Annotated in this window: 57 protein-coding genes, 1 tRNA gene and 1 pseudogene; 25 read left to right on the top strand and 34 right to left on the bottom strand. The window is 55.4% G+C overall.

Annotation, left to right across the window (positions count from 1 at the left end):
* Nucleotides 1-547 precede the first annotated feature (547 nt).
* Nucleotides 548-1,516, top strand: coding sequence for an NAD(P)-dependent oxidoreductase (locus AC2FJV_RS06860; RefSeq protein ID WP_496693964.1), 969 nt, complete (start codon nucleotides 548-550; stop codon nucleotides 1,514-1,516).
* Nucleotides 1,517-1,826: 310 nt separating this feature from the next.
* On the opposite strand, the gene AC2FJV_RS06865 is transcribed toward AC2FJV_RS06860, so the two are convergent.
* The 7 genes from AC2FJV_RS06865 to AC2FJV_RS06895 form a co-directional block, all read right to left on the bottom strand.
* Nucleotides 1,827-3,563, bottom strand: coding sequence for a Mur ligase family protein (locus AC2FJV_RS06865; protein WP_496713176.1), 1,737 nt, complete (start codon nucleotides 3,561-3,563; stop codon nucleotides 1,827-1,829).
* A 14-nt stretch (nucleotides 3,564-3,577) separates the two neighbouring features.
* Nucleotides 3,578-6,373, bottom strand: a complete 2,796-nt coding sequence (gene cphA, locus AC2FJV_RS06870) for a cyanophycin synthetase (RefSeq protein ID WP_496713178.1) — start codon at nucleotides 6,371-6,373, stop codon at nucleotides 3,578-3,580.
* Between the two features lie 22 nt (nucleotides 6,374-6,395).
* On the bottom strand, nucleotides 6,396-7,283 hold the full coding sequence (locus tag AC2FJV_RS06875; protein ID WP_142637921.1) for a cyanophycinase: 888 nt from the start codon (nucleotides 7,281-7,283) through the stop codon (nucleotides 6,396-6,398).
* Between the two features lie 55 nt (nucleotides 7,284-7,338).
* Nucleotides 7,339-8,505 carry a beta-aspartyl-peptidase gene (gene iadA / locus AC2FJV_RS06880; RefSeq protein ID WP_496713180.1) on the bottom strand — a complete coding sequence of 389 codons (1,167 nt, stop codon included), beginning with the start codon at nucleotides 8,503-8,505 and terminating at the stop codon, nucleotides 7,339-7,341.
* Between the two features lie 286 nt (nucleotides 8,506-8,791).
* Nucleotides 8,792-9,106, bottom strand: a complete 315-nt coding sequence (locus AC2FJV_RS06885; protein ID WP_142637917.1) for a DUF1244 domain-containing protein — start codon at nucleotides 9,104-9,106, stop codon at nucleotides 8,792-8,794.
* A gap of 88 nt (nucleotides 9,107-9,194) precedes the next feature.
* Nucleotides 9,195-9,434: a DUF6868 family protein gene (locus AC2FJV_RS06890; RefSeq protein WP_142637915.1), complete on the bottom strand. Its 240-nt coding sequence runs from the start codon at nucleotides 9,432-9,434 to the stop codon at nucleotides 9,195-9,197.
* Between the two features lie 77 nt (nucleotides 9,435-9,511).
* The gene (locus AC2FJV_RS06895; protein ID WP_142637913.1) at nucleotides 9,512-10,249 is read right to left on the bottom strand and encodes an N-formylglutamate amidohydrolase; all 738 of its coding nucleotides are present in this window, start codon (nucleotides 10,247-10,249) and stop codon (nucleotides 9,512-9,514) included.
* Between the two features lie 133 nt (nucleotides 10,250-10,382).
* On the opposite strand from AC2FJV_RS06895, the gene pyk reads away from it, so the two are divergent.
* Nucleotides 10,383-11,828: a pyruvate kinase gene (gene pyk, locus AC2FJV_RS06900; protein ID WP_142637911.1), complete on the top strand. Its 1,446-nt coding sequence runs from the start codon at nucleotides 10,383-10,385 to the stop codon at nucleotides 11,826-11,828.
* Here the strand turns inward: pyk and AC2FJV_RS06905 are convergent, their stop codons facing one another.
* On the bottom strand, nucleotides 11,829-12,302 hold the full coding sequence (locus AC2FJV_RS06905) for an Lrp/AsnC family transcriptional regulator (protein WP_271950091.1): 474 nt from the start codon (nucleotides 12,300-12,302) through the stop codon (nucleotides 11,829-11,831).
* A 188-nt stretch (nucleotides 12,303-12,490) separates the two neighbouring features.
* Here AC2FJV_RS06905 and AC2FJV_RS06910 point away from each other — a divergent pair, with 188 nt between their 5' ends.
* From AC2FJV_RS06910 to rplT, 4 genes are all read left to right on the top strand, one after another.
* A complete protein-coding gene (locus AC2FJV_RS06910) occupies nucleotides 12,491-12,928 on the top strand; it encodes a universal stress protein (protein WP_142637907.1) in 438 nt (145 codons plus the stop codon).
* 13 nt (nucleotides 12,929-12,941) lie between these two features.
* Nucleotides 12,942-14,489, top strand: a complete 1,548-nt coding sequence (locus AC2FJV_RS06915) for an alanine/glycine:cation symporter family protein (protein WP_271950089.1) — start codon at nucleotides 12,942-12,944, stop codon at nucleotides 14,487-14,489.
* A 180-nt stretch (nucleotides 14,490-14,669) separates the two neighbouring features.
* Nucleotides 14,670-14,870, top strand: a complete 201-nt coding sequence (gene rpmI / locus AC2FJV_RS06920; protein ID WP_010443552.1) for a 50S ribosomal protein L35 — start codon at nucleotides 14,670-14,672, stop codon at nucleotides 14,868-14,870.
* Between the two features lie 14 nt (nucleotides 14,871-14,884).
* Nucleotides 14,885-15,250, top strand: coding sequence for a 50S ribosomal protein L20 (gene rplT, locus AC2FJV_RS06925; protein WP_142637903.1), 366 nt, complete (start codon nucleotides 14,885-14,887; stop codon nucleotides 15,248-15,250).
* A gap of 138 nt (nucleotides 15,251-15,388) precedes the next feature.
* Here the strand turns inward: rplT and AC2FJV_RS06930 are convergent, their stop codons facing one another.
* From AC2FJV_RS06930 to dgcN, 4 genes are all read right to left on the bottom strand, one after another.
* Complete coding sequence (locus tag AC2FJV_RS06930) at nucleotides 15,389-16,201, bottom strand: methyltransferase domain-containing protein (protein WP_496693969.1); 813 nt, start codon at nucleotides 16,199-16,201, stop codon at nucleotides 15,389-15,391.
* 437 nt (nucleotides 16,202-16,638) lie between these two features.
* Nucleotides 16,639-17,499, bottom strand: a complete 861-nt coding sequence (locus tag AC2FJV_RS06935) for a D-amino-acid transaminase (RefSeq protein ID WP_142637899.1) — start codon at nucleotides 17,497-17,499, stop codon at nucleotides 16,639-16,641.
* 10 nt (nucleotides 17,500-17,509) lie between these two features.
* The gene (gene dgcA, locus AC2FJV_RS06940; RefSeq protein ID WP_496689979.1) at nucleotides 17,510-18,475 is read right to left on the bottom strand and encodes an N-acetyl-D-Glu racemase DgcA; all 966 of its coding nucleotides are present in this window, start codon (nucleotides 18,473-18,475) and stop codon (nucleotides 17,510-17,512) included.
* 70 nt (nucleotides 18,476-18,545) lie between these two features.
* Nucleotides 18,546-19,547, bottom strand: a complete 1,002-nt coding sequence (gene dgcN / locus AC2FJV_RS06945) for an N-acetyltransferase DgcN (RefSeq protein ID WP_271950080.1) — start codon at nucleotides 19,545-19,547, stop codon at nucleotides 18,546-18,548.
* Nucleotides 19,548-19,842: 295 nt separating this feature from the next.
* On the opposite strand from dgcN, the gene AC2FJV_RS06950 reads away from it, so the two are divergent.
* Nucleotides 19,843-20,805: an L-malyl-CoA/beta-methylmalyl-CoA lyase gene (locus tag AC2FJV_RS06950; protein WP_496713182.1), complete on the top strand. Its 963-nt coding sequence runs from the start codon at nucleotides 19,843-19,845 to the stop codon at nucleotides 20,803-20,805.
* Nucleotides 20,806-20,838: 33 nt separating this feature from the next.
* Here AC2FJV_RS06950 and AC2FJV_RS06955 read toward each other — a convergent pair whose 3' ends face one another.
* The gene (locus AC2FJV_RS06955; protein WP_142637891.1) at nucleotides 20,839-21,417 is read right to left on the bottom strand and encodes a PA14 domain-containing protein; all 579 of its coding nucleotides are present in this window, start codon (nucleotides 21,415-21,417) and stop codon (nucleotides 20,839-20,841) included.
* Between the two features lie 117 nt (nucleotides 21,418-21,534).
* Complete coding sequence (locus AC2FJV_RS06960) at nucleotides 21,535-21,987, bottom strand: Lrp/AsnC family transcriptional regulator (RefSeq protein ID WP_281973130.1); 453 nt, start codon at nucleotides 21,985-21,987, stop codon at nucleotides 21,535-21,537.
* A 73-nt stretch (nucleotides 21,988-22,060) separates the two neighbouring features.
* Between AC2FJV_RS06960 and AC2FJV_RS06965 the strand changes: the two genes are divergently transcribed.
* Together AC2FJV_RS06965 and AC2FJV_RS06970 are read left to right on the top strand one after the other, a co-directional pair.
* Entirely contained in the window at nucleotides 22,061-22,657 is a 597-nt protein-coding gene (locus AC2FJV_RS06965) for a LysE family translocator (RefSeq protein WP_281995537.1), read from the top strand.
* A 146-nt stretch (nucleotides 22,658-22,803) separates the two neighbouring features.
* Entirely contained in the window at nucleotides 22,804-23,766 is a 963-nt protein-coding gene (locus AC2FJV_RS06970) for an acetyl-CoA carboxylase carboxyltransferase subunit alpha (protein ID WP_142637885.1), read from the top strand.
* 3 nt (nucleotides 23,767-23,769) lie between these two features.
* On the opposite strand, the gene AC2FJV_RS06975 is transcribed toward AC2FJV_RS06970, so the two are convergent.
* The 3 genes from AC2FJV_RS06975 to AC2FJV_RS06985 all read right to left on the bottom strand — a co-directional run bounded on the left by AC2FJV_RS06975 (nucleotide 23,770) and on the right by AC2FJV_RS06985 (nucleotide 26,385).
* Nucleotides 23,770-24,900, bottom strand: coding sequence for a lytic murein transglycosylase (locus AC2FJV_RS06975; RefSeq protein ID WP_496693975.1), 1,131 nt, complete (start codon nucleotides 24,898-24,900; stop codon nucleotides 23,770-23,772).
* Nucleotides 24,901-25,011: 111 nt separating this feature from the next.
* Nucleotides 25,012-25,659 carry a GntR family transcriptional regulator gene (locus AC2FJV_RS06980; RefSeq protein ID WP_271950069.1) on the bottom strand — a complete coding sequence of 216 codons (648 nt, stop codon included), beginning with the start codon at nucleotides 25,657-25,659 and terminating at the stop codon, nucleotides 25,012-25,014.
* 30 nt (nucleotides 25,660-25,689) lie between these two features.
* Entirely contained in the window at nucleotides 25,690-26,385 is a 696-nt protein-coding gene (locus AC2FJV_RS06985) for a M48 family metallopeptidase (protein ID WP_496689981.1), read from the bottom strand.
* 100 nt (nucleotides 26,386-26,485) lie between these two features.
* On the opposite strand from AC2FJV_RS06985, the gene AC2FJV_RS06990 reads away from it, so the two are divergent.
* The 3 genes from AC2FJV_RS06990 (at nucleotide 26,486) to AC2FJV_RS07000 (ending at nucleotide 28,875) form a co-directional block, all read left to right on the top strand.
* Nucleotides 26,486-26,812: a TIGR02300 family protein gene (locus AC2FJV_RS06990; protein WP_271950067.1), complete on the top strand. Its 327-nt coding sequence runs from the start codon at nucleotides 26,486-26,488 to the stop codon at nucleotides 26,810-26,812.
* Between the two features lie 141 nt (nucleotides 26,813-26,953).
* A tRNA-Ala gene (locus AC2FJV_RS06995) sits at nucleotides 26,954-27,029 on the top strand.
* A 100-nt stretch (nucleotides 27,030-27,129) separates the two neighbouring features.
* A complete protein-coding gene (locus AC2FJV_RS07000; protein ID WP_496708075.1) occupies nucleotides 27,130-28,875 on the top strand; it encodes a DUF6538 domain-containing protein in 1,746 nt (581 codons plus the stop codon).
* Between the two features lie 587 nt (nucleotides 28,876-29,462).
* Here AC2FJV_RS07000 and AC2FJV_RS07005 read toward each other — a convergent pair.
* Nucleotides 29,463-29,624: a hypothetical protein gene (locus AC2FJV_RS07005; RefSeq protein ID WP_496708074.1), complete on the bottom strand. Its 162-nt coding sequence runs from the start codon at nucleotides 29,622-29,624 to the stop codon at nucleotides 29,463-29,465.
* Between the two features lie 207 nt (nucleotides 29,625-29,831).
* Here AC2FJV_RS07005 and AC2FJV_RS07010 point away from each other — a divergent pair, with 207 nt between their 5' ends.
* From AC2FJV_RS07010 to AC2FJV_RS07020, 3 genes are all read left to right on the top strand, one after another.
* Entirely contained in the window at nucleotides 29,832-30,497 is a 666-nt protein-coding gene (locus tag AC2FJV_RS07010) for a recombinase family protein (protein WP_496708073.1), read from the top strand.
* Nucleotides 30,498-30,740: 243 nt separating this feature from the next.
* Nucleotides 30,741-30,938 carry a hypothetical protein gene (locus AC2FJV_RS07015; protein WP_496708072.1) on the top strand — a complete coding sequence of 66 codons (198 nt, stop codon included), beginning with the start codon at nucleotides 30,741-30,743 and terminating at the stop codon, nucleotides 30,936-30,938.
* A gap of 122 nt (nucleotides 30,939-31,060) precedes the next feature.
* On the top strand, nucleotides 31,061-31,378 hold the full coding sequence (locus tag AC2FJV_RS07020) for a BRO-N domain-containing protein (RefSeq protein WP_496713184.1): 318 nt from the start codon (nucleotides 31,061-31,063) through the stop codon (nucleotides 31,376-31,378).
* Nucleotides 31,379-32,311: 933 nt separating this feature from the next.
* Here the strand turns inward: AC2FJV_RS07020 and AC2FJV_RS07025 are convergent.
* Nucleotides 32,312-32,509, bottom strand: coding sequence for a hypothetical protein (locus AC2FJV_RS07025; protein WP_496708070.1), 198 nt, complete (start codon nucleotides 32,507-32,509; stop codon nucleotides 32,312-32,314).
* A gap of 380 nt (nucleotides 32,510-32,889) precedes the next feature.
* Between AC2FJV_RS07025 and AC2FJV_RS07030 the strand changes: the two genes are divergently transcribed.
* The 6 genes from AC2FJV_RS07030 to AC2FJV_RS07055 all read left to right on the top strand — a co-directional run bounded on the left by AC2FJV_RS07030 (nucleotide 32,890) and on the right by AC2FJV_RS07055 (nucleotide 36,324).
* A complete protein-coding gene (locus AC2FJV_RS07030) occupies nucleotides 32,890-33,564 on the top strand; it encodes a hypothetical protein (RefSeq protein ID WP_496713186.1) in 675 nt (224 codons plus the stop codon).
* Nucleotides 33,565-33,592: 28 nt separating this feature from the next.
* Nucleotides 33,593-34,357 carry a hypothetical protein gene (locus tag AC2FJV_RS07035; protein ID WP_496713188.1) on the top strand — a complete coding sequence of 255 codons (765 nt, stop codon included), beginning with the start codon at nucleotides 33,593-33,595 and terminating at the stop codon, nucleotides 34,355-34,357.
* Nucleotides 34,358-34,502: 145 nt separating this feature from the next.
* The gene (locus AC2FJV_RS07040; RefSeq protein ID WP_496713190.1) at nucleotides 34,503-34,817 is read left to right on the top strand and encodes a hypothetical protein; all 315 of its coding nucleotides are present in this window, start codon (nucleotides 34,503-34,505) and stop codon (nucleotides 34,815-34,817) included.
* The gene (locus tag AC2FJV_RS07045; protein ID WP_496713192.1) at nucleotides 34,750-35,226 is read left to right on the top strand and encodes a peptidoglycan recognition protein family protein; all 477 of its coding nucleotides are present in this window, start codon (nucleotides 34,750-34,752) and stop codon (nucleotides 35,224-35,226) included. Before AC2FJV_RS07040 ends, AC2FJV_RS07045 begins: the two co-directional genes overlap by 68 nt.
* Before the next feature lie 151 nt (nucleotides 35,227-35,377).
* The gene (locus AC2FJV_RS07050) at nucleotides 35,378-36,001 is read left to right on the top strand and encodes a hypothetical protein (protein ID WP_496713194.1); all 624 of its coding nucleotides are present in this window, start codon (nucleotides 35,378-35,380) and stop codon (nucleotides 35,999-36,001) included.
* Between the two features lie 41 nt (nucleotides 36,002-36,042).
* Nucleotides 36,043-36,324 (top strand): hypothetical protein, encoded by a 282-nt coding sequence (locus tag AC2FJV_RS07055; protein WP_496713196.1) that lies wholly within the window; start codon nucleotides 36,043-36,045, stop codon nucleotides 36,322-36,324.
* Nucleotides 36,325-36,430: 106 nt separating this feature from the next.
* Here the strand turns inward: AC2FJV_RS07055 and AC2FJV_RS07060 are convergent, their stop codons facing one another.
* Nucleotides 36,431-37,051: a thermonuclease family protein gene (locus tag AC2FJV_RS07060; RefSeq protein ID WP_271950424.1), complete on the bottom strand. Its 621-nt coding sequence runs from the start codon at nucleotides 37,049-37,051 to the stop codon at nucleotides 36,431-36,433.
* 392 nt (nucleotides 37,052-37,443) lie between these two features.
* On the opposite strand from AC2FJV_RS07060, the gene AC2FJV_RS07065 reads away from it, so the two are divergent.
* From AC2FJV_RS07065 to AC2FJV_RS07075, 3 genes are all read left to right on the top strand, one after another.
* Entirely contained in the window at nucleotides 37,444-38,724 is a 1,281-nt protein-coding gene (locus AC2FJV_RS07065; RefSeq protein ID WP_170617633.1) for a hypothetical protein, read from the top strand.
* A gap of 644 nt (nucleotides 38,725-39,368) precedes the next feature.
* Nucleotides 39,369-39,503, top strand: coding sequence for a hypothetical protein (locus AC2FJV_RS07070; protein ID WP_496713198.1), 135 nt, complete (start codon nucleotides 39,369-39,371; stop codon nucleotides 39,501-39,503).
* Nucleotides 39,504-39,526: 23 nt separating this feature from the next.
* The gene (locus tag AC2FJV_RS07075; protein WP_496713200.1) at nucleotides 39,527-39,922 is read left to right on the top strand and encodes a thermonuclease family protein; all 396 of its coding nucleotides are present in this window, start codon (nucleotides 39,527-39,529) and stop codon (nucleotides 39,920-39,922) included.
* A gap of 414 nt (nucleotides 39,923-40,336) precedes the next feature.
* Here the strand turns inward: AC2FJV_RS07075 and AC2FJV_RS07080 are convergent, their stop codons facing one another.
* The 14 genes from AC2FJV_RS07080 to ehuR form a co-directional block, all read right to left on the bottom strand.
* Nucleotides 40,337-41,710, bottom strand: a complete 1,374-nt coding sequence (locus AC2FJV_RS07080; protein WP_496708061.1) for a hypothetical protein — start codon at nucleotides 41,708-41,710, stop codon at nucleotides 40,337-40,339.
* A gap of 818 nt (nucleotides 41,711-42,528) precedes the next feature.
* Nucleotides 42,529-43,902 carry an aspartate aminotransferase family protein gene (locus tag AC2FJV_RS07085; protein ID WP_271950065.1) on the bottom strand — a complete coding sequence of 458 codons (1,374 nt, stop codon included), beginning with the start codon at nucleotides 43,900-43,902 and terminating at the stop codon, nucleotides 42,529-42,531.
* An 11-nt stretch (nucleotides 43,903-43,913) separates the two neighbouring features.
* Complete coding sequence (locus tag AC2FJV_RS07090) at nucleotides 43,914-45,389, bottom strand: NAD-dependent succinate-semialdehyde dehydrogenase (RefSeq protein ID WP_496713202.1); 1,476 nt, start codon at nucleotides 45,387-45,389, stop codon at nucleotides 43,914-43,916.
* Between the two features lie 112 nt (nucleotides 45,390-45,501).
* Complete coding sequence (locus AC2FJV_RS07095) at nucleotides 45,502-45,984, bottom strand: Lrp/AsnC family transcriptional regulator (RefSeq protein ID WP_281995534.1); 483 nt, start codon at nucleotides 45,982-45,984, stop codon at nucleotides 45,502-45,504.
* A 23-nt stretch (nucleotides 45,985-46,007) separates the two neighbouring features.
* Complete coding sequence (gene doeB, locus AC2FJV_RS07100; protein WP_281973141.1) at nucleotides 46,008-47,000, bottom strand: N(2)-acetyl-L-2,4-diaminobutanoate deacetylase DoeB; 993 nt, start codon at nucleotides 46,998-47,000, stop codon at nucleotides 46,008-46,010.
* A gap of 3 nt (nucleotides 47,001-47,003) precedes the next feature.
* Complete coding sequence (doeA, locus tag AC2FJV_RS07105) at nucleotides 47,004-48,191, bottom strand: ectoine hydrolase DoeA (RefSeq protein WP_496701207.1); 1,188 nt, start codon at nucleotides 48,189-48,191, stop codon at nucleotides 47,004-47,006.
* Between the two features lie 15 nt (nucleotides 48,192-48,206).
* The gene (eutC, locus tag AC2FJV_RS07110; protein ID WP_496713205.1) at nucleotides 48,207-49,199 is read right to left on the bottom strand and encodes an ectoine utilization protein EutC; all 993 of its coding nucleotides are present in this window, start codon (nucleotides 49,197-49,199) and stop codon (nucleotides 48,207-48,209) included.
* Between the two features lies 1 nt (nucleotide 49,200).
* Complete coding sequence (eutB, locus tag AC2FJV_RS07115; protein WP_496713207.1) at nucleotides 49,201-50,190, bottom strand: hydroxyectoine utilization dehydratase EutB; 990 nt, start codon at nucleotides 50,188-50,190, stop codon at nucleotides 49,201-49,203.
* A gap of 20 nt (nucleotides 50,191-50,210) precedes the next feature.
* Complete coding sequence (gene eutA / locus AC2FJV_RS07120) at nucleotides 50,211-50,975, bottom strand: ectoine utilization protein EutA (protein ID WP_496702259.1); 765 nt, start codon at nucleotides 50,973-50,975, stop codon at nucleotides 50,211-50,213.
* A gap of 8 nt (nucleotides 50,976-50,983) precedes the next feature.
* A complete protein-coding gene (locus AC2FJV_RS07125; protein ID WP_496702261.1) occupies nucleotides 50,984-51,421 on the bottom strand; it encodes a universal stress protein in 438 nt (145 codons plus the stop codon).
* A 12-nt stretch (nucleotides 51,422-51,433) separates the two neighbouring features.
* Nucleotides 51,434-52,720, bottom strand: coding sequence for a TRAP transporter large permease (locus AC2FJV_RS07130; protein WP_496693012.1), 1,287 nt, complete (start codon nucleotides 52,718-52,720; stop codon nucleotides 51,434-51,436).
* A gap of 2 nt (nucleotides 52,721-52,722) precedes the next feature.
* Entirely contained in the window at nucleotides 52,723-53,295 is a 573-nt protein-coding gene (locus AC2FJV_RS07135; RefSeq protein WP_281973146.1) for a TRAP transporter small permease, read from the bottom strand.
* Between the two features lie 138 nt (nucleotides 53,296-53,433).
* A complete protein-coding gene (dctP, locus tag AC2FJV_RS07140) occupies nucleotides 53,434-54,453 on the bottom strand; it encodes a TRAP transporter substrate-binding protein DctP (protein ID WP_496713209.1) in 1,020 nt (339 codons plus the stop codon).
* 95 nt (nucleotides 54,454-54,548) lie between these two features.
* Nucleotides 54,549-55,943, bottom strand: a complete 1,395-nt coding sequence (ehuR, locus tag AC2FJV_RS07145; protein WP_496713211.1) for a MocR-like ectoine utilization transcription factor EhuR — start codon at nucleotides 55,941-55,943, stop codon at nucleotides 54,549-54,551.
* A 143-nt stretch (nucleotides 55,944-56,086) separates the two neighbouring features.
* On the opposite strand from ehuR, the pseudogene AC2FJV_RS07150 reads away from it, so the two are divergent.
* Nucleotides 56,087-56,343, top strand: a pseudogene (locus AC2FJV_RS07150) (site-specific integrase); the annotation flags it as partial.
* Nucleotides 56,344-56,397 lie beyond the last annotated feature (54 nt).

Here is a 56,397-nt window from a genome sequence, read left to right on the forward strand (position 1 = left end):
TGTTATACCCCTGAAACTCACGGGTATGAATCACGCAGGCGGGATGACGGCAACCAAATTAACAGGTCCAGAACCTAAGCCGTGGCTAACTGTCCACGCAGCCAAGCTTTGAACAGGTCGACATCGATATGCGAAACGTTCAAATGCCGGGCCGCTGCCTCGAAGCTGCATAACCAACTATGGGTATTGGGTTTGATCTAATCTAGCGACAAATAGTTTTTGTGGTAGATAGCCTGTTTTATCATTTTCACTTGCAGCTCAGGTCGCGATACAAGTTTTTGAATTGTCTCAAATCCGAACAGGAAATCTGGACTTGATCAAACCAGACGTCTCATCGACGAAAGTCAGGATTGCCACATTCGTGGCCAATCCGGCGCTTGGCTTCGACTTCGTGGCAAACGCGGCCGGTCCTGGCGTTATTGCAGGTTCCAACGTCGTTTATCAGACAAAGGGGTCGGTGGCACCTTGTTCTCGGGAATCGCTTATCGACCGCTCACCTAGCGGATCTGTTTGTTTGGATTTTTCGTACACTCGGAAGGAATAGAAGATGAAAGTAGGGTTCATTGGACTTGGTAATGTCGGCGGAAAGCTTTCAGGCAGCCTGTTGCGGAACGGAATCGACCTGACGGTTCTTGATCTAAACCGCGACCTGATGGCAGCGGCGGCGGACAAGGGTGCCAAGTTGGCGGAAAATGCCGCAGCATTGATGCGTGATTGCGATGTCGTCATCACCTGCCTACCCTCGCCTACCGCATCGGACGCTGTCATGCAGGAGATGCTGCCAGAGGTGAAAGAAGGCAAGATCTGGCTGGAGATGTCTACCACTGACCAAGCCGAAGCCGAACGCCTTGGCGGTATCGTCATCGCCGCCGGTGGTGCCGCAGTCGATTGCCCGGTATCTGGCGGTTGCCACCGCGCCGACACTGGTAATATCTCGATCTTTGCGGGCTGTGACCGCTCAACGTTCGAGCGAGTTCTGCCGTTGCTGAAGACAATGGGACGCCGTATCCTGCATACCGGTGAACTTGGCAGCGCCTCGATGCTCAAGGTACTTACCAATTATCTGGCCACCGTCCATCTGGTCGCCAATGCCGAAGCGTTGGTGACGGCGAAGGCTGCAGGTATGGACCTGAACACAGCCTACGAGGCGATCAAAATTTCGTCCGGTAACAGCTTTTCCCATGTTACCGAAAGCCAGGTAATCCTGAACGGTTCGCGCGATATCTCATTCACCATGGATCTGGTGAAAAAAGATGTGGGCCTGTTCCAGAGTATTGCCGAACGAAACAATGTGCCGCTGGAAGTCTCACCCTTGATTTGCCAGATTTTTGACGACGGCATTGCACGCTATGGCGATCGCGAGCTATCGCCCAACATTATCCGCCGGTTAGAGGACGCCACCGGTCTTTCCATCCTTGCCCCCGGCTTCCCTGCGGAAATGGCGGATGACGAACCAGAAGAGCCTGGATACGAGGTGATCCCGCAGGGTTCGTCGCGCGTCTCTGCCGGCAGCTAGAGCCCGTTTCAGCAGCCACGAGCAAGTTGAGGGCAGGTATCATACCTGCCCCGACGGCCAATGCTCAGAGGCTCAGAGGCTCAATGCCCTTTGAACGGCGTCGCACCAGCTTACTCGGCCTCGAATTGCGGGACGGTATGATGCAATGCGCAAAACAAAAAATCCGAGGATGAGGCGGATATACGATAGGGACGAAGGTCCGACAGGGCCGTATTGACACTGGGTGAGGGCGTCGAATGTGGACTGCCGACCGCCCAAAAACTCATTTCCTAACACGCCCTCTCTGTGATCCCGACACGCGCCTCTGTTCTTACCCGTCGAGCATAGCGAGAACAGCGTCACGATCGGACAGAACCAGCAACAAAGCGATATCATCCGGTTGTAGCTTTTCAAGTATCATTGATGCGGCTTGTGTGGGCGAAGCGGCTCTGAGTATTTGTTCTGCACCATACCCATGTTCCAACGCTGTCTTTTCGATCAGATCAGAAATTTCCCCCGAATCGCGGCCTCTTAGATATCCTTCCAGCTCGGTTGCGACGACCACGTTAGGTTGGAAATTCAGCGCTGTCGCGGTTACGTCCCGGATATCCTGATCCGATCTGTCCCCCGCATGGCTGAGCATGATGAAACGCCGTTTTGCTGGCAAGCTCGACAGCGCATCGCAAACGGCGGAAATCGAATGCGGGTTATGTGCAAAATCCACAAAGACCCGTGCCCCGTTGTATCGGAACTCGTTGCAACGGCCTGGATTATCCTTGGCGTCTGGTTTGAACCCGGCCAATCCATCCCGAGCCGCCTGAACGGGCAAGTCCAGCGCCAAAGCCAGGCACAAGGCCGCTAGCGCGTTCAGGATATTGTATTTCGCAGCGCCGCCCATGGTCAGGGGAACATCGGAAACTGCAATCACCACCTGTTCCGCCGCACCGTCGAAAAACACGATATCACCCTGCCGCACATAGGCGCAGCACCTGTCTGCATCGCGCGCCTGGCGGATCAGGTCGTTCTGCGCGTCCAGCGAAAACCACCAGATATTCGCCGAGGTACTCTCCGCCTCGGCACGGACAAAGTCATCATCGGCATTCAGAACCAGCACGCCCCCTTCGGCCAATGTTCGATGTACGGCGAATTTGGCCTGGGCCAGTTCCGGCACCGTGTTGACCCCGTATTGGCCCAGATGGTCGTTGGCCACATTGGTGACAGCCGCCGCCGTGGCGGCGCGGGTCGGCAGACCCCGGCGCAGGATGCCCCCACGGGCGACTTCAAGACAGGCAACCTCCAGCCTTTTATCGCGCAGCAACATCCGCCCGCCGCCGGGGCCCGAGTAATCGCCACGGTCCAGTATATCATCGCCCACGCGGACAAACTCGGTCGAGGTTAGCCCGGCGACCTTGCCCGAAGCGCGCGCGATAGCCTCAAGCAGCCGGGTCGTAGTGGTCTTGCCGTTGGTTCCAGTGATGAACGCGACCGGGATATCATGCAGCGCAGACCAGTCCACCTCACCCGGGGTGGGCAGCCCATCAACAGGCCAAGTCTGACTGCCTGTGCCATGCCCGATCGACACCTCGTCATCATCGCAAAGGATATCCACGCCATGCGCCTCAGCCGCTGCGATCAAGGCGATCAGCGCAGGATTGGCTTCCATTTCCATGACGCCTTTGACATCCGCAACCATCTGATCGAAATCTCCGGGCTCGGATGCCAGCAGTTCTGCAGCACAGAAATGCCAGGCGGTTTGCGCTGCGAATATCCCAGAATAGAGCTGATCCATCGGTGTCGAGATCGCCAGATTGACGCCGCCCGTAAAGGTACGGTGGATCAGACCCTGTCCCTGCCAGCCCAATGCGTCCAGAACCCGGCGCGCATGCTTCTCCCACAAGTCGGTGATCTGCGTCGCGTCGATATCAGTGAAGAAAACATCCATCACCGCGCCCGGTCGGTTCCATAGCAGGCCCGGCCCGGTCAGACGCCGGGCGTCATCCACCTGAATATGGTCAACGGTCGCGCTTTCTATTGTCAGCGCGGTCTCAAGCTCTTCGATCCGGTCCATTCCGGTGCCTCCGCTCAATCCGCGTCTTCGCTGATTTCACGGGCCAGACGCACGCCACGCTCATCCCGGATCAGGTTCTGGTCGCCTTCGAACATATCTTCGAACGAGGTTTCGGCGGGGGCTGCCACAGGTGCGACCTCGGGTTCTTCGCCATCAGAATTGAAATAGATGATCTGTTTCCAGCAGCGCGTTGTGTCATCACCAAAGATCACCAACAGATCGCCCTGTCCGGCCTGTTCCAACGCGGCACTGACCGCTTCGACCTCGTCGGGGATGACCGTGATGGCTGCGGCATCCACTCCGTTGTCGATCAGGGCTTGACGCATCATCTGCGGCACCTCGTCATGCCCGCGTCCGCGACGGCGGTCATCTGCCTTGCAGATGAAATGATCAAAATGTCCGGCCAGGGCGGCGGCCCCATCGACAATATCTTCGTCGCGCCGGTCGCCAGGCATCGCTACCACGCACAGCCTGCGGCCCTTGATCTCTAACTGATCGGCCAGCGCCGCCATCGCTTTCAGCGCGGCGGGGTTATGGCCATAATCGAGGATCACCTTGAAGGGATGTTCGTCATAGACATTCATCCGTCCAGGTGCCTGGAAATAGCTGGTGTCGAAGGTGCGCAGCCCATGACGGATATTATCCAGATCCACGCCGAAACTATAGGCCATCGCAGCGGCAAACATCGCATTCTGGACGTTGAAAATTGCCTTGCCTTCCAACGTCGCCGGGATCAGATGCGACCACAACACCGGGATATGAAGCCCGTTGTCATAGATGGTCAGCATGTCACCATTCATGCCTTTTTCAAGCACGATAGCCTTGCCGCCGGCCTTGATATGTTCCTTGACCAGACTGTGCGCTGGATTGGTCGTGACATAGAAAATCTGATCCGCTTGAGCGTAGTCGGCCATTTTCAGACAGTTGATGTCATCGGCATTCAGCACTGCAGTATCCACAGCGCTTTCAACCACCACGCGCTTGACAACGGCCAGCTCCTCGACCGTGTTTATGCCGCCGAGACCCAGATGATCGGCCGAGACATTCAGACACGCCGCCACGTTCGACCGCTGATAGCCCAAACCGGACCGCACAAGCCCGCCGCGTGCGGTTTCCATCACTGCAAAATCGACCGCCGGATCACGCAGGACGATCTGCGCGGATTTCGGTCCCGTCATGTCGCCCTTAACGCTTAGTTTACCGTCCACATAAACGCCATCGGTCGAGGTCATGCCAACGGTCTTGCTGCTGGTTTTCATAATATGCCCCAGCATACGCGAGGTCGTCGTCTTGCCGTTGGTGCCTGTGATCGCCGCAATCGGGATACGGGTTTTTTCGGTGGCAGGGAACAACATGTCGATCACTCTGCCCGCCACGTCGCGGGGCTGACCTTCGGACGGCGCCACGTGCATCCGAAAGCCAGGGGCTGCGTTCACCTCGACGATAGCACCGCCAATATCCTTGTAGGATTTGGTGATGTCGTCGATCAGAAAATCCACACCTCCCACATCCAATCCAACCGCCATTATGGCGCGTTCGGCCATGTCACGATTGTCAGGATGCACCACATCCGTCAGATCAATCGCTGTCCCCCCCGTCGACAGATTTGCCGTTGAACGAAGATAGAATATCTCGCCTTCCGGCAGCACGGTTTCTTCGGTCACGCGCGCATTCTCCATCAAGCGTTTGGCCTGATTGTCGATTTCCAGCATTGTCAGCACTTTCTCGTGCCCGATGCCACGGCGTGGATCCTGGTTCACGATGTCAACCAGTTCGGCAATCGTGTGTGTGCCGTCTCCAACGACATGTCCGGGGACACGCTTGGCCACCGCAACCAGTTTGTTGTTCACAACCAACATTCGGTGGTCAAAACCGGTGATGAAGCTTTCCACCAGAATGGCCCTGCTGCGAGAATGTTCCTTGGCTTCGGCAAAACCGGCCTCGACCTCGGACTCCGAATTCAGATTGATCGAAACACCGCGTCCATGATTGGCGTCAAGCGGCTTGACGACGACAGGAAACCCGATACGCCCAGCTGCTTTTGCCGCCTCGCGTGCCGAATAGACCATGCGCTGCTGTGGTACCGGCAGGCCCAGATCGTTCAGCAGATTGTGGGTATCTTCCTTGTCGCAGGAAATCTCGACCGAGATATGTTTGGTCTCAGAAGTGATGGTAGCCTGGATGCGTTTCTGATACTTCCCGTGTCCGAACTGCACCAGCGAGCCAGAGTTCAGCCTGATCCACGGAATGTCCCGCTCTTGTGCCGCCTTGACCAACGAGCCGGTCGAGGGGCCAAATTCTTTGCGCTGCGCCCGCAGCACAAAGCTGCGTAACTCATCATCCCAGTTGAAATCCGGATCAAAATCGTAATCCACCTGGTCCTTGAGGGAGTGTGGCAACAGATGCATTAGCAGACGCATCGCCAGCTTGCCCGCATCCAGTCCGACATCGCGCTGGCGGTATTCATAGACCATGTTGTACTGGCCGGGTTCGCCAGTGCCGCGCGTTCGGCCAAAAGTCACATCCGTACCGGCTACGTTTTGAACCTCGATAGCGCAATGTTCCAGCACATGACCCAGCCATGTGCCCTCATCTTCGCGCAGGCGGCGGATGAACCCGCCGGGTTCGCGATAGGAACAGCCATGTTCTGCCAAACCGGGCAGTGCCGCGACCAGAGCGTCGATAAATTCCGAACCAATTTTTGCCGAAGGCCATTCTTCCAGAATACCCAGATCGATAACGTGGCGAATAACCGGAAAACTTGCCCAAACATTCGGGCCGACAAAGACGTTGGTCGAAATTATTTTCATGAGGCACCCTGTTGGTTAGTTTTTATTTTCCCCCGCCGGCGCCCTCGTCCCCGGACAGGTCCGGCAATGTACAGAACGCCATATGCTCATCCGGCGGAAACGCCTGGCGAGCCGTCAGATCATAACGGCACCCTTCGCCCAGAACGTCAAGCCGAAGTCCCAGAAGGCTCAACGCCTCTCCGCGGCGGGCATCCCACATCGATGAATGCGTCAGATGGCTGGCATCCACCACAGTGACCGTTCCGCTGCCCACTACCTCAAGGACGTTATCGGGCCCAATGAAGGCCGCCGTGTCTTCGTCAACGCCCAACCCGATCAGGAAAGGGTTGAAAGATGAGGCGGTTAACAGGCGCCCCAGGCGGTTACGCTGCGTGAAATGCTGGTCAATGATGACTGCATTGGTCAAACCCATGCCCGGGGCCAGAGTGATATTGCCTTCGGCTGGGGCGGAATTGCTGCTGCCGCCTGCAACCATATGCTCGGACATGACCGACGCCCCGGCTGAGGTTCCCGCAATCGGTATCCCCGCCGCATTCCGGCGCCGGATTTTCTGAGCAACAAGCGTGCCACCCAGAATCGCCGACAAGCGCAGCTGGTTCCCGCCGGTCATGAATATCCCGGTGGCGCGGTCCAACATCTCGGCATAGTCGGGATTGTCGCAATCGGCGCGACGCGAGATGGGCAGGAACTCAACCTGACCCGCTCCAAGCTCAGAGAAAATGCGGTTATAATCCGGCCCTGTTTCTTCCAGCATCGAGGCTGTCGGGATCACGACAATATCGGCATCGCCGCCGCCGGACAGCTCCACGAATTTGCGGTGAATCTGCATTTCCTTGACGCGGTCTTCGCCACCGCCGATCGGGATGATGAACCCGCGCGGGGTCTCTGCATCAATGGGTGCAGGGCACATATCTTAACTACCTTCCGGAGCTATAGCGGGCAGCCACCGGGGACCGCGCGGACGTTCAAATCTGTTCATACATGCCGCGCCGGGCTATCTGGCCATCGCGGACATGCCATTCCCCCCGGGCCATCAAATGCCGCACAGCGGTGTTTTCGTCAAGAACCACCAGATCGGCGTCCATACCTACGTTCAAACGGCCTTTTCGGTGCAGCTTGAGCAGATCGGCGACATTTGACGTTAGCGGGGCCAGCGCATCTGACAGGGGCATTCCTTTGTCGGTCAGCTCGCGCAGCGTTTCTGGCAGAGTGTCGGACAACCCCACACCAAACCGTGTCAGATTGCCCTCACGGTCAAAGGCCGGCAGGCAGCCACCCCCATCAGAGCTGATGGTGAAACGGTCCGCACGACCACCCAGATCGCGAAATTGGATATAGGCCTCGGCGGCTGATATGCCCGGCTCGATATGCTCGCAGGGGAATGCGGTCGCGTCGATGTAACATCCGTGCCGCGCCAACGCGACAGCCTGTTCAAAGAGGGGTTTGTTGCGATTGACATGAGTTGGATTGAAGACGCGTGCGGGGATTTCGCAGGTCGCGATAGCCTGTTCCAACATCGACAGGCCCCTGTCGCCGTCGCCCATATGGCAATGCACGATCCCTGCCTTGCCGGTCATCAGGCCCGCGACATGCGCCTCACTTGCGATCCGCAGAAACTCGTCCAGTGTCGGTTGGCTTGACCGGTGATCACTGATCGCCAGTTCCCCAACACCGATAACCGGATCAAGGAATACGATATCACCCCGGGCGGAACCGGTCAGGGTGGTCAGAGGGACGTGATAGCCACCAGTGTGACACCAAGCCGAAAGCCCCTCCTCCCGCAGCCCATAGGCCTGCTGCACCAACGTCTGCGTGTTGCGGGTCAGATCGTCCGTCCCCAATACCCCCACAACCGACGTGACCCCGGCACGGGTGAACGAGGACAGGACCATCGGCGGCACCCGGCTGGCTGGCCCGGTTTCACCGCCACCACCCGTGATATGTGCATGTCCGTCGATCAAACCCGGAACAACCGATGCACCTTCGACGTCAACGACTTCAGCCTGAAGCGGATCCGGCAGTTCGGGTTGAGTGCTACCGAGGTAAATAATGCGTTCACCCGCGGTGAGAATATGGCCTAAACCAACAGGCTCAGGCGTATAGAGCCGCGCATTCTTGATCAGTTTCAACACGTTTCATACCCGTCAGAAAGAGCAAAGACATCCTTTCTTGCACTGAAAGTCAGCAGAAGAACCATCCCTTAATTCGGAGAAAGCGTAAATGTCGGGCGCAGGCCTTAAAGGCAAAATCTTAGGAGCGCTGAGGTAAAGCTGGGCATTTGCGCAATTCGCCGCGCCAGTCGCTTTCGGATCGGAACAACCGTAAGAAGCGAATGTAGCGGACGCCGTGAAACCTTTGTTGACAGCCGCCTCACTGAGAAAAGGCCCGCCGAAATGGTGGGCCTTTCTATTTTCACGTTCAGCTCTTTTTGCCGACATTTTCTTCGAATGAGACTTCAAAAGCCGCCTGCTTTTCAGGACTGGCTTCGGTCTGATACTTGGCTTTCCATTCGCTCATGGTCATCCCGTAAAAGATCTGGCGGGCTTCGTCCTTGTCCATCTCAATGCCCTGTTCATTGGCCGCTTCCTGATACCAGCGCGACAGGCAGTTGCGGCAAAATCCGGCCAGGTTCATCATGTCGATGTTCTGAACATCGGTCCTGTCTTCCATCAGGTGCTGCTGCAACCTGCGGAATGCGGCGGCCTGAAGTTCGGTTTCAGTTTTCTGGTCCATGTTCTCGCTCCGGATGCTTGCCCAATATGTTCAAGATGACCTAACAACCAAAGCGGGCCGTTTCAATCATCAGCAACACCTCAGTGCGCTAGGCCAGTTTCAACGCCAGCCAGGGCACGATGGAAAAGATAAGCACCAGAATTTTGTAATTGGCCAGATACCTGAAATACGCACGTTTCACATCCGCGCGGTCCATTTGGAACATCCGACTATGGATGCCAGCCGCCCAATCCTGCATCAGCACGACCATCAGGGTCGAAAATAGTAACACAGCAAGGTTGATCACCGCCATCCAGCCGAAAACAGATGTCAAAAGCTCTTGCGTCATGATCGCCTCCTTTCGCCTGATATATGGGGTTTCGGGCGTGGTCGCTCAATGGTGCGCAGGCTCTCAGCCACCAAAAGTCACAATTCGCTTTGCGAAAGGGCGTCTTCCAGGACAATTCCCAGACGTTCGGCCCATGCGCGCTGCCCCGCGTGGTCGGCGATCAGGTCATTGCGCAGTTCGATTAACGCATTAGGGCGGCCAAATGCAGTGCAATGCTTGTCGATCGCATCGCCCGGCAGAACGCCAGTATAGGGTTCATTGACGCCAACACATAGGTCCTTTTCAGCCTGCAACCGGTGGATCAGTGGGCGCGAAAAACGCTCATCCGGAGTGTGCAGCACACCGACATGCCAGGGACGCGGTTCGCGTCCACGCAACTGCCGGGTGAAGGAATGCATCGACACGATCACCGCATGGGGCAGTGCGGCCAGCTCAGCCAATGCCCTATGGTAAGGGCGGTAACACATGTTCAGACGCCGCTCGCGCTCATCCGCATCGGCGTTACGGTTGCCGGGAATGATTGACCCATCATACAGTTTCATCACAAGAGTCGGGTCGTCCTCGCCTCGGTTCGGATCGATCACAAGGCGCGAGAAATTCGCCGCGATCACAGGCGCGTTCAGAATTTCACCCAGATGTTTCGATACTTCATAGGCGCCCACGTCATAGGCAATGTGGCGCTCCATATCCTCACGCGGCAAGCCAAGATCCCCACCATTGATTCCCGGTGGAACAGTATTGGTCGCGTGGTCACATGTGATCAGCCAGCGGGAAGGGCGATCCGCGCCATGGATAAAAAACGGAGAATACGTCATAAGCCTGTCATGTTGTTTCCGGCAGGTTTAGGACAGTTGCTTCGGAAAGGGAATTGCGCAATAAGCGGGCAGAGTCGATGTTTGCGGTAACATTCGCGCAAATTCAGGACATGATTTGAGGAGAACAAGGTCAATGCGACGCCTGAGAAATGTGAAAATCGTGGCGACGCTGGGGCCGGCGTCCAATGACTATGACACCATTCGCGCATTGCACGAAGCCGGAGCCGACGTATTTCGCCTGAACATGAGCCATGGCAGCCATGACGAAATCCGCGAGCGGCACCGGATCATCCGTCAGGTCGAAAAGGATCTGGACAGCCCTATCGCCATTCTTGCAGATCTGCAGGGGCCAAAGCTGCGTGTCGGCGTATTTGCCAATGATGCGGAAGAGCTGATCGAGGGTGCCGTGTTTCGGTTGGATCTGGATCCGGCCCCGGGCGACGCAGGCCGCGTATGCCTGCCCCATCCCGAGATTTTTGCTGCGCTGGAACCCGGTGCGCGCCTCTTGGTCAATGATGGCAAAATTCGCCTGATCGTACAGGATTGCGGCCAGGATCATGCGAATTGTACCGTCGAGGTCGGCGGGACAATTTCGAACCGAAAGGGCGTGAACGTGCCGGATGTCGTGCTGCCCTTGGCCGCGTTGTCCGCCAAGGATCGTGGTGATCTGGAATTCGTCTGCCAGCTGGGTGTGGATTGGTTGGCGCTGAGTTTCGTTCAGCGGGCCAAGGATGTTTTTGAGGCTCGGGCACTGGCCGATGGGCGCGCCTCGATCCTGTCCAAGATTGAAAAGCCTGCTGCGGTTGAAGCGTTTGACGACATCCTCGATGCCTCTGACGGCATTATGGTTGCGCGCGGAGATCTGGGCGTGGAGCTACCGGTTTCCGCGGTGCCCCCGATCCAGAAACGTCTGGTCCGCCGGTGCCGTAGCGCCGCCAAGCCGGTGATTGTGGCCACACAGATGCTGGAAAGCATGATCGAAAGCCCGATGCCCACACGCGCCGAGGTTTCAGATGTGGCAACCGCAATCTACGAAGGCACGGATGCCATCATGCTGAGTGCGGAATCTGCCGCTGGCTCATATCCGATCGAGGCCGTGCAGACCATGAACAAGGTCGCCATCGAGGTCGAAGCCGACCCCACTTATGATCAGATTATCGCAGCATCGCGCACGGCGAAGGGGACTACCGTGGCCGACGGCATCGTCGCCGCCGCTCGCGAAATTGCCGAGAAAACGGATATCAAGGCCATCTGTTGTTTCACTCAAAGCGGCACAACTGCGCTGTTGACCGCGCGCGAACGCCCCGGAGTTCCGATCATTGCAATGACCCCAGCAAAGGGAACAGCCCGTCGGTTATGCCTGAGCTGGGGCTGCCATTGCGTAATGACGCCCGAGCTAGAGCGTTTCAAAGGGGCGGTCGTGAGCGCCGCCCGTGCTGCTCGTTCTGGTGGATTTGCAACTGACACGGATCAGATCGTTGTCACCGCTGGTGTTCCGTTCAACGTGCCCGGCACGACCAATATCCTGCGGATCGCGCCTTGCGACGAAAGGCTGATCTATAACACGGATCCTGGCTGATCAGGCGGGTATGACATTCTGCCCGACCGGTTCCTTGACGATTTCCATCACGGTAAAGGAACTGGTCTGGTGAATGCCCGGAAGCTTATTGATCTTTTCCCCCAGGGTCTGGCGGAAATGGGCGATGTCGCGTGTGCGAACGGTTAACAGATAATCAAACGACCCCGCCACCATCAGGCAGCTTTCGATTTCGGTGACATCGCGCACGGCATCGTTGAATTTATCCAATGAGTTCTCAGACGTTGCAGCCAGGGAAACCTGCACAACCGTCATATGCCCGAGACCCAACCGCTCCTTGTCCAGAACGGCGCTGTATCCGGTGATATAGCCGGTTCTTTCCAGTCGTTTTACACGCTCTGAGCACGGGGTGTTGGTCAGGTTTACCCGCATGGCAAGCTCGACGATTGGCAGGCGGCCATTGGCTTCCAATTCCTGCAGGATGCGTTGATCGATCTTGTCCAATTCTCTGTCCATTAGGTAAATTCCCTGTAATTTTGGCGCATAATGGGATAATTTACTGAGAATAGACCAAAAATAATACCATTTCCTAGTGATTTTTCCTGATACTGACTTGAGGGCAGTCTACAATAAATGCTCCAAGTTCCGGCTGCCCTGCCGGGGGCACGGGCCCCGGTCAAATGAACAATAAATGGAGGAACGAGATGACAACAAAAATTGTCATAGGACTGGACGGGACAGAATCCGGAGAACGTGCCATCGCCTTCGCCAAAGATTTGGCTGAAAGAATTGGTTCATGCGAGCTTCTGGTTGCATATGTCATTGAATGGTCGCCCTACACTTTTCAGACACCTGAAGAAAACGCAAAGCGGCACATGCGGCGTGAGGAGGAGATTGAACTAGCAACGACACGGGTGGTGGCACCCGCCGTCGACGCCCTGAAGGCCGCGGGTTTCGCCGCGACCGGAGTGGTGCGCCACGGAGATGTGGCTGAAACGCTGAATGCCATCACGGTAGACAGCAAGGCCGTACAGATTGTCGTTGGACGCTCGTCCGCGGATGGCCTCAAAAAGCGTATCTTCGGCAGCTCAACGCAAAACCTTGTAATGCATGCCGATGTACCGGTCACGGTCGTGAATTGAGGGAGGCACAGGAATGAAAACACTATCTCAACTGGGATTGGCAGCCGCCACCCTGATGGCCAGCCCCGTCGCCGCGCAAGAGGCGCCCGGGTTGGACGAAAAGATCAATCAGGCTTTTGCTGATATCACTGGGCCATTCGTTAGCTTCATATTCGCACCAATTCCCGGGACAGGATTTCCCTGGATCGTGATGTGGTTGGTTATCGCGGCGTCGGTCTTTACTCTGTACTTTGCTTTTGTGCAGATGCGCTTTTTCGGCCACGCGATAAGTCTGGTCAAAGGCGACTATTCCGATCCCAACGATGCTGGTGAGGTTAGCCACTTTCAGGCATTGGCCACTGCCCTGTCGGGCACGGTCGGGCTTGGCAATATCGCAGGCGTTGCCGTTGCTGTTGGCATTGGTGGCCCCGGGGCGACCTTCTGGATGATCCTGGCTGGTCTTCTGGGCATGGCGTCAAAATTCACCGAATGTACACTTGGCGTAAAGTATCGCAACGAATACGAAGACGGCAGCGTCTCGGGCGGCCCGATGTACTATATGTCCAAGGGTTTTGACGAGCTTGGCCTGCCCGGAGGTAAGATCCTGGCGGTTGTGTTCTCGATCTTCTGTATTCTTGGAGCGCTGGGCGGGGGCAACATGTTTCAGGCCAATCAGGCGCATCAGCAGATTGCAGGCATCGTCGGGAATTACCCGGGTTGGATCACCGGTGTGGTCTTTGCGGTTGTCGTGTTCATGGTGATCGTCGGTGGACTTAAATCCATCGCGCGAGTGACTGAAAAAGTTGTGCCCTTTATGGGCGTGATGTATGTCGCGGCGGCTCTGGTCATCATCGTCATGAATGCGGATATGATCGGTTGGGCCTTTGGTCAGATCTTTGCCGGTGCGTTTACCGGTCTTGGTGTGGCCGGCGGAATGGTCGGTGCTCTAATCCAGGGCTTCAAACGGGCCGCGTTCTCGAACGAGGCCGGCGTTGGGTCTGCTGCGATTGCCCACTCGGCGGTGCGCACAAAGGAGCCGATCACAGAAGGCTTTGTTTCGCTGCTTGAGCCGTTCATCGATACGGTCGTGATCTGTACCATGACCGCGCTGGTGATCATCATCACACAGCAGCTGATCATCGACCCCGAGACCGGCAACTATATGTTGAACGAAGCAGGAAGCGCTATTGCGACCGTTGACGGCAACTCGGGCGTCAGCCTGACCTCTGCCGCCTTTGGCAGCGCGTTCAGCTGGTTCCCCTATGTTCTGGCGATTGCGGTGATCCTTTTTGCTTTCTCGACTATGATCAGCTGGTCCTACTATGGCCTGAAGGCCTGGACCTATCTGTTCGGTGAGGGGCACACCAAAGAGCTGGTGTTCAAGATCATCTTCTGCGTCTTCGTGGTGATCGGTGCTGCGGCCAACCTCGGCCCGGTTATCGACTTCTCGGATGCGGCGATCTTTGCGATGGCGGTTGTGAACGTCTTTGCGCTCTACTTCCTGATGAAGATCGTTCGTCAGGAACTGGCATCATATAGTGAAAGACTGAAAAGCGGTGAGATCCGCAAATACGGTCACTAAATAGACCACCGGGGCGGCCTGCGTCGCCCCGGTGCCTGACTGGGCTGCTAAAATTGCAGATTCAGCCAAAACCCCCTTGCCAGTATGGTCGAACTTGCGTAAACGGCGCTTCTGATCGCGTGACCGGCCGAGATGGCATGCCGAGTCGCGTTTCGAACCGAACCCCGAAAGGAGACGGAAATGCCTAAGATGAAGACAAAGTCGAGCGCCAAAAAGCGCTTTAAGGTGACTGCGACCGGTAAGGTCCTTGCTGGCCAGGCCGGCAAACGTCACGGCATGATCAAGCGGACCAAGAAATTCATCCGCGATGCTCGTGGCAACACCACCCTGTCCGCCCCCGACGCCAAAATCGTCAAGGGCTATATGCCCTACGATCGATAAGAGGAGATTAAGACATGTCCCGCGTTAAAGGTGGAACCGTAACTCACGCCCGTCACAAGAAGGTTATCAAGGCCGCCAAAGGTTACTATGGCCGCCGCAAAAGCACCTTCAAGGTTGCCCGTCAGGCCGTAGACAAGGCCAACCAATATGCAACCCGCGACCGTAAGAACCGCAAGCGTAACTTCCGCGCGCTCTGGATCCAGCGGATCAACGCTGCTGTACGTTCGCATGACGAAGCCCTGACATATTCCCGCTTCATCAACGGCCTGAACCTGGCCGGTATTGAAGTGGACCGTAAAGTTCTGGCCGATCTGGCCGTGCACGAACCGGAAGCGTTCGGCGCGATCGTCGCCCAGGCTCAGGCTGCTCTGACCGCCTGATCCTCTGTAAAGAGACAGTGAATAAAGGGCCGTTCCGTTTGGGGCGGCCTTTTTTGTTACTGGTAACTGGTAGGGTCCGCTTTGAACCAAGAAGGCCGGATGCTGTGCAATGTCTGTCTGCCCGATTACTGAGAACGGTCAAACGATCTTGGGTTTATTTGCGATTTGGCTCACATAGGACATAAAACCAAAAAACATCTTGGCAGATACTCTGCGTTTCGCTTCTGATTTCAAAGCCTCTGCAGTTTCGGAAAATAACAGACCCTCTTCCACCATGCGGTCCGCTCCGCGTTCAATTACGGTGAGAAAATAGGTCGCTTCCCCTTCTGCCACATATCCATGACCTTTCCGGGCCCCAAGTTGAAATCCGGCATCGACCAGGATGCCTGAAATCTGACGCATTATCCAAAGATTAGTGACATTTTGATTGATCATGAATTTGATGAGTTGATCGAGCGGATCAAAGTCCGCGATCTGCGCAGTTGCGGTACTGTAGTCGCCATCACAAATTGCCAGTACACCTCCGGGCTTCAAAAGGCGGAAGGCCTCTTGGACAACGTCTTCAGGTCCAGGGACGTGGCACAACAACGTGTGCATTAACACAAGGTCAAAGGTCTCGCTTTCAAAACCTGTGTTTTTGGCATCCCCGATATCGAAGCTAAGTCGATCATCATCCCCAAAGCTCTTCTGGGCCCGAGCGACCATGACGGGCGAGGGTTCAATTCCATGGGCCGTTGCGGCTCCTGCAAGCTCCAACAAATCTCGGGTAACGTGTCCTGTTCCTGAACCAAGCTCCAGCGCCCGTGCACCTTTGGGGAGACTCAGGTTTTCCATGTAGGCTTTGCGAATTGCAATCTGCGCAGGCTCTAAACAGCGCACTTCCATTGCTGTTGCGATCCGCTCTTGAAGGGCGGTGTCTTGTGCGCCGAGGTCAGAGTATGGATCGGCCATAAGTTAACTCATTTGAAATGGACCACAGGAGGACATGATAGACCAACATTTTCATCGGCACCAATAGCGGCCATTGAGGCCCATTGGTCGTGTGACGGGGCATCTCCGGCCCTCTGCCCCCTAGCTACACCAGCAACACATAGGGGCTTCGCCATCATCATGTGTGAAGTTGGCTCCTGAAAACCGCAACTCAGCGCGTAATATGCCGCCTGGTTTCGGCCATACTAATACCCATTGTCAGGCTGAGTATGCCTATTCTCAAAGCGGCCTGTCAGGATGCAGGATCACCAACTATCGTGTTCAGTGCGCGCTCTGAGATTTTGGTGCCGCACCTTCTTTGCGCCGTTCATCCCGACCAAGATCTGCACGCGGCACCAAATGTTGTCAAATTCGTTGCGACCACCCCATGCCACACAAACGCCCAGCATGGGATTTCTTTAGAGTGCTGCCTTGCGGCTTTCGTCCAGATAAATCTCGCGCAGACGTTTGGCTATGGGTCCCGGCGTGCCGTCGCCCAGCGCTGTGCCGTCAATTTCAACCACAGGCATGACAAAAGCACTGGCAGAGGTGGTGAACGCCTCATCAGCCTCCTTGGCCTCGTCGATAGTGAACAGGCGTTCTTCGACAACCATCTGCGCTTCGGCTGCCATTCGCAGAACGGCCTTGCGGGTGATGCCGTGCAGGATGTCGCTCGACAACGGCCGGGTGACAATCTTGTTGCCTTTGACAAAATACGCGTTGTTGCTGGTGCCCTCGGTCACATAGCCGCCTTCGACCATCCAGGCATCATCACAGCCCGCAGCCTTGGCCATCATCTTGCCCAGCGAGGGATAGAGCAGTTGTGTCGTCTTGATGTCGCGCCGGCCCCAACGGATATCCTCGATCGAGATGACCTTGGCACCTTTCCGGGCAGCAGGGCTGTCTGCCAGACCCGGCTTGTTTTGGGTGAACAAAACCAGTGTGGGTTTGGTATCAGCCGCAGGAAATGCAAAATCTCGGTCGCCGTCGCTGCCGCGCGTGACCTGGAGATAGACCAGCCCCTCTTCAATGCCGTTCAACTCGACCAGCTTGCGGTGGATCTCCAGCAGCTCGTCCTTCGCGCAGGGTTCAGCCATCTGCAATTCGTCCAGCGAGCGCTTGAGGCGGACCGCGTGGCCTTCGAAGTCGATCAGCTTGCCGTCCAGAACGCTGGTCACCTCATACACGGCATCGGCCATCAGGAAGCCACGATCAAAGATCGACACTGTGGCTTCGGTTTCGGGCAGGTAGTCGCCATTCACATAAACGGTGCGGGTCATGTCAATCTCCTTAGCCCCAGAGCGCCGCCAATGGCGGGTACACTCCGGCATCATCAAAAGTCAGCGGGTTGTCGCGGTCTTCGGCCAACAGAAGTGGTCCGTCAAGGTCCGTTACCATCGCACCCTGCGCCAGCAATGTCGCAGGGGCCATCGCCAAAGAGCTGCCGACCATACAGCCGACCATGATGTCATAGCCTTCAGCAATCGCCGCTTTGCGCAGCTCCAGCGCTTCGGTCAGACCTCCGGTCTTGTCGAGCTTGATGTTGATCACATCATATTTGCCCTTCAGTTTGGGCAGGCTGGCACGATCATGGCAGGATTCGTCGGCGCATACGGGAACCGGGCGCTCCATCCCGATCAGCGCGTCATCGTCACCGGCGGGCAGAGGTTGCTCGACCAAGGCCACACCCAGGCGCACAAGATGTGGCGCAAGATCGGTGTAAACGGCGGCGGACCAACCTTCATTTGCGTCCACGATGATTGTCGCATCCGGTGCGCCTGCGCGAACGGCTTCAAGTCGGGGCATGTCATCCGGCGTGCCCAGTTTGATCTTTAAAAGCGGGCGATGTGCATTCGCAGCCGCCTGCGCCTGCATCGCCTCGGCGGTGTCCAATGACAATGTATAGGCCGTGATTTCGGGGCCCGGCTGAGGCAGCCCAGCCAGATTCCAGACGCGTTTACCGGCACGCTTGGCCTCAAGATCCCACAGCGCACAATCTACGGCATTCCGTGCAGCGCCCGCAGGCAATAGGTCCATCAGTTGCACTCGGTCGAAACTGTCGGGCAATCCGGCAATTTCAGCCTCGACCGAATCCAGTGTTTCACCATAACGCGCATAGGGCACACATTCGCCCCAGCCCTGATACTGGCCGTCAGAAATGCGTACAGTCAGAACCTTGGCCTCGGTCCGTGACCCACGTGAAATTGTAAAGACCTGAGCCAGCCTGAATACATCGCGAGAGACGTCAATTTGCATAACATACCTTTTCCTGGCTGAGCCGCCCGGATTTTCCAATTTAGATCCGGGCCGGCGGGACCAGACCGCTTTATACTGCTGCCAGCGCGTCGACCAGCTTGCCTGCACCAAAACGGAACGGGTCCGTCGCGGGCAGCCCCATGTCGGCTTCGACCTGTGCCAGATAGGCGGATGCGTCTGCTTCGCTCATATGCTGCGTGTTGACCGAAACACCGATGACCTGACACTCAGGATTGGCAACCTTGGCCAGCGCCAGCGCCGTGTCCCGCAGAGCCTGCAAAGATGGCAAACTATAGGTCGGCAGACCGCGCATATGCTCGCGGGTGGGTTCATGGGACAGGATCAACGCGTCCGGTTGACCGCCATGGATCAACGCCATTGTCACACCGGAATATGACACATGAAACAGTGACCCTTGCCCTTCGATCAAATCCCAGTGGTCGTCATCATTGTCGGGTGTCAGCCATTCGACCGATCCCGCCATGAAATCTGCGATCACCGCGTCCAGCGGTACACCGTCACCGGTGATCAGAATGCCAGTCTGGCCAGTAGCTCGGAAGGTCGACTTCATGCCACGCTTGCGCATCTCGGCATCCATGGCCATCGCGGTGTACATCTTGCCAACCGAACAATCGGTGCCCACTGCAAGACAGCGCTTACCTTTACGTTTGATGCCGTTGGCGATTGGATAGTCGACCGACGGAACCCGCACATCATGCAGCTTGCGGCCTGTTGCTTCGGCGACTGCGACTAGATCGGGTTCATCACACAAAAGGTTGTGCAGGCCCGAGGCCAGGTCGAAACCTTCCTCCAGCGCCATGACCAGCACCTTTTTCCATTCCTGACTGATCACACCGCCACGATTGGCCACGCCAATGACCAAAGTCTTGGCCCCGGCCTCTTTGGCCTTAGCCAGGGACATGTCGGTCAGGCCCAGATCGGCTTTACAACCCTCCATCCGGTATTGACCCACGGCGTTTTCCGGACGCCAGTCCTTGATTCCAACGGCAACCTTGGCCGCCAGCTGGTCGGGCGCATCGCCCAAAAACAACAGATACGGTGTCTCGATCATTGCGGTGCACTCCTTTGATTCTGGCGCAGGCTATGGGACGGGCAAGGCGAGTGTTTCTCGATTTCGCCCAGCATCGCTGGGTCCCGCAGGAAAATTTCGCGCAAATATCGCAGCTTGCGCAAAATTTTTTCAAGTTTTTAAAGCGATTAAACTTTAATCACCAGAGACACGGCGCATTGCGGCGAATGCTGCGACTGCATTGCCGCAGATGCACAAACATGCTTGCGGAGACCTGCGCAATTTAATACCCCATAAGACAACAAAATCGCAATTTCCTTTCCTGCACGAGGTCCAGATGAGCTTTCGCATTCAACCCGCCGCCCCCGCGCGCCCCAACCGTTGTCAGTTGTTTGGCCCCGGGTCGAACACCAAGCTGTTCCCCAAGATGGCGGCCTCTGCGGCGGATGTGATCAATCTTGACCTTGAGGATTCGGTTGCACCATCTGACAAGGATACAGCGCGTGCCAATGTCATCGAGGCGCTGAGCACCCTTGATTGGGGCTCCAAATACATGTCCGTACGAATCAACGGACTGGATACGCCTTACTGGTACCGCGATGTCGTGGATGTGATGGAGCAGGCCGGAGATCGACTGGACCAGATCATGATTCCCAAGGTCGGTTGTGCGGCGGATGTCTATGCGGTGGACGCGTTGGTCACCGCCATCGAACGCGCAAAAGGCCGTACTAAACCGATCAGCTTTGAGGTCATCATCGAATCCGCAGCTGGCCTCGCCCATGTCGAAGAAATCGCTGCCTCGTCCCCCCGGATGCAAGCCATGAGCCTTGGGGCCGCCGACTTTGCGGCCTCGATGGGCATGCAGACAACTGGCATCGGCGGCACGCAGGAAAATTATTACATGCTGCGCGAAGGTGAAAAACACTGGTCCGACCCGTGGCACTGGGCGCAGGCCGCCATCGTTGCCGCCTGCCGCACCCATGGCGTGCTGCCGGTGGATGGACCGTTCGGCGATTTCAGCGATGACGAAGGCTATATCGCGCAGGCCAAACGTTCTGCCACTTTGGGCATGGTCGGCAAATGGGCAATCCACCCCAAACAGATCGCGCTGGCCAACCAAGTCTTCACCCCCTCGGACGAGGCGGTGTCAGAGGCCCGCGAAATCTTGGCCGCCATGGAGCAAGCCAAGGCCAATGGCGAAGGTGCGACGGTCTACAAAGGGCGTCTGGTCGATATCGCCTCGATCAAACAGGCCGAGGTGATCGTGGCCCAGGCCGAATTGATCGCTGCCAATAGCTAAAAGTAGAAAGGCGCCTCACCGGGCGCCTTTTTCTTACCGTCCGAAGACATCATTGGGTGTCCAGGTGAACCTTTCGCCCTTTTTACCAGATTTCATCATCAGACAGGATGTTCCGAGCTTCTGGAAATAGATGATCTTGAGCGCGTACCACCCGGCTTTGGGCACATCGACTTCGGTCCGCTGATTGGCCTCGCAGCCCTGAATGCCCGAGACTTGTCCAATGTTCTGGCCTCCGACGAATGCCTCTATCCCGTCATTTGACCACGTTTCCAACTCGTAGATTCCAGCAGAGTCGAACCGCATGTACCCCGTAATCTCGGCGGCGACATTGTAAGCGCCGTCAAACGTCATGACGTCCTGACCCTTACTGGTGTCCCTGTAATCCAAGCCCCGCAACGGTTGTCCGGGCTGCGCTTTAGACAGCATGCTTTTTGCATGGCTCAGATCTCGGATCTTCTTGTGTTGATTGCCAGTGCCAAAGTAATTCACATTCAATCCCGCCTTGGGGCTGGGCTGTGGGTTGGCAGGTTGCAGTTTTAACGGAGCTGCAAAAGATGCACCCGCAATCATCACCAAAGTTGCGACCAGTGCTCCGGTCCGAACAAGTTTCATCGTCTTCTCCCTGAATACGACCGGTTGGGGTTGTCCCCATTTTTGGTCAAATCTTTGGCAAGACAGTAAAACGTGAATCCAACTCCGGCAAGCCGGTACAGAATCATCTTTCCAATGTCAGGCCCGCATATCCTTGGGCGAGCCCATGACGACATAGGACGTGATCGACGTGACATGGGGCAAAGTCCCCAGAACTTCGGTGTGAAAAGTTTTGTAAGACGACAGATCGGCACATTCCACGCGCAACAGGTATTCGATCGTGCCGGTGATGTTATGGCACTCCACCACCTCAGGCGCGCGCTGCAATGCACGCTCGAACCCTTCCTGAGCGGCCTTTGTATGTTCGCCCAGCCCCACGCCAATATATGCGACAAAGCCGATGCCCAGCGCAGGTGGGTTCAATACAGCACGATAGCCCGAGATCACGCCCGCGCGCTCTAATTCCTGAACACGGCGCAAACAGGCCGAGGCTGACAGCCCGACCCGATCGGCCAATTCAAGGTTGCTTATCCGCCCATCACGTGTCAGCTCACGCAATATATGGCGATTTATATCATCCAACTTGATCATTAATTGCAGAATTACCGCAATAACCAGCGCAAACGCAATTTCATTTGGGCGGATTCCATCAATTATCTGCGCTATGAACCCTGAATTGCTTTTTGCCCTCGTCACCTTTGCCTTCGTCTCGTCGATCACGCCGGGACCCAATAACCTGATGCTGATGGCCTCGGGCGCGAATTTCGGGTTTCGACGCACAATCCCACATATGTTCGGAATCGGGTTGGGCTTTACAGTCATGGTCCTTCTGGTCGGAACGGGGCTGGTGCAGGTGTTTGATGCCTATCCAATCAGCTATACCGTGTTGAAAGCGGCGTCGGTGGCCTATCTGCTGTATCTGGCATGGAAAATCGCGCATTCGGCCCCAGCCGAAGCGGGCGCACCTGCGGGGACACCGATGACGTTTTTACAGGCCGCAGCATTCCAATGGGTCAATCCAAAAGCCTGGGCCATGGCCCTGACAGCAACAACCGTATACACCCCCGATCGCTCCCTGAACGCCATCGTCATTGTCGCGATTGTTTTCGGCGCAATCAATTTGCCCTCGGTCAGCACATGGACGGTACTCGGGCAGCAGATGGCGCGGATTCTCACGAACCCACACCGACTGATGCTGTTCAACTGGGTGATGGCGGGGCTGCTGGTCGCGTCGCTCTACCCTGTGCTTTGGCCCGTTTGAGAACGCTCGCAGGCTGACAATGACCGGTCATCAAGGCCCTTTTGAGGGTGAATACGGGCACCCCTACCAACCCTTTGAATCTTGCTGAGTTGCATCCGGGGCAACGTCAGGCCATATAGCAGGGAACTTCCGCGTTGAGAGGCGTCATGACCCAGTATCTGGAATTCGAAAAACCTTTGGCCGAGATCGAAGGAAAGGCCGAGGAACTGCGTGCGCTGGCGCGCGCCAATGAAGAGATGGATGTGGCCGCAGAGGCCGCCGCTCTGGATGCCAAGGCTGAAAAGCTGTTGGACGAACTCTATGCCGATCTGACGCCATGGAGAAAATGTCAGGTCGCTCGTCACCCTGGACGTCCCCATTGCAAAGACTACGTGGAAGATCTGTTCACCGAATTCACACCTCTGGCAGGCGATCGGAATTTTGCTGACGACCTGGCCGTGATCGGCGGTCTGGCGCGGTTCAACGATCAACCCGTTATGGTGATCGGCCACGAAAAGGGCAGCGACACCAAATCGCGCATCGAACGCAATTTCGGCATGGCTCGCCCCGAAGGGTATCGCAAGGCTGTCCGACTGATGGAAATGGCAGGACGCTTTGGACTGCCGGTTATCACCTTGATCGACACGGCTGGCGCCTATCCCGGCAAAGGCGCCGAAGAGCGCGGCCAGTCCGAGGCGATTGCCCGCTCGACCGAAATGTGCCTGAAGATCGGCGTCCCGTTGGTCTCGGTCATCATCGGCGAAGGTGGATCAGGCGGTGCGGTGGCTTTTGCAACGGCAAACCGTGTCGCGATGCTGGAGCATTCGGTCTATTCGGTCATTTCACCCGAAGGCTGCGCCTCGATCCTTTGGAAAGATTCAGAGAAAATGCGCGAAGCAGCCGAAGCGTTGCGGCTGACCGCGCAAGACCTGCACAAGCTGGGCGTTTGCGACCGGATCATTTCGGAACCCAAGGGCGGCGCACATCGCGATCGCGCTGCGACCGTGGACTCCGTGCGGGATGCGATTACGGCGATGCTCAAGGATCTGGACGGCAAGGATTCCGCCGCCCTGATCAGAGATCGTCGTCAAAAATTCCTCGACATCGGCTCAAAAGGGCTGGCTGCGTAACCCTCAGCCCCCCAACTGCCTCAGCAGCGCAACTGAGGGCTCTCCGGTCGCGGGCAGCCCATTGGCCCGCTGGTACGCAGAAATCGCGGATGTCGTGTTATTCCCGATGACACCATCCGCCCCTTGCGTATCGTAGCCCGCGGATGTCAAACGGCGCTGCAACTCTTTGCGGTTCTCAAGTGTCAGCCCAGTCTCATCCGGGCCGAACGAGGCCTGGAACGGCGCCCCTCCGGCAATTCGGTCTGATAGATGCCCTACCCCGATCGCATAGCTGTCCGAGTTATTATACCGTTTGATCACCTGAAAATTGCGGAACACGGCAATGCGGGGCCCTGGCACCTGGGGTTGCAGCACAGCAACCGGCGTACCGGATACCGTCCCGGCCTCACCGCCCCAGGGCTGCCCACGCACCCAACCGGAACGCGCCAGATAAGCCGCCGTTGATGCCAGCGAATCCGTTGGATCGTCGGACCAGATATCGCGCCGTCCATCGCCGGTGAAATCCACCGCATAGGCCAGATAAGAGGTCGGAATGAACTGCGTGTGCCCCATGGCACCGGCCCAACTGCCTGTCATGTTGGCAGGCGTCGTGTCGCCGTTCTGTAGAATCTTCATCGCTGCCATCAGTTGGCTCTCAAAGAACTGCCCGCGCCGACCGTCATAGGCCAGCGTCGACAGGGCCGATACAACAGGCACATCCCCACGCCGCGCACCATAGCGGCTTTCCAGCCCCCAAATCGCCACGACAACTTCTTTGTCCACGCCGTACTGCGCCTCGATCTGAGACAGCGTTCCCGCATGACGCACCAGCATTTGCTTGCCGGTCGCGATCCGTTCATCCGAGGTTGCAATCGCCAGGTAGTCTTCAAGCGACCTCTTGAACTCGACCTGATTTCGGTCCCGCTCGATCACTCCGGGCAGATATCCGGCGCCCTGGAAGGCGCGGTTAATTGTGCTTTGCGAAATCCCCTGTGCGGCCGCGCGGCTTTTGAAGCCCGCCACCCAGGCGTCCCAGCCCGCGTTCCGAACCGGTTGCATGCGCGCGGCCGGCGCCGAAGGAGAAGGCACGCTGTCCGTACAGGCAACCAACAAGCCGGAGCCCAGCCCAAGGGAAAATAACCGTCGATCAATCATGGTTGAAAACTGCTCTTATTGTGATTTCTCACAGCCTAGCGCAGAGAAATCGCCGGGGCCAGAACAGCGATACCGAACCGGGCGATTTCGGCAGCTTCGGCAACAAGCCGCTTAGCTGACCAGCATCCGCAGGCCCTGTGTAACATCCGAGCGAACCGCAAGGCGCAGACCCGGCTCATCCCCGGCCTTTAGCGCCGCAATTATCAGCTTGTGGTGATGCGGTGGTTCCGTTCGCCGCAGCCGCCCATAAAGCGCGCGCATCGTCGGCCCAAGCTGCAACCATACGGTTTCAGCAATCGCCAGCATCGCCGGGGCCTGCGCCCGCAGATACAGAGTTCGGTGAAATTCCAGATTGGTGCGAATATATCCAACGGCATCCCGTTTGGTGACCATCTCGGCTACCGTCATGTTGATGCTCTGCAATCGGTCAATCAGGGCAATATGCGCACGGGGCAATGCCCGGCTGGCCAGCTCGACCTCAAGCAAGGCCCGCAGCGCAGCAAGCTCTTCGATCCGGTCATTGGTCAGCTCGGGCGTCGAGACGCGGCCCGAGGACGACAGAAACAGCGCCCCTTCAGCCGCAAGCCGACGCACCGCCTCGCGGGCCGGAGTCATCGAGACACCAAACTCTTTCCCAATTCCCCTTAAGGTCAGTGCCTGACCGGGGGCGATGTCGCCATGCATGATGCGGGATCGCAGGGCCCGGTACACCCGGTCATGCGTTGCGGTCTGCGTTTCCGAGGGGCGTGTGTTCAACATGTCTCTATGTGATCACAAACACCGCACAGGTCAACTCGCAGGCGCGTCAAATCTGAACTGATGCAACTGCGCCCCGTTGTCGCGCAGCCAGCGCCGCTGTTCTTTGTAATCTCCGAATAACCGCTCGACCTGGGCCCAAAAGGCTGGGGAATGGTTCATCTCGGCCAGATGCGCCACCTCATGTGCGGCAACATAATGCAGGACGTCTGGTGGAGCGAGAATCAGCCGCCAGGAAAACATCAATCCACCCTCAGAACTGCATGATCCCCAGCGCGATCGGGTATCCCGAATAGAGATGCTGGCATAAGCCCTACCCAACATCGCTGCGTAGTCATCACATGCGCCGGTCAGCCGGTCGCGTGCCAGTTCTTTCAAAAAGCGCGCCAAACGTCGCGCTTCAGCGCCTTCAGGTACTGAAATCTGATCCGCCTGCAACAGAACGCGTCGGCCCGTTGCCCGGACAATGCGCCGTTGGGTGCCCTCAACAGGAATATGCTGCCCAAATTGAACCACCGAGGGGTCTGGCCGATCACTCAGGTGCTGCCGAATCCAGCTTTCTTTTTGGCGGGCAAAGTTCAACGCATCGGATTCAGAAACGCCATTTGGATAGGTCAGTGTAACACGCCCGTCCAACTGGGATATACGCAGACTGATCCGCCGTGCCCGCGCCGATTTGCGCAATGTCAGCGGCACCGGAGGCGATCCTGGCAGTGCGTGATCTCCCATAGGTCTGTTTCTCCTGCTCAAAGGCTTTGACAGTGCCCGCTGCTTGTGGCACCTGACCTGAATCGTCGATACGACTCACCTGATATCAAGGGGATTGGACATGCCCAAGGAAGAATGGGGTGTAAAGCGCGTTTGCCCGACCACCGGTAAACGGTTTTATGACCTGAACAAAGACCCGATCGTTAGCCCTTATACCGGCGAGATCGTGGAACTCGAAACCGGTAAAAGCCGAATGATCGCAGCAGATGCAGAAGATGCCGCATCGGCCAAGGCGCGCGAAAACGCGCCTGAGGAAGAACTGGTTCTGGATGACGACGACGATGTCGAAGTCGATCTGGATGATGATCTGCTGGATGACGATGATGACAGCAGTGATGAAGTTCCGCTGGACGACATCACTGACATTCCAGCAGAGGACGATAGCTGATCACGGTCAGAGGCGGCCTCGCGCCGCCTCGCGCCATTTGCAATCTGGTTGCAAAATTTTAACGGCGACGCCTGTTTTTGGACTTGCGCTTAGCGCCACTGTCTCATAAACGTCCGCCCACTGCTTCTGCAGTTCCTGTATGGGGCCTTAGCTCAGTTGGGAGAGCGCTTGCATGGCATGCAAGAGGTCAGGGGTTCGACTCCCCTAGGCTCCACCAAACCCCCATGATATGCTTTGAACTCAATAACTTCATGGTTTTCAATGGTTTTCCCAAGGGTCTGTTACATTGAGGTGTTACAGTGAGGACTCTTGAGAAGATGCCTGGACACCCCCGTCTGTATCGCCGTGGATCAACCTATTATCACCGTGCAGCCGTCCCGAAGGACCTTGCTGACTCGTACGGTAAAGTCGAAGAAACCTTCTCTCTACGCACCAAAAACAGGGCTGAGGCTCTCGTTAGGGTCCGTATCGAAGCAGCCCGCATTGACCGCCTGTTTGAGGAACACCGGAGAGCGCTAAGCAGGCAACAGGAGAAGGATGCGGAAGAGCCTCTGGAAGAACTCACCCCCATCCAGATAGCCCGGGCAAAGCAAGCCTACCTGCATCACCTCTTGGATGAGGACGAAGAGGTACGGCTGGAAGGTTTCGAGGACCCAGACGATCCAGACGAACCCATCGTCTATGAACCGCGTCCAACCTTTGAGGAATGGCAACAGGTCAACCAAGACATGAATGAGGTTAACCGCGCCAACCTCGCTCGAGGCAAACGTGATGAGTTCTTCCGGTCTGAGGCCGAGGAGGTCCTCACGTGGGAAGGCATAGACCTGAAACTGGCCGAGGGTTCCCCAAGTTGGCCGAGGTTGATCAGAGCGCTCCAAGAGGCATCCGTGGAAGCCCATGAGGCGACCAAGGAAAGAGACCTTGGCAACTCGGTAGTCACCCCGTCCTACCCCGACGTTACCCCTAGCGGAACTGACGGTGGCTCGGAGGGGCCTCTCCTGTCGGAGGCGGTGTCGAGTTGGGAAGCCGAGAAGTCACGAGGCGCATGGTCACCCAAGGTACGCGATGATCATTTGGCTTGGATGGCCGCGTTCACGGAGATCGCAGGCGATAAGGCCCTCTCTCGGTACAACAAGGACGATGCTAGACGCTTCAAGGCAGTCCTGCTCAAGCTCCCGGCGAACTGGAAGAAGAAACCCGAGGTCAGAAACCTCTCGATCCTAGAGGCCGCTGATAAGGCTGCTGAGACCGGTATGCCACCGATGAGCAGTGCTACGCTGAACAAAGCCTTACGCCGGGTCGGTGCCTTCTGGAATTGGGCAGAGGCGCACCATGACGGGATCAGAACTGGGTTGTTCAAAGGGTTGACGATCAAGGAAACGGTCAACGCTCGCGAGCAACGGGACCCGTTCAGCGCAGACCAGTTGACCAAGCTGTTCAATAGCCCTCTGTACACTGGATGCCGATCTGAGCGTTTCTGCGCGGAACCCGGGAATCACTCCATGCGTGGAACCGCACGGTACTGGTTGCCGCTCCTCGGATTGTTCACGGGGGCAAGACTCAACGAACTCTGCCAGTTGACCGTCAAGGATGTACGCGAAGAAGACGGGATTGCGTTCCTAGATATCACAGACGAAGCAGAGGATCAGAAGGTCAAGTCAGCCAGTGGACGGCGGCGCATACCTGTTCACCAGACGCTTATCGAACTTGGGTTCTTTGAGTTTGTTGATGAGCAGCGCGATGCGGATGAGCATCAGCTATTTCCTGAGCTTAAAGTGGATGCCTCGGGGTACCGCTCGGGAGAGTTCTCGAAGTTCTTTAGTCGATACCTTGAGCGCATCGGGGTGAAGACGGATAAGACATCGTTCCACTCATTCCGTCACAACTTCGAGGACGCCTGCCGAAACGGTGGAGTTCTCCCGCACATCATGAACGCGATACAAGGTCACTCCGAACAAGGTATGGCCGGTCGATATGGCGACGGCGTCTACCGATTGGAAATTCTGATCGAAGCCATCCAGTGCGTCGAATACTCGGATTTGAGCTTGGAGCAAATCAAGTAAACCCACGCGGTTCCTTCAGGAAATCGCTGTCTGTTCGGTTGTGACGAAGGGAATTGTCCTTCTTCTTGGCTTCGGCACTGCGCTCTTCACTCTATAGGCTTGTTGAACGCTACTTCAGTGCCGCAAAGGTTGCGCCATGATGGCCCTGCGTTTATCCGAGGAAAGAACAGAGTGAGGGATCATGGCGAAAGAGAATATTGGTATCGCAATTCTTGTTGCAGGATTCGGCGTGTTAGTTGGATTTGAGTTGTCGAACAGTCGATACCAAAGCCTCAGCAATGCGAACGGTAGAAGCCTGGTACAGACAGACACGAGTACGGGAGCTATGCGGTTCTGTTTAGTAAAAAAGGGGAAAGGTTCGTCAAGCGCACCTGAGAGCTACCGCGTGGAATGTGGGAACTGGGCCGCCAAACAGGAGTAACGGTTCTAGCAGTCTCATTTTGAGTGGAAAATCTGAGAAGGTTACAAATACGTAATCCTTCCCCCGTTCCCCCCGTGGGGCCTCGAGATATCCGAGAAAAAGCATCAGGATAGCCCCGGGTCACACCATTCACTCTAGCCACGCGCCAAATTCAGGCGTTACCTCCTCAGATGTCGCGATAGTTGCGCCCCCACTTAAATCCAATGCCCCATGCACAGGCTGCACTAGCAAGAGCGGTGTAGCCAGCGCCCATTTGTCCGGATGCATAGAGGCACACCAGCCCGACTATCGCCATCAACCAAGCCTGCGCTTTATCAGTATTATCCATTGCGGTAGTTTTCCTCATCTTCTGCATAAGCTGACTACTTCTCACGCCCTCAGCCGTATCAAAGTTGCAGGGTACTTTGGCGTTTCTATGTCCCAAAATCGGAAATCGCATTGGTTTTAGCAAATCCGTAACACTCACAACCTTCCTTGACGATTGCAACGGAGCCGCCTATCTGCTTGAATTGAGCCATCAGAGGAAGGCCATTCAATGAAGCAGTACGTCACCTATCGACGAGTATCCACGACCGAACAGGGGCGCTCTGGGCTTGGCCTAGAGGCCCAGACACGGGACATAGACTTGTTCCTGGCTAACTACTCAGACGAACCATTCGAGGTCATAGGAGAGTTCACGGACGTCCTGAGCGGGGCAGACAATGAGCGCCCTGAGTTGACTAAGGCGATCACCCTAGCGAAGCAAGCAGGGGCCGAGTTGCTGGTCGCTAAGTTGGACCGTCTGTCGCGCAAGGTATCCTTCATTGCAACGCTGATGGACGACAAGAAGCTGTCCCTGCGTGTCGCCTCAATGCCCCATGCCGACAAGTTCCAACTGCATGTCTACGCGGCATTGGCGGAACAGGAACGTGAGTTCATATCCAAACGCACCAAGGCTGCGCTGCAGGCCGCTAAGGCTCGAGGTCAGAAGCTCGGTGGTATGCGTGATGCCACGATGAAGCGGAACAAAGTTGTGATGGCCAACGCAGCCGCAAGGGCCGAGAAGTTGAGAGGCCTTGTGTTGCCCCTGCGAGACGCGGGGAGGTCACTACGGGAGATCGCTGCAGAGCTTGATAAGGCGGGCGTGGCGACTGCAAGGGGTGGTTCTTGGAGTGCCGCTCAGGTGAAGCGGATTATCGAGAGATTGGAGGTGAACTCTTAGATTTCAGGGGACCTTCACGGATCAATTCGTCGTGTATTGGCCGTGTTCTTGTCCTTTCCTGCGTGGTGGATTGAATACCTAAACTAAGGGCGATCCGGCCCCTCAATGCGACCGCATATGCTTACGATATCGCAAGGGTTAACATATTGTAATTCTTGCAAAAACAGCTTGCAGTTATGCTTTACATGGTGAGTCGCGGGGCGTATCCCGGTTCCATAAGCACGGAATAGAAGGAACTACTGAATGACAACGAAACACTTCGATAACAAGCAGGCAGTTATCAAGTTCGCTGTGGACGAAACCCTAGCGGCACTGCGGGAAGATCAAGCAGAGATGATGGGGACGCGGGCTGATGATTTTACTGACGATGAGTTCTACGCATTGGAGGACAAGATCGACGATTTGAAGTCAGTTGGCCGCTCGATGGGCCTTCGGGTCTAGGTGCTATTCCTGCACACTTCTGAATGAACCCAAAACGTCTCGGCTGGTGATCTTCTGGCCGAGGCCCCGCAATAAATACCCAACTGACCAACTTCGACTTCAATACCAACACCATCCGCGTCGTGGAAACCGACGGGAACCCGTGGTTCGTCGCCAAGGATGTTCTCGACGTCCTCGCCATCAAAAACGTCACCAACGCAACGTCTAACTTAGGTCAGGCGGAAGTTAGGCTTCTACGGCTCAACGGTGGAACACGCGGGCGTCCCAACAAACTGATCTCTGAGAGCGGTCTCTACAAGCTCATCATGCGCTCCGACAAACTCGAGGCCCGTGAGTTCCAAAATTGGGTCACTCAGGTTGTCCTACCGTCGATCCGTAAGGATGGAGGGTTACCCCCACGACCGACGATAGAACGAGGGGCCAGAAGCCCAATGAAATAAGGGGGTTTTGAATTAGTGCTGACTTATGAGACAGAGAAGAAACGAAAAGTTATTACCTATAGTGTACACATCAGGTTTCACCTTAAGTTAACTCCCGGTATCTCCTCTGTGTTGTTGATCGATGATGGTCATTCACCGGTCGATGACACGCTTGGTACACATCGTTGTAAATCAATGGGTTGGAATTCCAGCTCCCTCATAGAGAACAGATACCAAGAGTTATACCTATAGTTACACGATCAGGTTCACCTCAAGGCTTCACGGTTCCCGGTCAGTGTACTTCATGTGACTGTCCACCGCCGATAATCAACCATCAATCCTAATCCCTATACCGCATCGATCTTGGTCCTTGGTCGATGCTGGTTCAGGTCTCACGCGCATCCCTGTCTTACCTGACGGGTCGATGTAGTGAGACCTTTAACCCGTTTCACTCCGCCCGTGCTGTCTTTGTGAGCTTGACACATGGGCGGGTTGATGGGGGGCTCTGTTCCTTAGTGACTGTATCGCAGAGACCCCCGAAGTATTCCCAACGTACCACTAGCAACTAGCGAGGCCACCATGACCGTCTGTGCCTCTGCTAGTTGCGACAACCCACTACCTGCCTTTGAGTACACTGAGCGTCCACCTCAGCGTTGGGGCCTGTGTTCCCGCTGTCGGACGGTCGTTCAGAACCGTGGTGTGCCTCTCGGAGGCTTCCTGCCCGGTGGTGTGGTTAACGCTATTGCCCGATCGGTAATGAAACAGACCAAGCCGACACCCTCAGAGATCGCCGAGGCCGTTCGGTTAGCCCGAGGTACACGTCATCGCGTCGGTGATTGGGATCATCGCCCAGCATATCGAATGGCTGCGCTGCGACACGGCAAGGCCAGAGAACGGTTGCATCACTTGCTGGTCGGTAGACGATATGAACCGAACGCATCAGCCATTGTCAGATCATTCGTCCACTACGTCCTCGCCCGAGAGTTCCTCGGTACTGGTCATCGCTATAACGTCTATCTCTTTGGCGGTACGTTCATGGGTCGCCAAGGGCTGTGTGTTCCACCTGGTCGCAAGGCTGAGGTGTTGACCGGTGATGTCCGATACTCGAAGTACCGCCTGAGTTACGCCGACTTCGCCATTGTCGGCACGCACGTCTTACGCGCTGCTGAGAAGCTCGGTCTGCGTCGATCTGATCGAGACCTAATCGCATTCATTGTGACCGCCTACGGGCGTCTCCTCGCCTCTGGTGATGCGTTCCCGCCGGTCTCCGTTCCCATTCGATCTATGAAGACGGACATGCTCGGGGATAGCTTGTTCGATCACGTCCTCCCGAGGTCCCCAGCGATACCCTCGAGATACCACAAGGTAATTCGTCGCTCATCCGGACTGATCAAAGGTGAGTGGCCCGAAGGCATCGAGCCGGTGTCCGATCTCACACCCCGACCGACACCCCCGGCCAAACCCAACGCAGCAATGCAAGCACCACCGATGCCGTCTACGGATTGGCTGTTTGACACGTAAGGACCACGACGATGCCCGTTGCCAAGTCGAAGAAGCCACCCCCGCAGATGTACCTTAAGACCTGCAACGCATGTGGTGCGGACCACGAAACCCACAAGCCCAAAGCCTCGAGGTGCGAGACCTGCATCGATGAGAACCGCAGGATTACCTACAAGACCTGCATCTCGTGTGACGCAAAGTTCCCCGCCCCGTTCGGCGATGAATACAACTGCATCTCGTGCGCCGAAGACCTTGGGATCGGCCAAGCAGAACTCACCCCGGAACAACGCGAGATCATCAAAGCAGAAGAGACGCTCGCCCGATGGAAGAACAAGGTCGAGATACTCGAGGCAACGCTCGATGAACGCAGCAGCGCGAAACCCAAAGGAACCCGCAAGATGACCACCAAGATAAAGGAAAGCACCATCGGCGTGGCCTTCCTGGAACTATGCGCAAGGGACGGACAAGTCTCCGCGCTTTCGCAGATACACGAAAGAGACTTGGACGATGACACGAAGTTGCGTCTCGTCCTCGCGTATTCCCGCATTCGACTTCGCGGATACTCGGTCGAGGCAATCTCAAGGCTCTGCCCGGTACACCTAATGAGCCTTGATGAAGGCAAGGCAATCGACGGCCTGCCTTTTGTAGAAACCCAAAACCCACCAACGTCACAACAACTGGCCGAGATCGAACTCGGTCTCCACTAATCAACCCCACGCAAAGGACCCAAGAAACATGGTTGAAAGAGTAACCCTCGGTGGCGGAGATGCCACCATACAAACAATGCCGTCATCCAAGTCTTACGCTTCAAGTGCAGAATACACGAGCGGTGGCGTTGTCGCCCGTGTTACCAACAACATGCAACGCGACGTTCATTCTCAGGGTGATCTCAAAGACAGCGACGTGATCGACGTACAGGGCATGTCGATGAAAGTTGCCCAAGCCAAGGAACTCGGCTTGCTCAACACCGTCTTTGATGAAGGTCTGTCGATTGGCGCGGCTCAAAGGGCAGCGCAGGAACATAGTTCGGCGGTCGACGAGACGCCCGAAGAACCCAATGGTAGCGACACAGGTCATGCTGAGTTCGACTCCGTGATCGATGGTCTCAACGCCTCGCTTGATGACAGCATCATGTCGATGGGCGAGGCTCAGACATATGAAGCAGCGTTCGGACAGATTGCTATGTCAGGAATGTCAGTCGATGAGGTCACTGAAACCATGCGCGGTCTGGCTGATGGGTCCGTATCGGAACTAGACGTGGATGGTGACACCCGCGCCATGTTCTCGAATATCCAAAGCACAATCACCGAGGCCGCAACCCAGAGTGCCATGCAGGAACTTGGACAAGATGGCTTCGACTTCCTGAAACATGCATCAGACACGCATACCGGTGTTGATCGATGCGTCCGCCAGTTCGCCGTGGACCGGGCAGCGGGTCGCGCCGATGGCATCACATGGGCCGAGTTCGCGCAGCATATCCGTGAACAGCTTGGTCACTGACCTTCTGCTTGGTGATGGCTCGCTACCATTGCCAGCCACGACCCCGGCAGGTTCGACACCCAGCCCAGACCAGTGACACCCGAGGGTGAACTGCGAGGATAACTGCGGTTCACCTGTCGGGGTTGCAAGAATGAATGACAAGAACATGACCAGCTTAACCGACATGGTTTGGGACACAGACATCGATCTGGTCCTGAACCGTATCCAACCCCGCGCCTGCGCTGACCCGGACTACCTCTATGCAACCGTCGATCTGATTGAAGAGGGTCGTTCACCAACTGGAACCGGGCAGTTGACGCTCAGTGAACTCGAAGCATGGGCAGAACGTGTGAAGACAGGACCAAACACCAATGTTGAACATCAAGAGAGCCGATACATACCTGCGAACAACGATGTTCGCTACGTTGCCCCGCGAGAAAACCACAGGTTTGTTCATCCGTTACACCGGACACCCACCTGACCCACGGATCGATGCAGCCCTCATTGACATCGAACACGCGAGGATTGGACGTTTGGGGATCGGTTGGCATTTTCTCGTTTTGCTGGACGGCACGATAGAAGTGTGTCGCCCGCCATTGACCATAGGGGCGATGGATCGCGACTTTAACGGAACGCAGAACATACAGATCGGAGTAATTGGAGGTCGAGACCGGGAGACCGGTAAGTTCTCTGAGACCCTCACGTCAGCCCAACGTGGCGCCCTTGAAGCCCTTTACCAGAGGCTTGCGGATACACTCGGTGCCGTACTCGAGATCGATGAGAGCCTCGAGAAATATGCCCATCAGCAACACGAGCAAACCGAGGCCGCCGAGGCTGAACTCGAAGAACACCTCGACCGCAACGAAGCGATGACAACAGGCCCTCATTAAATCCCTCGTTTCCCGGCGAAACGTACGATCACCCATTCCCACGGAAAATCAGAAAATTGTGGTTGAGAAACCCTGTTCCCTCAAGGGGTTACAGAAGGCGTTCTCACGTCCTCAGCTTTCGCACCATCCCCGCAATCAAGGAACCTAGCATATGTCCGTAGAGACAGTCCCTGCATCCGCCAAAAAGGCGACCCAACACTTCATTGAGAACAGCAAACTCCGCAAAGGTAAACGCCGAGATGCGCTGATCGACCAGATCGCACAAGCCAAGCGACCGATGATACATGCCAAGAAACTCTTGGACACCTTCGGCAAACCCAAGCCCTCATCACTGACACCCAGAGAGTTCGAAAGGCTATTCCTCGAACACGTCGCCAAGTCCGGCATGCCCGATCCATCGATCCTGCCGACGATCAAGAAGGCTAAGCTCCGCGCTCGAGATGAAGACCCGACGCTGGATCAAGCCAAACACGTTCTCAAGATCGCTGGCCGTGCTTTCAACGGTCGCTGCCAAGATGAGATCGACCAGAGCCGCGATGCTGCTCGGTTGGTTTTGGGCTTAGACCCCTATGTCAAACCCGAGATCACCGCGAAGAAACCCGAGGTCAGCCCTAGCATGCCCGAGGACAAGGTTGCTGACGCTATTGGCTATAGCGAGACCACAGCGTCGGACACGGCTCGACGGTTCTACGCCAAGGCTATCGCTGAGAATGCTCGAGGTGAACTCACGGCCCACCGGGCGGACCAGATCGCCAGACTTATCAATGTTCGATGAACCACCACCACAATCAACAACGACACACAGGACCAGAAACTATGACAACCAAAACCAACACCACTCCGGGACCGCTGACCGATGATAGCGAAAGCTGGCAGCGCACTCTGTCTATTCTCGCGGGTATCCGTCAGGTGCGCCAAGAGATGCGAGAAGAAGCTGACCAGATCACAGCTGCAAATCCTAACCAGATGATTGCCCCCGGTCGCGGTGAACGCGCCGACATCGTGTCTGTTCTGGATGAGGGCTACGCATCAATGGTCAATGACGTTCGCAGGATTGCCCGAAGTTGTGGTCTGATAATGCCGGAGGACCTGAGGTGAGGGTGGATTGGTTCACAACCTAACAACACATATTCGGGGCGGCTCGGGAAGAACCCCTTTGGTCGCCCAAACTGGCACAGACTTTGAAGCCGTTGCTGGTGTGCCGTCAGTTCTTCAGCTTACGGGCGGCTTGCTTCTCTTCGTACTGCTTCCACAACCCCATATGTCCATTTTGTCTTGCGTTTGCCAGCCAGAGCTTTTTTCGGGCATCAGGCATTTCCATTGATTGGTACCTTCCGCCTGAAAATTTTGGCCAGTCAATCGCGAGGCCAAGTTTGACCATTTCAGCGGATAGATCACGGCCGTCCTCAAGGTAGCACTTTGCAACAGTCCGTCCGTGGGTGTCTTGCTCGGTCACTTCCGCCCTAATTTTTTGACCCTTACAGAGCGAAACGAGCGCCCATTTCGCCTTCTTTCCATAGGGATGGTTCATCTCGGGAGCATCGACACCAAACAGACGAATCTGTGTTTTCTTAATGACCAGTGTATCACCATCTACAACGTAGGCTGAACCCGATAGTATCGTGAAGTCGGGTTTAGGTATCCTATGGTCAGGATCAAAACGCTGAGGCTGCGACGTGCGCTGTCCTTGGTTCGTGGCTAATCTAGGTTTTTTGTGCAAACCAGGTCGGCTTGGGGGAGTAGTTGTGTCGTCAGGCCTGTTGCTGCGAACTGCCAAATACACCGCGCCAGCCAAAACCAAACCCAAAACTATCAAGATTTCCACGAGACAGGCCTCCAATAGTTAGTTCAATCAAAATTTTCATACTGGATCATGATCGACCCAAGCATACGTTCGGGTTGATATGCTAGGGACACTTCACATTCACTTAGAGAGATGTGATGAGTTTACCCCGCTAAGCGCATTCAAGCGCGGGTCAGCCAGGCAACTGATCTCTACTTACTCATACTCCCAGAATAACAACCGGAATTTCAGTTAGTTCCTATTTTTCACGTCTACTAGGACAGGTGGCGCAAGTTGGCGGAAACTCACAAAAGAATGGCAGCTTCGCGCAAGCAATCAATTCATAACGTCCAGATGTGCAACCCAGGGTGAAAAGTCTTAATGAATGATTAAGTGACGAACTATCGCGTGATGAGAGTGGAGCAAGACGCAATATGACGGAGAACAAGGATCGCTTGACGGCTGAGGAAGCAAAGGGACTTCGGACCGCTAAAGAACTAGAAGGTCATCTAGCGTGGTTAGACACGTTTACGCCCGCAGCCTTGGGTGTTCTGGCCATTGCATCTGGTATTTACACCTATCTCGGCGTGTCCTCATTGCTCGAAGACAACGGCGCAGTCTCATTCTTCGCAGCGGTTGCGTACTCAATCGCCGTCTCTGTCGGCATCTTCGTCTTTTGGAGCTACATGCTCCGTTTGTTGCCTTCAATGCGTACGGCCAGTGGTTTCATTGGTCTGACCATCTCCACGATTGTTGGCTCTGTCGCCATTATCGCCATGTCTAGCTGGCTTAACGCAGCCGCACTCGCAGGCTCGGCGGCGGTCGAACAACACTTGGAAAACACTGTCCGTGACTACCAAGCTGCTCTTGAGCAAGCTCACGATATAGCTCTGAGTGGTCAAGCGTTGGGTCGCGAGGTGGAACGCGCCCGCCAGAGTTTTGAAGAACTGGCTGAACTCGAGCAGTCCGGAGACCTCTCAGGTACCGCCGGTCGGGGTGCCGTGTTTCGTGTGCTGACACAAAAAGCTGAGGAGTTACGAAACCTTGAAGAGCAGATCGCGGCGCAGCAAGAACCTATCGAGGAAGCCTTCCAACAAGGCAACGAAATCCTCGCAAAGATGCGCGAGCTTACTGTAGCCCCCGGTCCAGTGGATCGCCGTTCGGTTCAGTTCTCCGAGGAAAGCGTGAAGCTGGCGGGTGTTATCTCGCGCCTCAACCAGTACAGCGTGGCACCACTTGTTGCTCGTGCTGCCGAGGACCTGCCATCCTCGGTCGTACTTCCAGAGCTTGATGGGCGCAGTTCCGACGTGCGAGATGCGCAATCGTCCACAATCAACTCCGTTTTGAATGCGCTGGACCAACGCAGCAAGACACTCAAGAACGCCGCTGACGAGGTATTGGACATGGAGCCGCCCATCGAGACGGCATACAACCCGATTTCTAGCGCCGATGCGGTAATCAAGTACGCCCACAACTTCGTCCCATCTTGGGCCGGAGCTATAGCTATCGACTTGCTACCCGCTGTTTTGGTGTTCGTGCTGGCAATCACTCAGGCGGCCATACGCAGCGGTAAAGACGGTATGAGCATCGAGGACACGCTGACACTGGCTGATCTGAGAGCCGCGATGAACGCCATGAAGGACGTCGAGGCAACTATGGGTGTGGCAGATGCGGCCATCCTCAACCGAGCCGCGCCGCAAAAAGATGAAGCATGATGGGCCTGCTACGTCGTCTCAATCCACGCTCTGGGCTGCGCTATGTTCTGATTTTGCAGCTAGCGATTGCGGGCGTTCTAATAGCGTCGGACGTTCTTGGCGTCATTCCCAGCCCATTCAAAGAGCGCGTTGAACTCCCAACAGGGCCTGTATCTCCCGGTGATCAGCGCAGAGAATATCGAACTGATCGCAGTGATCCATCGCTTGTGCCTCAAGACGGGCCACTAGACGTCCCCGTACCTGAGGCTTTTCCAAACCGATTGGACTTCTCGGTTCAGGAAGTCGAAGGACTAGGGAGGGTACTTCTACTCAGCGGTCAGATAGAGGTGGATGACTCGTCTCGCTTCGCTTCGTACTTGTCGGACATGCAGGAGAAGCCTGACCTAGTGGCTCTTCACAGTCCAGGAGGAGTGGTTTCAGAGGCATTGTCCATCGGTAAGAAAGTTAGAGAGGCTGAGCTGGCTTCTGCCGTTCTCGCTGGCGCGATGTGCGTGTCCTCTTGCCCTTACATCCTAGCAGGCGGCGAGGAACGCATAGTTTCACTTCGCGGCATAGTGGGTATGCATCAGCACTACTACGACCAGCCTCGCTTAATACCTGTCGTTTTCGCCGTAGAGGGTATCCAAAAGGGGCAAGGAGCGACGATGCAGCATCTGATTGACCTGGGTGTGGACCCGTCACTGATGCTGTTCTCACTGAACACCCCACCCGAGGAAATCTATGCGCTTATCGAGGAAGAACTAGTAGATACCCGCATAGCGACCCAAATTATCGACTAACACGAGACACCGAGGACTTCGCCTTGTTCAAGAAGCTAACCATTGCCTTGGCATTTTTCGCCACTACTGCCGCCGCTGGTGGCCTCCAAGTACGCGACGCAGACACGATCGTTGTCGATGGCACTCCCGTCCGTTTGAACGGTGTGGACGCCCCGGAGCTTGGCACACTTTCTGGTCAGGATGCTAAACGCTGGATGGTGAACTTTCTTCGCGGCAAGAGCATCGAGTGCAAACTCAATGGTGAGCGCACCTATGATCGTTGGGTGGGCGTTTGTTATGCGGACGGACAAGACATTGGTGCTGCCGTGATTGCGGCGGGGCATGCTCTGGATTGCGCGAGGTACTCGGGTGGGCGATACAGGCACTTGGAAACCCCGGCTGCTAAGTCTCGTTTGAAGCGGGCTGGATACTGTAGGTAAGGACTGTAGATATGAGAAAATCTAGGTTTGTGGGTGGAATCACTGGTGGAATTATTGGGTTATTGGTTGGCAGTGGAACAGGGATCGTTGGCGGTCCATTCGTGGCTGTAGCGGGTGTCTTTGTGTTCACGATAATTGGTATAGGTTGGGGCTTGAGTGCTGGCCCGGACATTGCGGACAAACTTCGTGCGTTGCGATCAAAAAGTTGATCTGCTTTCAGTGAATTCGGTCAGGAGCAAGTCAGGCGGAACCGTGAGTTGTTCCCGGTGAATACTGGGCGTGGAACTGTGCGGGTACGGCGTAGGACGTTTGAGGATTTGCTTAAGGAGGGGCGTTGAGTGAACTTGGAGGGAGCCAATGCGGCTTCCTTCATTTTTCAAGTACATCTACAGGAGGGAAAGAATACGTCAGGACTCAAGATCCGACGGTTTCTTCTGTTTGAACGGATAGTTCGTCCTCAGTAGAGTCGCCTCCTCGTTGGTGGCTTTCGTCCACAGCCTTCCTATTTGAAGGAAGAAAGCTCTTGGACAAGTAATCTTTCATGTGATCCCTAAGCATATCCATTTTTAAGCGAGTTCTTAATTCATAGATGTCATCGTCAGTCAATCCATCAAGTCCTTCTTCCGATGCCTTCGAAACATCAGTCGCGATAATGCTAATCTTTGACAGGTTCAGTCGTTGTTGATTGATGCGCATGATTTCCGCAACGAATAACGCTGCAAGCTTATATGCCGCCCCAATAATCGCAGTTGAAATTATGACATACGGCATACGTGTTATAAGAATAGAGAAGATACGCGCGTTGTCTTGTTCATCTACGACGGTCGTCAAATTGGCCGCATTAAATACAAGCAGACTTGTGATAACGACCAATATCAAAATCGGTATCCAAGAAAGCCGCCAATACGTTTTCGTACTCTGAACTGCTTGACCTACGAAACCACTAATTTCAGTGGGGAACATGTTGATGTCATCTTGCAGTGACCGGAGTTCCTGTCTTTGCTCCGCGATCAACCCTGCAAGGCCAGTACGTTCAGAATTGCGTTCGGCAATTCGCTCCTTTATCGTTTCTTCTTGCTCATCAAGTTTTGTGATTGTTTCTTCGCGCTTGTTAACATCCGCTACTAGCCCGTTGCGCTGTTCGGTGAGCCGCCCGATTTCGTTGTTAAGATTGGTCACTTCTTTGTTTGATGCAGCTACGTCACTGGCAATCTGGTCTCTTTCTTGCCTGAGTTCTTCGAGGTTTTCGTTAGCCTCAGTGGCGTTGTCGAGGGCCTTCACGCTTACAGCTTGGATGTCATTTCTGAACCGATCCAACCGCGTTACTAGTTGAACAAAATCTTCCAACTCATCAATTTGGAAGCCAACCAGTTTGATGCTGTTTATTACTTTGTTACCGGCAAAGAGTTTCTTTGGCGGCTTAAAGGCTACTGCCGTCACAAGTTGATTTATTGTTGCATGATAGGTTGTATCTGATGCTCGCGCGATATCCTGAGATGCTTGGCCCTCTTGCGCTAAATCCCATCTGAACTCGAAAGTATCGTAAGAGCTATAGTTTTCCATCGTGACAACAACGTCGCAAAGGAAAACAGGTTCAGTAAAACTGAATTCGAACCAACGGTTTGCGCCGCTCATGGATGTGTCACTACCGGAGTTGGCGACCAGTTTTGTTGTTTTGTTTGATCGTTTACTCTGCAACTCAAATGGTAATTCAGTGACCTGCTTGACTGGCAGGTCACGAACCTGCTGAAGTTTCTCAGTTGCTTTACTCAGGTCAATATCTTCCATTCTGTCCGCCTTGTTTAAATATTGTGTTTTATACCTACATTTTCCGACCCCCAAAGGAGCTGACACAATATAATGTGCAGGTTCGGTTTTGTGGAGTCTTTTGCTAACAACTATTTGGAGAGGGTTCCTGCGCGGCTGCACAAATAAATGGTGTTACAGTAGGCTGTTACAGCGCAAGATGTAGAGTATACGTAAGTCACTGATTTAATTGAAACCTATCACCTCAGGATCGCATCCCCTAGGCTCCACCAAAACCTCATTCAGATATTTTGCGTCACTTAAGACTCTGAATAGAAAAGATAATTCTCCGGTTCGAAGATCCGATTTGGAAGAGTAACTTCCCTTCTGAACAAATTGCATTCTAAGCAGCGCTCTCTTGCCCCTATAGTCGCTTTTTTTCCATACTTTCCAAGATTTTGACAGAATTTCGGCGACCGGTTCCAACATCTCTTCAAAATTCCTTTGCGGAACTTCGAAGTCTTCCAACTTCAGCTTGAGCTCTTCCTGCTTCATCGTCTGTCTGGCTACAGGAAAGGCAACCCACACGTTGCGGATTTTTCCGCCGCTCTACCCATGATTGATAATCATCTGGTCTGTAGCACATTGCGACAATAGTGACGTGTGCTGGTTTCAAGTTTCAATCCTGGCCGCTTTGACCGGATTGGGCCTTGTAGTAAGGAATCTTGGAATTGCGGCCTGATCCAGGCAATATTGCCAAATCAAAGCGGTCTCAATCGAGTGCTGCGCCCACCCCGGAGTTTGATGCGGTAATGTCGACCACTATCCACTCAGCCAAGGGTGGGCGAGACAGACATCCCCTAGCCTAATACTGCTGTAACCGCGCGCAGAGTTGCGGCGACGACGGTATCAGCTTCTTCACGACTCAGGCAAAACGGTGGCGCGAAGCCCAAGATGTCGCCTTGCGGCATAGCGCGTGCGATGACCTTATCCTGTGCCAAAAGAGCGGCTGAGACTTGCGGGCCGATCTTGTCCGCGGAGTCAAAGAAGGTGCGGCTATCTTTATCCTTCACGAACTCGACCGCGCACAACATTCCTTCGCCGCGCACATCGCCGACATTGGCGTGTGCTGACAGTGCATCCTTCATCGACTGCTTCAGATAAGCGCCGACTTTGCCTGCGTTTTCGATCAGGTTCAGATCATCAATCAGTTTGAGGTTTGCCACACCGGCCGCGGCCCCGATCGGGTGTGCCGAATAGGTCCAGCCGTGGCCGATGGCGCCGTTTTCATCCGTGCCCTGTTCCAGCACCTTCCACACTTTTTCAGAAACAATCGAACCAGACAGCGGCGCGTAGGCCGAGGTGAGGCCTTTGGCGATGGTGATGATATCGGATTCCAAGCCGTAATGCTCCGACCCGAACATGCTGCCCAGGCGGCCAAACCCGGTCACAACTTCATCGGCAACCAACAGGATGTCATGCTTGCGCAATACGGCCTGGATGGCGGCCCAGTAGCCTTCGGGCGGGGGCACGATACCGCCGGTTCCCAACACCGGCTCGCCAATAAACGCGGCGATTGTATCAGCGCCTTCACGTTCAATCAGCGCCTCCAGTTCAGTAACGCAATGCGCGACGAATTCGGCTTCGCTTTGGTCCAGATTATCTCGGCGGAAATAATAGGGCGCTTCGGTATGAACCACCTGCGTGAGCGGCAGATCGAACTTTTTGTGGAATAGTTCCAGCCCAGTCAGCGACCCGGTGACAAGGCCCGAGCCATGATACCCTCGCCAGCGCGAGATGATCTTTTTCTTTTCGGGGCGGCCCAGGATATTGTTGTAATACCATATTAATTTGACGTTGGTCTCATTTGCATCTGAACCGCCCAGGCCGAAATAGACCTTGGACATGTTCGAAGGCGCGCGATCAAGGATCATCTTGGACAGGGTGATGGAGGCTTCTGTGCCGTGGCCTACGTAGGAATGATAATAGGCCAACTCGCGGGCTTGATCCGCAATCGCTTCGGCAATTTCCTGACGGCCATAGCCCACATTCACGCAATAAAGTCCTGCAAAGGCGTCCAGCAATTTGGTACCATCACGGTCTTCGATATGGACCCCGCTTGCGGTTTTGATCACACGGGTCGCTGTTTCGCCCCGCGCGTGCTGGGCCAGATGAGTGGAGGGATGGAAAAAGTTCTCGCGGTCCCATTGGTCAAGTTGATCGTTCTTCAGCATCTTTTCACTCCTCATGCCCAGTCGCGGCAGACATATTTGATTTCGGTAAACTCTTCCATTCCCCGCCTTGCCCCTTCACGGCCCAGACCGGATTGTTTGGTGCCGCCAAAGGGGATCGGCGCGCCGGTGACCTTGGTGCGATTCACCGCCACCATGCCAAATTGCAATGCACGAGATACGCGGTAAATACGGCGTGGGTCATGGCTGTGCAGATATGCAACCAAACCGTATTCGGTGTCATTGGCCCGGGCGATCACCTCTTCTTCGGTATCAAAGGGCGCAATGGCCGCCACAGGGCCAAATGTTTCCTCTGACATAAGCACGGCATCGGCGGGCACGTCGGTCAGAACCGTGGGCTGATAAAACAGCGGGCCGAGAGGGGCCCTTGCACCTCCGCACGCCAGTTTGGCCCCCTTGGCCAGCGCATCGGCGACATGTTCTGCCTGCTTTTGAACCGCCTTTTCATTCATCAAAGGGCCGATGTCGGGGTCGTCCATACCGATGCCAAGGGACAGCCTGCGGGTCGCTTCGGTGAACTGCGAGCAGAATGCGTCGTAAATTGAGCGCTCCACAAATATCCGATTGGCGCCAAGACAGTCCTGCCCGGATGTGGCGAATTTGGCCTTGATCGTTTCAGAAACCGCAATTTCAAGATCGGCCCCTTTGAACACAATCACCGGTGCATGCCCGCCTAGTTCCATTACAAGTTTTTTCACTGTGTCGGCGGACTGACGGTAAAGTAACCGTCCGATTTCGGTGGAGCCTGTGAACGAGAGTGCCCGAACACGGGTGTCTTTCGTCCAAGGTTCGACCACGGTCGAGGCCTGGCCGGTGACCACGTTGAACACGCCCGCCGGAATACCCGCCTTTTCCGCCAATTCAGCCAACGCGAGGGCCGAAAACGGGGTTTCACCTGAGGGGTGAGCCACAACCGTACATCCCACTGCCATGGCTGCTGCTGCTTTGCGGGTCAGCATGGCAGCAGGGAAATTCCACGGTGTGATCATTGCCACCACCCCAACCGGCTCTAGCCAAACCTCGACCTCGGCATCGGGCAGATGGCTGGTGACGCCTTCAACATTGGGTCGCTTGGCCTCTTCGGCGTAGAATTCTACAAAAGACGCGGCATAATCAATTTCACCGCGCGCCTCGGACAGGGGCTTGCCCTGTTCCAGTACCATGATCCGTGCCAGATCTTCTTTGTGGTGCAGCATCAGGTCGAACCAACGGCGCAGAATGGCGGATCGGTCTTGTGGCAAGAGGCCCGACCAGGTCGGAAAGGCGGCCTGTGCCGCATCCACGGCGGCAGAGGATTCCTCTGCCGAAAGGCTGGCGGCCTCACCGATAACATCGCCAGTTGCCGGATCAGTGACGCGGATAGCATACCCCGACGCAGCTGCGCACCATTTACCATTCACATAGGAAAAACTGCGCACCAAAGATTTGTCAGCAATATCATCGCGCGCAGAAAGTGCGGTGTTTTTCATGGATGCCTCTCCCTTGTTGCCAGACAACCTCGGGTATTTCAGGCGAAGGATGAGACCAAATTTCGGGTCCAAAGCAGAGTATTCTGCTGTAAATCATCTCTCAGGCAGAGGGTTACTCCTGCCATCCAGCAATGAGGGAAATCGGCGGAACGCCCTGCCCCTTCACTCGTTTGGTGACAATATAGGTAAAATATTTTTCCAGACCTATGTCAGCATTGAGCATTTCATCAATCAGGCGTTGATAGGCATCGATATCGCGCGTCACTATTTGCAGGATGTAATCAAATCCTCCGCCAAGCGCCCAGCAGGCCAACACTTCTTCATAGCGTTGCATTGCGGCCTCAAAAGCCTGAAAGCTGGCAGCGGTATGATCGGACAGTTCGGCCGCAACAAAGACAGTTACATGTGGCCCAAGTTTGCGCAGGTTGATCTCGGCTCTATATCGCTTGATCAACCCGGCTTTTTCCAACTTTTTCAGCCGCTCCCAGCAGGGGGTGGGCGACAGGCCAACGCGGTCGGCCAAAGCCGTTTTTGTGATGCGCCCGTCGGTTGAAAGCACCCGTAGAATATCCAGATCGCGGGCGTCGAGCCGCATGGTCTCACCTCCGGGGAATAAAGTTATCCAACTTTCAACCCGATCACCGCCGCGCAATCGCCCGCTTTGATGAGACCGGGAAAGTGGCGACTGATCAAAAGGCCCGCAACTTTGGCACGGTATTCAATCGGGGCAATCCCGGTGCGATCAACGGGCCAAACGCGGGCCACAACATCGCCTTGGCTGACCTGTTCACCAAGATCAACCATCGGCTCGTAGAGGCCATCGTCTTCCGAGAAAACAAAGCAGTCACCATCGGGCATATCCAGGCGCACGGTTGGATCAATCTGCATCTCGCCCTTCAGAATTCCTGCGTGGATCAGCACATTGCGCAGGCCCTTTTTTGCAACGGCAATCGACTTGGCTGTGGCAGAGCCACCACCGCCCAATTCTGTTGAAACCAGAACCTTACCCATATCTTCGACCGCGGTGTCGTACATTCCGACATTGTCGATCTCCAGTAGCTGCACCGAATAGGGGGCGTTAAAGGCGGCCATCGCGGCGAAACAGGCCGCTTCATTGGCTTTATCTTCAAGGATATGGGCCGCCGCGAAGGGCACGAAATCCAGCGTTTTTCCGCCCGAGTGAAAATCCACCGCAATATCGGCCATTGGCAAAAGAACGCGCTGGAAATAGTCGGCAATCTTTTCGGTTGGGGTGCCATCTGGCCGGCCCGGAAAGGCACGGTTCATATTGCCTTTGTCGATGGGGGACGTGCGTAACCCGGCGCGATAAGCGGGATAATTGAAGGCAGGCACGATGATCACACGTCCGGTGATGTCCTCGGGCTTTAGCGTAACCGTCAGTTCTTGCAACGCCACGGGCCCTTCATATTCATCGCCATGGTTGGCGCCGGTCAGCAAAGCCGTAGGCCCATCTCCGTTTTTGATAACCGTTAGCGGGATCATAATTGACCCCCATGCACTGTCATCCCGGCTGTAAGGCAGCCGTAGGAAACCGTGGTGGATACCATCGCTATCCAGCGGGATCGTCGGGGAAATTGGGTTGGGTGTCATTACTCAGTCCTTCACAACCATTTTGCGGGGCACGTTGGCCAGGCACTCATGGCCGGTTCTGGTGATGCGGATGCTTTCAGTAATCTCAAAACCCCAATCCTCCATCCAGAGGCCGGTCATGAAATGCAGGGTCATGTTCTCCTGCAGAATCGTCTTGTCGCCGGGACGAAGCGAGAAGGTCCGTTCGCCCCAGTCAGGCGGGTAGCTGACACCGATCGGGTAACCGGTGCGGTTATCTTTGGTGATCCCGTATTTCTTTAGCACGCTGAAGAAGGCAATGGCGACATCCTCGCAGAGGTTGCCCTCTTTTGCAGCCTCCAGCCCGGCCTCCATGCCCTCAAGCACAGCCTTTTCAGCGTCGAGGAATGTTTGCGTGGGCTTTCCAAGGAAGACCGTGCGCGACAGCGGGCAGTGGTAGCGTTTGACGACACCTGCGATCTCGAAAAACGTGCCTTCGCCGGATTTCATTGGTTGATCGTCCCATGTCAAATGCGGGGCTGAGGCATCCGCGCCTGAGGGCAAAAGTGGCACCAGCGCGGGATAGTCTCCGCCCGCACCGATCTGTGCGTCATAGCGTAAGGCCGCATCATAGATTTCCGCCACCAGATCGCATTTGCGGATGCCCGGCTCGACCTTTTCAAAGATACGTTCATGCATACGGCCCACAATGCGGCCTGCTTGGCGCATGTATTCCAGCTCGGTTTCAGATTTTACCGCGCGCTGCCAGTTGACCAACGCAGTCGCATCGGAAAATTTGGCATTTGGCATGTGGTGCTGTAGCGCGGCAAAGGCCGCAGCTGTGAACCAGTAGTTGTCCATCTCAACGCCGATATGGCCCTTATCCAGCTTACGATCGGCCAGCTGTGCCGACAGGTAATCCATCGGGTGACGTTCGGTGGATTGTACATAATGGTCCGGGTAACCGATGATATTGGCGGGATCCATAAAGCAGGTGCGAAGCGCGCCATTGGCATCTTGTCCACGGCCGTACCAGACCGGCTCGCCAGTGAGACTCAGCACTACGCATTGATGCACGTAAAAAGACCAACCGTCATAGCCGGTCAACCAGTTCATGTTCGAAGGGTCCGTCACGATCAGAAGGTCAAGCCCACGTTCGGCCATGGCGGCGCGGGTTTTTGCAATGCGCTGGCTGAACTCATCGCGTGAGAAGTGGAGTTTTGGTTCTGGCATAGAATTAATCCGTTGTTAGCTTGAAAACGTGGTGCCTTTGCCTGAGTTTTCCGCGCGCTGGCGAGCAAGCGTGGCAATGGCGGTATCCTGGACACCCGTACCTGTCAGGTCAGCAATAATGATGTCACTGTCGGATTGTCGCCCCGGCGCCTTGTCGGAGGTGATATCACCCAGTTCAGCAAACCTGCCATCAGCCGGGAAAATGCCCACCGCAATGGCGCTGCGCAGCTCGCCTTTGAGGGCGCATTGGGCTTGGCTGTCGGGCACATAGAGCGTTGCCTTGGCAAGACAACCCGGGTCAAGCTCGACCTTGTGTTCCTGATCCGAACCCATCGCAATGACAAGCTGCCCCGGTTGCAGCCAGTCCGCTTTGATCAGCGGAATGTCCGAAAGGGTTGTCGTGACGATGATATCTGCCGAGGACACGGCACCCGCCCTATCAGTGCTGGCCGTGACGTCGACCCCAAGTTCTTCGCGAAGGCTGGAAGCCAAGGTTTCGGCCTTGGCCGCATCCCGCGCCCAGATCACAGCGCTTTCGATTCCGCGCACAAGGGTCAGCGCCTTTAGTTGTAGCTTCGCCTGCACACCAGCACCGATGATACACGCGCGTGTCGCATCCGCGCGTGCAAGGTGGCGCGCAGATACCGCTCCCGCAGCGGCGGTGCGCACATCCGTGAGATAACCATTATCCAGAAGCAAAGCTTCCAGAACGCCAGTGGTGCTTGAGAATAGCACCATCAAGCCTGATGTGCTGGGCAGGCCCAGCTTGGGATTATCGAAAAAGCCAGGACTCATCTTCATGGCAAAGCTGTCGATGCCCGGGACATAGGCGGACTTTACACATACCTCACCGTTATGATCTGGAACCATCAGTGTCATGATTGGCGGCATGACCACTTTGCCCCCGGCCAGTGTCGAAAAACCCTGTTCGATGCAGTCCACTGCATCGATATCGAGCGGCACCAGATCGCGCAATTCGGTTTCTGTCAGAATTTTAATCTGCGCCATTCTAGTCCTCCGCCGTCACATCTACATCTTCACCGGAAATGATCCGGTGATGCAGTTGCATGTCGATGTTTTGCCCCGAGATCAGCGCGACGCACCGACCTGGGTCTTTGATTTTTCCCGCCAGAAGCGCGGCAATGCCGACACTGCCGGACCCTTCAATGATCTGACGTTCCTGCCAATAGGCGAGGCGGATGGCAGCAGCGATCTCGGTCTCGGTCACCAAAATCAGATCATCGACAACGGCACGAGTCATGGCAAAAGTGTGCTGGTTGTCCAATCCAACCCCACCGCCCAGCGAGTCGGCCAGTGTCGACAGTTCTTCGACCAGAACCGGTTTCCCTGCCTTCTGGCTTTCATACATAGCCGCCCCGCGCTCCATCGAAATTCCGATAACGCGGACCTGCGGATTAACCGCCTTCATCACCATCCCGACGCCGGAAATCAGTCCGCCGCCCGACAGCGGCACCAGAACCGTTTCAAGATCCGGGGATTGTTCCAGCATTTCCAGTGCAACGGTGCTTTGCCCGGCAATGATATCGCGATGATCAAACGGGGGAAGCATGACCATCCCATCGGCGACCAGCCTGTCAACTTCTACCTGTGCGTCATCCTGAGAACGCCCGACAATGCGCACCTCTGCGCCCTGCGCCTTGATCCCATCCACTTTGTTTTGTGGAACCAGCTCGGACATGCAGATGATGCACCGCACCCCGGCCTGCTTTGCCGCATAGGCCAAACCGCGCCCGTGATTGCCCGTCGATACACCCACCACACCTTTGGCGCGCTGCGCATCGCTAAGTGACAACACAGCATTGGATGCCCCGCGCAGCTTGAAACTGCCGGTAATCTGGCCTTGCTCCAGCTTGAGGCGAATATCACCGCCGGTGGCTTTGTTGAGCCCGTTTGACGACACCGTCGGCGTGACCCGGATCGACTGTGCGATCCGCGCGCGCGCAGCAAAACTATCCTGAAGTGTGATTTCAGAGCTCATCTCTTGTCCTGACTTTCTTCCTATTTACTGAACAACATACCGCCCGCGGGATAATTAGAAGTAATCCCAAGATGCCTCATGCAGCGCCAAACCATCGCCTGATTGGAGGTAACAACCGGTTTGCCAAGCCGGGCCTCCAATTGTGCGACACATGGGGCGGCACGCACCGCCGTACAGGAAATAAAAAGCGCATCAGCATCGGGATCGCACGCAGCAACACCACCTTCGATAATGCTGTCCCTTGAGACGCGCGCCATGTCGCGATCATCGGACAATCCAAAGCAAACAGCGTTCACCACGTCGAGGCCGTGTTGCGAGAAATAGGTGACCAGAGAATCCGTCACATCCTGCGTATAGGGCGTAAGAACACTTACTTTTTTTACCCCCAAAGCCTCAAATGCATCAAAGGCTGCCGAGCTGGGTGTGACGCATGGCGTGCCTGGCTTTGCGCTGTTCATGTGCTCGGCCACTTTGTCGTTCCCCAACACTACCGAAGCTGCAGTGCATCCATAGACCAATACATCTAGCGCCTCGCCAGGCAGGATCTCTGCTGCGGCATCGGTCAGCAGCGGCCCTGTCTTCAAAAGGCTTTCATGTGTGGTTGGGTTTTCAAACCCGATCCGGTTTACATATACGCCCACATCATGCCCATGCAGAATGCGTGCGAAATCAGTTTCCGTCGTATGATCCGTGGCCAGCGTGACCAGCCCGATACGATGTGTGACAGGGCGAGCATCCAGCGCGAGAGCCACAGACGAAGTCGAAGATTGTATATCCAAAGCCATTGCCATCCTCACACCACCAGAACCGGGCATTGCGCAAGGCTGGTCACCTTGTGAGAGACGCTGCCCAGCAAATAGCCCTCAATCGATCCCAATCCCCGGCTGCCCATGACGATCAGGTCATTCTGATGTTCTTTGGAAAAGCTGACGATAGTCCGCGCCGTTGGCCCGCCTTTGACAAAGGCCCGGATGTTCTCGCACCCCGCCTCGCGCGCAATGGACGCGCCGCGTTCAGCAGTTATCTTTGCGTGATCGCGCATGATCCCGTCAATATCATCGGGCTTTTCTGCATCAATGACATACATCGATCCTTCCAGTATTGAATGATGACGGTAGAGCGTCAGTACCAACATTTCCGCATCACACAACCTAGCCAATTCGGCGGCTTTGCGAAGGGCGGCCTCTGATCCTTCAGACCCGTCAAAAGCAGCGAGTATTGATTTGAACATTTGTCGCTCCTTTTATTTGTTAAATGCGATGTCGCGCAAAAACAGTGCCACCTGCGGGAAGAAGATCATCAAAACCGAGACACTCAAAAGCATGATCACGAAAGGCGGCGTTCCTCTGATTACTTCCAGATAGGGACGTTTGAACACCGCTACCGCCGTGAAGATATCGCATCCGAACGGCGGGGTGGCCGAGCCGATGGCGGCCTGCAATGTGATCAAAGTGCCGACCAGAATTGGGTCCAGCCCGGTTTTCTCGACCACGGGCGCAAAGATCGGAACAAAGATCAAGATGACCACGATGGGATCCACGAACATACAGCCGATGAAGAACGCAATCGCGATTGTGAACAGGACGCCGATCTGCCCCATTTCATCAATGCCAAGAGCGCCCAAAATCTGTTGCGGTATCTGCGCGAATGACAGAACCCAGGCAAAGGCAGCACCTGCACCCACCAAAATAAAAACTACCGCCGTTACCATGCCCGTTGACAGGGCGACCTGGTATAGGCCGGTGATTTTCATTGTTTTGAAAATGAAGACTTCCAGCAACACCGCATAGGCCACGCTGATTGCTGCGGCTTCGGTCGGGCTGAAAACGCCGAAGAAGATGCCGCCGATGATCAGAACCGGGAAACCCAGCGGCCACAAGGCCCGTTTAACCGCTACCGCGCGTTCGCACCATGTGGCGGCCGGTTCAGTGGGGACGTCATTTAATTTGGCGTAGATCATACTGTAGACCGAGAACATGAACAGGATTAACAATCCGGGCCCGATGCCCGCGATGAACAGTTCAGGGATGGAGGCCTTGGCAACTACACCGTAGATGATCATCCCAATACTGGGCGGGATCAGGAACGCGATGTCACTTGAGTTGACGATCAGGGCCAAAATGAAAGAATCCTTGTAGCCACCTTTCAGCATTCGGGGCCTGAGTGGCGTTCCCACCGCAACGACCGTGGCTTGGGTGGACCCGGACACGGCACCGAACAATGCGCAAGCCGCAGCTGTACTGACGGCCAACCCCCCTCGAACATGGCGAACAAAGGCCATGACCATATCAATCAGCCGCCCTGCGGACTGGCCACGTGTCATGATATCCGCTGCCAGAATGAACATAGGCACGGCGATCAATGAAGAGGGCCGGATACCACCCAACATTTGCTGAATCATAAACTCAGTTTTGTCGATTGTGCCAAACAACTCGATCACGCCGATGAACGCGCCGGCAATGAGGGGTACCATCATCGGGAAACCCATAAGCAGCAGGACAACCATTGCGGAAAACATTAAGAGTGCCATGGTTAAAGCTCCACTTCCAGTTCCCGCGCATCTGCTTCTCGCAGATCAGTTGACAGGTAGATTTCAGGTTCCTGAAGATTTTTGATGAAAGTGAGCGCGTATTGAACCCCGGTCACAAACAGCCCAATCGGCACCCAGATGTAGCTGAGATAAACAGGGAATCCGAGGGCAGGATAGACCCGCCCCTTTGCGTACATGCTGATGATGTATTGCACAGCGTACCACGCCAAGAGCAGCAACAGCACAGCGGTGACTCCCGTGACTACAACCATCAAGATTTTTCTGACCCGTTCGGGTAACGCGTCTGAGATGGCGGACATGCGGATATGCCGACCATGGCGCGCGGCGTAGCCGATACCAGCAAATGTCACCAACAATATGAATATACTGTTCAACTCTTCGGCGAATATAATGGAGTGGTTGAAAACAAACCGGCTGATGACATTTGCGATGGTGTTGACTGCCATCAGAATGACGCCTGTGGCCATGATCACCCGCTCAAGCGCAGCGATCCCCTTGTCAATGCCATCAACAATTCCGGCAAGGCCCGACTTTTTCTTCGTCGTTTCGCTCATATTCCCCCCGAACATTCGCAACATAGGCTGATCGCCGGTTTACTATTTCCAAATTGCAGGCCCGAACTATGGTTCTGGGCCTGCATCGATTTTTCAGATGAACACATCGCAAACGTGATGGATGCCTGTGGCAAAGCGCTACTGCTGCGCAGCCGCTAGATCCTTCTTCATTTGCTCGAGGATAGCAGCGCCACGTTCGCCCGCTCTTTCGACAAAGGCTGCTTCGACCGCTTTTGCACGTTCTTTAAAGGGTGCACGCTCTTCCTCGGTTAGCCGGTTTATTGTGTAGCCCGGATTGCTCTCCTGAATTTTTGCCAGACCGGTTGCATCCAGTTCGACGGCAACATCAAGAATATAATCGAGTGCGACTTGCGACGCATTCTGAACAAGTTCTTTGTCCGCATCGCTTAGCGCGTCGTAAAACTCGGCATTTGCCATCACAGCAGTCGTGTACTGACCATGTCCGGTATAGGTCATCACATTAGTCAGGTTATCCAGATCATAGGCCTCGATCCAAATTGCCGGGTTTTCTTGCCCGTCAACCATTTTAGTTTTCAGTCCGCCGATCAGCTCGCCCCAAGGCATTGCAATCGGGGAAGCGCCGAAGGCCGTGTAAGTCTCCAAAAGCAATGGTGAGGTCATGGTCCGAATTTTCATACCTTCCAAATCGGCAGGTGTCCGAAATTCCTCCATTGTAGTGACCACCATTTCACCTTCCGGGAACACCGACAACAATTCCAGTCCCTGTTCGCGATAGATGTCGTGGAACATCTCGTTTACAGCGACGCCTTCTTTGAAAAACTTGCGCACGACTTGAGGGTCCGTCGGCTGGATATATGGCACCAGAAAGGCTTCGGCTTCTGGGATCAACGCACCGGTGAAACCTGGAGATTGATCAATGAACTGCAGCAATCCAGCCTGGGCCTGCTCCATGGCGTCGGCCGATTCACCAAGCGTACCCACAGGATAAATCTGAACTGTGTGATCCGAGTTGGCTTCGATTTCCTCTTTGAACTTGGTGGCATACAGGCCTTGCGGATCTGTCAGCCCCTCTTCCATAGCATAGCGCCAATTGTCCGCATAAGCAGCAGTTGAGATTAGCAATGCAGCAGCAAGGGGTGCGCAGACGCGCAAGGTAAAACGTGCAGTCTTGGTCATCATATCCTCCCAGATATCACCTTCTTTGTTAGTGATGTTCCACCACATCCCGAAGATTGTACTGCGAGTCAATTATTATATTGTTGCGCTACATTCTAATAAGCGAATTGCGGCAAAGGCTCGCGTGGGCGCAAAAGTAAACCGGCCAGAAGCTTCAGAGCTTGGCGAAAACGTTCGATTTCGCGAATGCTTCCCACCGAAATGCGCACTGCATTTGTTGGGGTAGCCTTGGGAGAAAGGAATGGGCTTTCAGGGGACACCGCAACATTTAGTTCGCGGGCATGGGCGACAAAACTGTTGGAATCCCAATCTGGTGGGAGCTGCAACCAAAGATGCAAACTGGCCGGATGGCCCGTCCATTTAAAACCAGCAAGCTCTTGCGTTGCTATGTGATACCGCTTGACGATTTCTGCGCGCTGCCAATCCGCCAGCGCTTGTGCTGTGCCATCTTCCACCCAGCGTGAGGCAAGTTCGCAGATTAGCGGCGTTGCCATCCAACCAAATACGATCAGTCTCGCTGTCAAAGCAGGAAGCAAATGGTCCGGAGCAACGGCATAACCCGCACGCAACCCGCTGACCGTGCATTTGGTGAACGTTGTCAGGTAGACCGACAGTTCTGGTGCGAACATCGAAACAGGCGGCTGGCGATCCGCTGCGACCGGACCAAATGCATCGTTTTCAATAATATGCAGCTTATGTTTGCGGGCGATTGCAGCAATTTCGCGCCGACGTTCCTCTGGCATCATGTGTACATTAGGGTTGGCAAGAGATGGCAATAAATACAATGCTTTAGGAGACTTTTCAACGCACGCCCTTTCCAATGCATCGGGCAGGATTCCGTGCTCATCAGTTTCAAGGCCAACATGTCGGTATCCGAAATATGCGACACTCGAAACCAAGAGGTGATGCGTGACCATATCTGACAGAATGACGTCGCCAGGACGCAATATCGCAGACATTGCTGCCGACATTCCATGCGTTACCCCGTTCGTCATGAGGACTGAATCTGCATTTGTCTCAAGGCCGCAATGTGAAAGCCATTTGACTCCCGTTTTTCGGTGAGTTTCGTGGCCTACATTCGGGCGTGTAGAAAGATATATTGCCGGGTCGAGCCCGGCATGCAAAGTCCTCAGCGTTGATTGCATCGCCTCAACATGCAGGCCATTAAACAAGGGGCGCGAAATCGACATGTCGAACAAGTTTCGAGGTTCTGACTCTAACTTGAATGGCTGTCCGTCGGTTTTGTCAGTGTCGACAACATAGCTGCCACGCCCAATCTGACCATCGATCAGGTTTTGGCGACGCAGAATGTCGTATGCTTTGCTGACGGTATTAACGCTCAACCTCAGGTCATCGGCCAGTTTCCGGTGTGTTGGTAATTTCTGTCCCGGTGACAAACTGCCGTCTTCAATCGCGCCTGCAATCATCGTGGCAAGGCTCGTATGCAGCGGTGAACTCAGCGTATCTCGGGATGGTTTCCAATTTGTCATGCGACAATAGTAACCAATTCGAATTCGCGAACAAGCAGATCAATCACAAAGAGCTTCACAGGTGTCGGAATTACAGCTTTTTGTATGGGTCTCCCTTGGGAAGAAAGTAGTTGCTGTGACCGCGGATCTATCACTTGGTTTTCCTGCACATCTCAACACGCCAGTTTGCGCGGATTGTCCGGGACTGGATGAAGCCCATTGGCTTCGAGGCCAGCGCCTATGGAACTCTTTCAATGCGCCGGACCAAAGTCACGCAGTTCTACAAGAAAAGACAGGAAGTCTTCGGGCGGTTCAGTTGCTCTTGGGTCATGCAAAGATGGTAAGCACGGTTCGGCATCTGAGCGTCGAGCTTGAAGACGCCTTTGCCATCGCAGCAGCAATCGAGATCAAGAGCTTGTAGACCAATTTTGAACCGGCCATCTGCTGCTGCGCATCTCATCGAACCTGCTGTTCG

It is taken from the genome of Ruegeria sp. CDSA241 (genome assembly GCF_059611265.1).

Coding starts and splice junctions, on each gene's coding strand:
- AC2FJV_RS06860 (WP_496693964.1), top strand. CDS start 548: ATGAAAGTAGGGTTCATTGGACTTGGTAATGTCGGCGGAAAGCTTTCA.
- AC2FJV_RS06865 (WP_496713176.1), bottom strand. CDS start 3,563: ATGGACCGGATCGAAGAGCTTGAGACCGCGCTGACAATAGAAAGCGCG.
- cphA (WP_496713178.1), bottom strand. CDS start 6,373: ATGAAAATAATTTCGACCAACGTCTTTGTCGGCCCGAATGTTTGGGCA.
- AC2FJV_RS06875 (WP_142637921.1), bottom strand. CDS start 7,283: ATGTGCCCTGCACCCATTGATGCAGAGACCCCGCGCGGGTTCATCATC.
- AC2FJV_RS06885 (WP_142637917.1), bottom strand. CDS start 9,106: ATGGACCAGAAAACTGAAACCGAACTTCAGGCCGCCGCATTCCGCAGG.
- AC2FJV_RS06890 (WP_142637915.1), bottom strand. CDS start 9,434: ATGACGCAAGAGCTTTTGACATCTGTTTTCGGCTGGATGGCGGTGATC.
- AC2FJV_RS06895 (WP_142637913.1), bottom strand. CDS start 10,249: ATGACGTATTCTCCGTTTTTTATCCATGGCGCGGATCGCCCTTCCCGC.
- pyk (WP_142637911.1), top strand. CDS start 10,383: ATGCGACGCCTGAGAAATGTGAAAATCGTGGCGACGCTGGGGCCGGCG.
- AC2FJV_RS06905 (WP_271950091.1), bottom strand. CDS start 12,302: ATGGACAGAGAATTGGACAAGATCGATCAACGCATCCTGCAGGAATTG.
- AC2FJV_RS06910 (WP_142637907.1), top strand. CDS start 12,491: ATGACAACAAAAATTGTCATAGGACTGGACGGGACAGAATCCGGAGAA.
- AC2FJV_RS06915 (WP_271950089.1), top strand. CDS start 12,942: ATGAAAACACTATCTCAACTGGGATTGGCAGCCGCCACCCTGATGGCC.
- rpmI (WP_010443552.1), top strand. CDS start 14,670: ATGCCTAAGATGAAGACAAAGTCGAGCGCCAAAAAGCGCTTTAAGGTG.
- rplT (WP_142637903.1), top strand. CDS start 14,885: ATGTCCCGCGTTAAAGGTGGAACCGTAACTCACGCCCGTCACAAGAAG.
- AC2FJV_RS06930 (WP_496693969.1), bottom strand. CDS start 16,201: ATGGCCGATCCATACTCTGACCTCGGCGCACAAGACACCGCCCTTCAA.
- AC2FJV_RS06935 (WP_142637899.1), bottom strand. CDS start 17,499: ATGACCCGCACCGTTTATGTGAATGGCGACTACCTGCCCGAAACCGAA.
- dgcA (WP_496689979.1), bottom strand. CDS start 18,475: ATGCAAATTGACGTCTCTCGCGATGTATTCAGGCTGGCTCAGGTCTTT.
- dgcN (WP_271950080.1), bottom strand. CDS start 19,547: ATGATCGAGACACCGTATCTGTTGTTTTTGGGCGATGCGCCCGACCAG.
- AC2FJV_RS06950 (WP_496713182.1), top strand. CDS start 19,843: ATGAGCTTTCGCATTCAACCCGCCGCCCCCGCGCGCCCCAACCGTTGT.
- AC2FJV_RS06955 (WP_142637891.1), bottom strand. CDS start 21,417: ATGAAACTTGTTCGGACCGGAGCACTGGTCGCAACTTTGGTGATGATT.
- AC2FJV_RS06960 (WP_281973130.1), bottom strand. CDS start 21,987: ATGATCAAGTTGGATGATATAAATCGCCATATATTGCGTGAGCTGACA.
- AC2FJV_RS06965 (WP_281995537.1), top strand. CDS start 22,061: ATGAACCCTGAATTGCTTTTTGCCCTCGTCACCTTTGCCTTCGTCTCG.
- AC2FJV_RS06970 (WP_142637885.1), top strand. CDS start 22,804: ATGACCCAGTATCTGGAATTCGAAAAACCTTTGGCCGAGATCGAAGGA.
- AC2FJV_RS06975 (WP_496693975.1), bottom strand. CDS start 24,900: ATGATTGATCGACGGTTATTTTCCCTTGGGCTGGGCTCCGGCTTGTTG.
- AC2FJV_RS06980 (WP_271950069.1), bottom strand. CDS start 25,659: ATGTTGAACACACGCCCCTCGGAAACGCAGACCGCAACGCATGACCGG.
- AC2FJV_RS06985 (WP_496689981.1), bottom strand. CDS start 26,385: ATGGGAGATCACGCACTGCCAGGATCGCCTCCGGTGCCGCTGACATTG.
- AC2FJV_RS06990 (WP_271950067.1), top strand. CDS start 26,486: ATGCCCAAGGAAGAATGGGGTGTAAAGCGCGTTTGCCCGACCACCGGT.
- AC2FJV_RS07000 (WP_496708075.1), top strand. CDS start 27,130: ATGCCTGGACACCCCCGTCTGTATCGCCGTGGATCAACCTATTATCAC.
- AC2FJV_RS07005 (WP_496708074.1), bottom strand. CDS start 29,624: ATGGATAATACTGATAAAGCGCAGGCTTGGTTGATGGCGATAGTCGGG.
- AC2FJV_RS07010 (WP_496708073.1), top strand. CDS start 29,832: ATGAAGCAGTACGTCACCTATCGACGAGTATCCACGACCGAACAGGGG.
- AC2FJV_RS07015 (WP_496708072.1), top strand. CDS start 30,741: ATGACAACGAAACACTTCGATAACAAGCAGGCAGTTATCAAGTTCGCT.
- AC2FJV_RS07030 (WP_496713186.1), top strand. CDS start 32,890: ATGCCCGTTGCCAAGTCGAAGAAGCCACCCCCGCAGATGTACCTTAAG.
- AC2FJV_RS07035 (WP_496713188.1), top strand. CDS start 33,593: ATGGTTGAAAGAGTAACCCTCGGTGGCGGAGATGCCACCATACAAACA.
- AC2FJV_RS07040 (WP_496713190.1), top strand. CDS start 34,503: ATGACCAGCTTAACCGACATGGTTTGGGACACAGACATCGATCTGGTC.
- AC2FJV_RS07045 (WP_496713192.1), top strand. CDS start 34,750: ATGTTCGCTACGTTGCCCCGCGAGAAAACCACAGGTTTGTTCATCCGT.
- AC2FJV_RS07050 (WP_496713194.1), top strand. CDS start 35,378: ATGTCCGTAGAGACAGTCCCTGCATCCGCCAAAAAGGCGACCCAACAC.
- AC2FJV_RS07055 (WP_496713196.1), top strand. CDS start 36,043: ATGACAACCAAAACCAACACCACTCCGGGACCGCTGACCGATGATAGC.
- AC2FJV_RS07065 (WP_170617633.1), top strand. CDS start 37,444: ATGACGGAGAACAAGGATCGCTTGACGGCTGAGGAAGCAAAGGGACTT.
- AC2FJV_RS07070 (WP_496713198.1), top strand. CDS start 39,369: ATGCAGCATCTGATTGACCTGGGTGTGGACCCGTCACTGATGCTGTTC.
- AC2FJV_RS07080 (WP_496708061.1), bottom strand. CDS start 41,710: ATGGAAGATATTGACCTGAGTAAAGCAACTGAGAAACTTCAGCAGGTT.
- AC2FJV_RS07085 (WP_271950065.1), bottom strand. CDS start 43,902: ATGCTGAAGAACGATCAACTTGACCAATGGGACCGCGAGAACTTTTTC.
- AC2FJV_RS07090 (WP_496713202.1), bottom strand. CDS start 45,389: ATGAAAAACACCGCACTTTCTGCGCGCGATGATATTGCTGACAAATCT.
- AC2FJV_RS07095 (WP_281995534.1), bottom strand. CDS start 45,984: ATGCGGCTCGACGCCCGCGATCTGGATATTCTACGGGTGCTTTCAACC.
- doeB (WP_281973141.1), bottom strand. CDS start 47,000: ATGACACCCAACCCAATTTCCCCGACGATCCCGCTGGATAGCGATGGT.
- doeA (WP_496701207.1), bottom strand. CDS start 48,191: ATGCCAGAACCAAAACTCCACTTCTCACGCGATGAGTTCAGCCAGCGC.
- eutC (WP_496713205.1), bottom strand. CDS start 49,199: ATGGCGCAGATTAAAATTCTGACAGAAACCGAATTGCGCGATCTGGTG.
- eutB (WP_496713207.1), bottom strand. CDS start 50,190: ATGAGCTCTGAAATCACACTTCAGGATAGTTTTGCTGCGCGCGCGCGG.
- eutA (WP_496702259.1), bottom strand. CDS start 50,975: ATGGCTTTGGATATACAATCTTCGACTTCGTCTGTGGCTCTCGCGCTG.
- AC2FJV_RS07125 (WP_496702261.1), bottom strand. CDS start 51,421: ATGTTCAAATCAATACTCGCTGCTTTTGACGGGTCTGAAGGATCAGAG.
- AC2FJV_RS07130 (WP_496693012.1), bottom strand. CDS start 52,720: ATGGCACTCTTAATGTTTTCCGCAATGGTTGTCCTGCTGCTTATGGGT.
- AC2FJV_RS07135 (WP_281973146.1), bottom strand. CDS start 53,295: ATGAGCGAAACGACGAAGAAAAAGTCGGGCCTTGCCGGAATTGTTGAT.
- dctP (WP_496713209.1), bottom strand. CDS start 54,453: ATGACCAAGACTGCACGTTTTACCTTGCGCGTCTGCGCACCCCTTGCT.
- ehuR (WP_496713211.1), bottom strand. CDS start 55,943: ATGACAAATTGGAAACCATCCCGAGATACGCTGAGTTCACCGCTGCAT.